The following is a 56709-nucleotide window of genomic DNA, read 5'->3' as shown; positions in this document are numbered from 1 at the left end:
CATCGGCATAGCTGATTTCCCCATCGATATAAAGTTGCAGCAAGGCTTGGTCGAAGGTCTGCATACCCTGCTCATTCGATTTAGCCATGGTTTCTTTTAGCAAATGCAGCTCGTTTTTAGCAATCAAGCTCGCGACACGTGGCGTATTGATCAAGACTTCAATCGCCGCCCGTCGTCCTGTGCCATCGACTTTAGGCACCAGTTGCTGCGCTACAATGCCGCGCAGGTTGAGTGACAAGTCGAATAGCAACTGCTGGTGTTTACTCTCAGGCACTAAGTGCATGATCCGGTCTAACGCTTGGTTAGCGTTGTTTGCGTGCAGGGTAGCCATACAGAGGTGACCCGTTTCGGCGAAGGAGAGCGCAAACTCCATGGTTTCTTGGGTACGGATCTCACCAATCAAAATCACATCGGGCGCCTGACGCAGCGAACTCTTCAGCGCCGCGTCAAAGGATTCTGTATCTATGCCCACTTCGCGTTGAGTGATGATGCTTTTGCGATGGTCATGCACAAATTCCACCGGATCTTCAATGGTGAGGATATGACCACGGGCATGGGCATTACGGTAACCCACTAACGCCGCCAAGGAGGTCGACTTACCGGTTCCCGTTCCCCCAACCATGATGATAAGACCCCGTTTACTCATCACCAGATCTTTTAAAATCGGTGGCAGTTTTAAGTCCTCTACCTCAGGGATTTTGGTCTCAATCCGGCGCATAACGCATCCAGGAGATTCACGCTGCCAGAATGCGCTGACGCGAAAACGCCCTAAATCCTTCACCGCAAAAGCAAAGTTACACTCGCGAGTAGTGTGAAACTCCTTCTTTTGCGCCTCAGTCATTACGGACTCGACAAAATCCAAAGACTGCGCGGGCGTGAAGGCACTCTCGGCTAATGGGCGTAACTCACCATCGATTTTGGCGCTCGGCGGAAAACCTGCGGTAATAAACAAGTCCGAGGCTTTACGCTCCACCATGACTTTTAAAAACGGACGGACATCCATCATAAATCCTTAAAACGTCGCTTGTTTGTTTGAACTCTTCGACATGGCATCCTCACGGGTGATGAGGCCACGGTTGACTAAGTTTTGCAGACACTGTTCGAGCGTTTGCATGCCATGGGCCATCCCCGTTTGAATGGCTGAGTACATCTGCGCCACTTTATCTTCACGGATAAGGTTACGAATAGCGGGCGTACCCATCATGATTTCGTGGGCAGCCACACGGCCACCACCGATTTTCTTAATCAGGGTTTGCGAAATAACCGCCTGTAATGATTCAGATAACATGGTACGCACCATGTCCTTTTCACCAGCAGGGAAAACGTCAACCACACGGTCGATGGTCTTAGCCGCCGAGGTGGTATGCAAGGTACCAAAAACTAAGTGACCCGTTTCAGCCGCCGTCATCGCCAGACGAATGGTTTCAAGGTCACGCATCTCACCGACGAGAATAACGTCAGGGTCTTCACGCAGTGCGCTACGTAGCGCCGCGTTAAAGCTGTGGGTATGGCGATGCACTTCCCGTTGGTTAATCAAACATTGCTTATTCTGGTGAACGAATTCGATAGGATCTTCAATGGTTAAGATATGGTCGTGGCGGTTCTCATTGATGTAATCCACCATGGCCGCAAGTGTGGTACTCTTACCCGAACCAGTAGGCCCAGTAACAAGCACTAAGCCGCGGGGAAAGCTGGAAATTTTTTTAAAAATCTCAGGCGCCCCTAACTGCTCGAGCGACAAAATTTCACTTGGAATGGTACGAAATACCGCCGCCGCGCCGCGGGATTGGTTAAAGGCGTTCACACGGAAACGCGCTAAATTAGGGACTTCGAACGAAAAGTCGATTTCTAAATGCTCTTCAAAGTCCTTACGCTGTTTATCATTCATAATGTCGTACACAAGGCTGTGTACACCCTGATGATCGAGCGCGGGCAGGTTAATTTTTCTCACTTCACCGTCGACACGGATCATGGGAGATATCCCTGCAGAGAGGTGTAGATCCGAGGCTTTGTGTTTTACACTAAAGGCTAATAACTCAGTGATTTCCATAGTTTGGGATATCCTTGCAACCAGATAATTACATCATGACAACAATAGCAGACAGACTCGCAGTCGCCCAGAGCAGGATCGCGCAAGCGGCGCAAAAATGCGCACGCCTACCTCACAGTATTCGCTTACTTGCCGTCAGTAAGACTAAACCCATTGAAGATATTATAGCAGCCTATGATGCGGGCCAGCGTTGCTTTGGCGAGAACTATGTTCAAGAAGGTGTGACAAAAATTGAGGCGCTAAAGGCCACACACCCTGATATTGAATGGCATTTTATTGGGCCACTGCAATCCAATAAAACCGCTTTAGTCGCCCAGCACTTCGATTGGATGCATACCCTCTCGCGGGAGAAAATTGCCCAGCGCCTCAATGAGCAGCGCCTAGCACACCTTGCGCCGCTCAAGGTGTGTATTCAAATCAACATCAGTGATGAAGACACTAAATCTGGTATCGATGCCGAGCAAATGCTGCCGCTGGCCCATAGCATCAGCCAATTACCCCATTTACAACTGCGGGGCTTAATGGCGATTCCCAGTGCCACCAATGACATCGCGCAGCAGACCCGCGAACTCAGCGAGCTTAAGCAGTTATTCGATACGCTAAAGCAGCATTATCCCGCTGTCGATACGCTTTCTATAGGCATGAGCAATGATTTAGATGTCGCTATTGAGTGCGGATCAACCATGGTGCGTATCGGCAGCGCCATCTTTGGTGAACGGGATTATGGCGCAAAAGACACCACCAGCAATTAATCGGTACGGATTAAACCGTCATCATTGACGCTAAGAGAAATGACAGAGATAGCCAAAGGTGCGCCAGCAAAATCGGCTTTAGCCTTGTTTTTAGTGGCTAAAGCCCAAATACTGTTAGAGAACATTAAATAGAAATTTTTATCCGGCCTAATAACGCTAATTCAATGATATTAATGCTGAATGTTATCCACTCAGCCTAGGCCAGACATTATGGGGTACACATGAGTCAACAAAAAATCTGCTTTATCGGTGCGGGCAATATGACCCGTAGTATTATCAGCGGCTTAATTCGTAGCGGCTATCCTGCTGCGCTAGTGCAAGCCACCAATCCTAGCCAAGGTAAACTCGATGCCCTCGCCGCCGACTTTGGTGTGCATGTATCCCAAGACAATCTCAGCGCCGCCCAAGATGCCGATGTCATCGTATTATCCGTTAAACCGCAGTTGATGGAGCAAGTCTGCCAAGCTCTGCAAGGCATTGATATGTCTAACAAGCTAGTCATTACCATTGCCGCGGGGATTAAAGCAGAGCGCTACAGCCAGTATTTAGCCCAATCCATTACGCTGGTTCGCACTATGCCAAACACGCCAATGCAAATCGGTGTCGGCATGACAGGTCTCTACGCGCCGCAGCCGCTCTCTGATGCCCAACAAGCCATTGCCGAACGCTTGATGTCCAGCGGCGGAGAAATTGTGTGGGTGAATGAGGAATCTGAGATTAATCAAGTGATTGCCCTTGCGGGGAGTTCACCTGCCTATTTCTTCCTGCTGATGGAATCTATGATTGATGCCGGCAAACAAATGGGCATGGATGAAGCCAAAGCCAGAAGCTTAGTACAGCAAGCGGCCCTCGGTGCTGCTATGATGGCAAAGCAAAATCCAGAGCTTACGCTGGGTAATTTACGGGAGAATGTCACCTCGAAGGGCGGCACAACGGCGCAAGCCATCGCCACATTCGAAGCGGCGGATCTCCGTGGTGTGGTCAAGAATGCAATGGAAAACTGCATCAAACGTGCAGAAGAAATGGCCAATACTTTTTGATCCAGCAATGGCTGGGTGACTCACTCACTTTTAACGCGGGCGTTTTTAATCGGACTCATATAGGCAGAAATCTCGATGAATGCATTAACCTTTTTGATCAGCACACTCTTCGATTTGTATTTGATGGTGGTGATATTACGGATCTGGCTCCCCTTGGCCCGTGCCGATTTTTATAATCCCTTCAGCCAGTTTGTGGTCAAAGCCACTCACCCGTTGATCGCACCTATGCGTCGATTAATTCCTTCAATGGGAAGATTCGACACCTCTTCATTTGTGCTCGCCCTATTAGTGGTGATGGTCAAAGTGCTGCTGATAAGTCTTATTGCCGGCGGCGGTATTGATATAGTGCTGTTCTTTGTGTTTGCGCTTGTTACTGTCATCAAGCAGGCGGGCATTTTGCTCTTCTGGATGCTGATCATTCGCGCCATCTTAAGCTGGTTCAATCAAGGCTATAACCCCATTGTGATGATCATGGGACAACTAACAGAACCCATTTTAGCCCCAGTGCGCCGCATTATTCCGCCCATTGGTGGCTTAGATCTGTCGGTGATGTTGGTAATTATCGGCATGAACTTTATCAACATGCTGTTGGCGCAATACGTACCATTTTGGGCCGTGATTTAATGAGCGCAGTCATTATGCAGCAAGGCGACTTGCTGCTTAATTTGTATATTCAACCTAAAGCGAGTCGCGATCAGATAGTCGGGCTACACGGTGATGAGTTAAAAGTCGCCATTACCGCCCCGCCTATCGATGGCAAGGCCAACGCCCATTTAAGCAAGTATTTAGCCAAGGCCTTTAAAGTCCCTAAAAGCGATGTTCACATCCTTAAGGGCGAATTAGGACGTCATAAGCAGGTACGCATTAGCGCCCCCAAAAACGTCCCCGCAGAAATCGCGACACTGCTCGAATAAACACAGCGTTGGAAGTCTCCTTCCTGCGACCTATACTCAAGTAATCCCTCATATGAAGGTACAACATCATGTTACGTAATCTCCTTATTATGCTCGCCTTAACCGCAAGCCTGTGCGGCGTCGCTAATGCCGAGCAAAAAGAAACCGTCGGTAATTTCGACATTCATTACATGGCGCTGGGCAGCACCTTTTTAACACCGAGTATTGCGAAATCCTATGGCATCGAACGTAGTAGCTACAGAGGCATCATTAACATTGCCGTATTAGATATGAGTGAAGAAGGCTCACCCGCAGTGCCCGTTGAAATCACTGGCGTGGCCAATAACCTACTCGATGCCCGTATCGATTTGAAATTTAGAGAGATCCGTGAGGGTAAGGCGATTTACTACATCGCCGAAGTCCCTTACCGCGACGATCAAGAAATCAATTTCAACATCGCCATCAAACACGGTAATCAACTCAACACCAATCTGCAGTTTAAGCAAAAGTTCTACGTCGAATAATTCCAACCTCACAGGGCAAGACGATACCAAGTATCGTCCTGCCTTTTTCTGTCCTTTACCGCCAAGCTTGGGTATCATTGCCGCATACAGTCCAATGACATCGCTCAATGTTCACACTCAGTGACATACAGCCAAGAGCGCCCAATCCAATAGGTATTCCATGCAACAAATCGTCCTCGCCAGTGGCAATAAAGGTAAACTTGCCGAATTCGATCAAATGCTCGCCGCCTATGGCGTAAAAGTGCTGCCACAAAGCCAATTTAACGTTAGCGAAGTGGCTGAAACGGGCACCACCTTTGTCGAAAACGCCATTATCAAAGCCAGACATGCGGCGCAAATTACCGGACTTGCCGCCATTGCCGATGACTCGGGATTAGAAGTCGATTTACTCCAAGGTGCACCGGGCATCTACTCTGCGCGCTATGCGGGGGAAAATGCTAAGGATCAAGACAATGTGTTAAAACTCTTAGACACATTAAAGGATAATCCTGCGCCGCGTACGGCCAGATTCCAATGCGTTTTAGTCTATATGCGCCATGCGAAAGACCCTACGCCCATCATTTGCCAAGCCTCTTGGGAAGGCCAAATCGATTTCGTGCAACGGGGTGACAACGGCCATGGTTACGATCCGATTTTTATTCCAGAGCACCACGATTGCAGCGCTGCGCAAATGAGCAGTGACGAGAAAAATGCCTTGAGTCACCGTGGTAAAGCTCTAGTGCAACTGATTGCTGCCATGCAGGAAAAAGGCGTATTTACCGACGGGAAAGCCCAATAATGTCAGTGAATGTGTCACCTCAGTTAACCCTGCCGCCGTTGAGCCTGTACATCCATATCCCTTGGTGTGTACAAAAATGCCCTTACTGCGACTTTAACTCCCATGGGCAAAATGGCGAATTACCCCAAAAGGCCTATGTGGATGCGCTGCTAGCGGACTTACGCCAAGACTTGCACTTAGTACAAGGCCGTAAGCTGCACACTATTTTTATTGGTGGTGGAACACCGTCTCTGTTTGATGCCAATCAAATCAAACGGATATTGGATGGCGCCAATGCGCTCATTCCCTTCAGTGACGATATTGAAATCACCATGGAGGCCAACCCTGGCACCCTAGAGCACGATGACTTTAGTGCCTACCGCGCCGCAGGGGTCACCCGGTTATCCATTGGTGTACAGAGTTTCTCTAAGGATAAGCTCAATCTGCTGGGGCGGATCCACGATCAAAACGAAGCCCAAACCGCCGCCCAAAAAGCCAGCCAAGCGGGTTATTTAAGTTTTAACTTGGATTTGATGCACGGACTTCCGAATCAAAGTTTTGCTGAGGCCATGGCGGATATCGATACCGCTGCTGCGCTCAATCCGCCGCATTTGTCTTGGTATCAACTGACGATTGAGCCCAATACCCTGTTCCACTCAAAACCGCCGCAGCTGCCCGACGATGAAGATCTCTGGCAGATCTACGAACAAGGGCAACAAAAGTTAGCGGCACTCGGTTATGAGCAGTATGAAATCTCGGCCTATGCCAAACCTGGTTATCAATGCAGGCATAACCTTAACTATTGGCAGTTTGGCGATTACTTAGGCATTGGCTGTGGCGCCCATGGCAAAGTGACCTTGCCCGAAGAAAATCGCATTATTCGCACGGTAAAAATCAAACACCCTAAGGGGTATTTAGCTGCCGACAACTATCACTTCGAGCAGACTGAGGTCGCCGAAGAAGATCGCGCCCTCGAATACTTGATGAATCGTCTGCGCTTAATGACACCTATCCCTAAGCAAGAGTTTGAAGACAGAACCGGTTTACACCGAGATTCTTTGAAAGAGGGAATGGAAAAGGCCAAACAACGGGGTTTACTCACCGAATCTGCTGAACATTGGCAATTAACCAGTAAAGGTCACATGTTTGTGAACGATTTACTGACGCAATTTTGTTAATTCACCAATTAAATTTCCCATATAAATAATGTGTTAGCCTAGGTTTCTCGATGAGACATCTTTTATGGCTAACACATTTTCTAACATTTATATTCATACATTTTCCCCCTGCTTCTTTAGAATTACCTGAACATTGTTAAGGAAGCCTGATCATGCCAATAAAAACGAACATCAGCTTAGTCGCATTTACCCTCTCCGCCCTGCTAGCACTGCCTTCCTATGCGGTGCCCACCTTAAGTGACTCACATAATGTGACCAGTGCAAGTGTAGCTGCCCAAAGCGAGTCAGAAAAAGCCAACGCCTTGTTTGAAGCCATCTTCATGGAAAACATCATGGCAAGCCCCATTGCGCAAACCTATATGGGTATAAAGCAGGACTATGATAAGTGGGACGACATTGGCGATGAAGCGGATGCCCGTGAGTTGGCGCGAACCAAGAAACAACTGGCCGAAGTGAATCAACTGGATGCGAGTAAGCTTGACCCACAAACTCGCCTAAGCCTCACGTTATTCACCCAAAACCTGAATAACGATATCAAAGACTACCAGTGGCGTTACCATAACTACCCAGTGAATCAGATGCATGGTGGCCACTCGATGATCGCCTCCTTCCTGATTAATCAACACCAGATCACCGATGTCAGCGATGCTAAGGCCTATATCAGCCGCTTAAATGGCGTGCCCAAACGCCTAAGCCAACTGCAACAGGCGCTAGAAGTGCGCGCTGATAAAGGCATTATTGCCCCTAAATTTGTGTTTGGTTACGTGATTTCTGACAGCCAAAACATCATTAAAGGCGCCCCCTTCGATAAAGGCGAAGACAGTGCCTTGTTGGCGGATTTTCGCAAAAAAGTGAGCGCACTCAGCATCACTGAAGCAGAAAAAGCCCACCTTATTGCCGATGCAGAAAAAGCGCTAGTCTCGCAAGTTGAGCCCGCATACAAGACGCTTATCGCCTATATCAAAACCTTAGAAGCCAAGGCCGATACCCGCGATGGGGTTTGGAAACTCCCCGACGGCGAGGCGTTTTATAACAATGCCCTTGCGCGAACCACGACTACCCAGATGACGGCGGATGAAATCCATCAACTTGGTCTTGCCGAAGTGGAGCGCATCCATAATGAAATGCGCGCCATTATGAAAAAGGTGAATTTTAACGGCACCTTGCAAGAGTTCTTCGCCTTTATGCGCGATGATCCGCAGTTCTATTATCCAAATACCGCCGAAGGCAAGGCGGCATATTTAGCCGATGCAACCAAGCTTATCGATAATATGCGCTCACGCTTGGATGAAGTCTTTAAGGTCAAGCCTAAGGCGGCCATGATAGTCAAACAGGTTGAAGCCTTTAGGGAAAAATCCGCGGGTAAAGCCTTCTATGAGCAACCGGCGCCCGATGGCTCTCGCCCTGGCAGCTACTACGCCAACCTCTACGATATGAAAGCCATGCCCAAATATCAGATGGAAGCACTGGCTTACCACGAAGGGATCCCTGGCCACCATATGCAAATCGCTATCTCGCAGGAGCTAAAGGATATTCCTAAGTTCCGTAAGTTCGGTGGCTATACCGCCTATATCGAAGGTTGGGGGCTCTACAGTGAGTCTTTCCCGAAGGAGATGGGCTTATATGCTGACCCTTACTCCGATTTTGGTCGACTGGCGATGGAGTTATGGCGAGCTTGTCGTTTAGTGGTCGATACCGGGATCCACGCCAAAAAATGGACCCGCGAACAAGGGATAGCTTATTACGTCGATAATACCCCTAACGCAAAATCCGATGCGAAGAAAATGGTAGAACGTCATATCGTTATGCCATCGCAAGCTACTGCCTATAAAGTCGGGATGATTAAGTTACTCGAACTAAGACACAAGGCGGAAAAACAACTGGGTGATAAGTTTGATATCCGGGATTTCCATACTTTAGTCTTGGCAAATGGCGCGCTGCCTTTAGATGTACTGGAAGAGCAAGTCGATCAATGGATTGCTAGTGTTAACAAAGCCTAAGCTTGAAACCGTGGGAGGCTAACGCTAGCCTCCCTTGAACGCCTTGCCAATAAAATCCTTAAATCGCAGCCAATAAAAAAGCCACTATTAAGTGGCTTTTTTATTGGATTTATCACCAGCTTGGTCATAAAACCCTATCTCACTGTGGGTCACTATATTTGATGTATTAAGCAAGTAGCTAACACTCGGTGTGACTTTAGGGTACAGAGAGACAAAACTCGTTTCCCGCACTCAACCATCAGAAAAAAATTACCTCAGCCTAATGAGCTGAGGTAAACCAAAAACTAGGATGATGGTTTAAAAGCCAACATTGTTTTAGTTCGCAAACTTCTGCTGGCTGTGATCCGAAACTGCATTGCTGCCAACCTGTACGCTAATACCAAAAGGGGTCATTTCCAGTAAAAGTGTAGGACTCAGGTCATTCCGAATCATCTGGCAACCATTGTATTCATTTAAGAACAGACTTCAATACGCCTACTAAAAAGCTGTTTTAGAGAACCCTAAAAAACCAAACTAAAATACAAACCAATCTCGATACAAATAATTGATTTTAAATGAATTTCAAAACCATCAAACTCTCTAAAAATGCATTAACCGCATTTTAAGAACAATGTTTCCAAAATTACTGACGTTCACTGAAGAGTTCCGCATAGGGAATGTCCCAATAAGGCGGATTACCTATGTGATCTTTAATAAACTCAATGAAAGCACTCACCTTAGGCGCTAGGTGTTTACGGCGTGGGTAAACGGCCTGTAGTGGTAAATGATGAGTCAGTTGCCAATCCCTCAGCAGCGGCACTAAGGTGCCCTTAGCGATTTCATCCTCCATCAAGTAACTGGCAAGATATACAACCCCTAAGCCACTGATCGCAGCTGATTTTAAAGCGGGAGCGTTATCCACTCTAAAGTTACCAGAGACACCTATTTCGCAGTAATCATCACCTTTTTTAAACTGCCACATGCTGTGCTCATGCCACTCACCTTGATACACCAAGCAGTTATGGTCGACCAATTGTTCAGGGCGCGACGGTTCGCCATGTTTCGCAATGTAATCGGGGGAGGCAACGAGGAGGAACTGACACTTCATCAAAGGGCGCGCCACCATACCGAGAGGAAGCTGCTCAGACATAGTCAACAATAGGTCTAAACCTTCGCTGACCACATCGACCTTATGATCTAATAAGCTGACTTGCAGCTCGAGCTCAGGGTGTTTGGCCATAAATGATGGCAGTGCGGGAATGATATGCATAGCGCCAAAGGACTGGGAAATCCCCACCTTTAATACGCCGCGGGTGGCATCGTTTAAGTTATGCACGCTAGCAATGGCCTGTTCGGCATCGCGGAGTAACTCTTCACCTTGCAGATATAACAAATGTCCAGCTTCAGTCAGACTTAAGCTTCGAGTGGTACGCTGGATCAGTTGAACACCGAGTCTATGCTCGAGATCGGCGACCTGCGTACTGACCTTAGATTTAGAGATCCCAAGCCTTCTTGCGGCGGCACTAAAACTACCAGCTCTGGCCACATGAGTAAAAATCGCAATAGGTTCTAACAGTTCTAACATGGAAAGTCGCCTTAAGCAGTTTCGACAGTGATATTAACTTTCGGAATAGCATAGGAATGCAGCACAAATGCCTCAAAGCACCCCTCAATGCCTTAATATCTCACAGCAATTGGGTTAGTTGTAGAGATTTAGCCCGAAAAAGTCCGCTAAAGTAGAGTGTTCTATCTGACTGAATTGCCAGCTTTTCATTATATTTTAAGAGTATACCAAACATTAGTCTTTAGAATGTAATATTCCATAGTAAATAGCCGCAAGCAATCAGATTAATATCAATCCGTTTGGCTAAAATGAATCAAGAAAAAGCCCCAGACACTAAAAGTGCAGGGGCTTTTTCACTTATATCACGGCATTGATAGTGTCAGTTAGATCGGCTTAACCTGGTTCAAACCCGTTTAGACCTTAACTACCCTTGCGAGCATTATTCACGTAATTCATGGTGAGTGTTTTGCGTCAACACATAGGGGGCTAACTCTGGCACTTCTTTACGCAGTTGATTTTCAAGCACGAGCAGATTTTCAAAACGGTCACATAAACGGTCGGCTTTCGCTTCAATCCCCTTAGACTGGGACTCAATTTGCTGCTCAATATCGTCGCCTAATCTATCCATTTTTTGTGAGAATGCGTCCATCTTAGCTTCGAAGGATTCCCCGTCGCCCGCAAGCATTTGGCCGCCGATATTCATCATCAGAGTGCCAATGGAGTTTTGCACGATTTGCTCCATTTCCCGTTCAAATTCATCGTTAAAGGTGTTTTGCATCGACTCTTCGGTCGCGCCAAGGTAAAAACTATCGCCCTGCTTGTAGGCTACGGTATCGACACGCTTCTGCACGCCCGCCATCATCTCATCAAACTTAGCGCCTGCGGCATCGCCCATCAGTGGCGTCAATGCCATACTCACAGCTTGAGAGGCCAGTGCAACCGCTTCATTGACTAATTCAATGACTTCAGGAACCTGAGTCGATACCTCATCGGCATATTGGCTCACAAGCTTCTTCTGTTTGTCGGTTAAGGTGACCTGCTTGCCTTCAACGTATAACTTGTCGACCTCGATGCGATACTTCTCGGTGCCCTTCTCGCTCATCACTAATTTTTTAGGCTCAACTCTCACATCATAATTAAGGGAAACCTCACAGCGCTCATCGATTTGCGGCTCAGTTTTCGCTTGTGCTGATTGCCAGCCTGAAGCGCCTAAAATAACGCCCGATAATGCCACTCCAGTTAATAGCGTATTTATTTTCATTGTTGTTCATCCTTTAATCTGAGGAATTCGACTAAGCTAACATGCTAAAAGACGAATAGCAGAAGACATGCCAACTTTGTAACAATATGATTAGTATGAAGTTATAGAAATTAGCACCGATAGCAGATTAGTGAATTTCACTAATAGTTAGCCTAACAGTGCTAATAGAAGGATTAAATCAGAAGATTGAACGTCCGAGGCGCTGGCTTAAATGCTCAAGCATTGCCGTCCCCGCGAGGGAGTTACCTTGATTGTCTAATTCGGGAGACCAAACGCAGACCGAGAGTTCCCCGGGGATCACCGCAATAATGCCACCACCGACACCGCTTTTACCCGGCATACCAACACGATAGGCAAACTCACCGGCGCCGTCGTACAAGCCAGAGGTTGCTAACAGGGCATTTAACTGCCGCGTCTGTACCTGCGAAATAAGCTCAGTGCCGTCTAAGGTTTTACCGCGGTTGGCTAAATACAACATCGCCCGTGAGAGGTCGGCGCAATTCATTTTTAAGGCGCAATAATGAAAATAAGTGCGCAGCACTGTATCAACGTCACCTTGAAAATTACCGAAGGATTTCATCAGATAAGCGATGGCCGCATTACGTGCACTGTGCTGATATTCAGAATCCGCTACTTGCTTGTCGAAACAGACTTTATCGTTTTGACTCAGCGCCCTGACCAATTCCAACATCCGATGCTTAGGCGCCCCTAAACGGTTCTGCAATAAGTCGGCGATGACTAATGCGCCAGCATTAATAAAGGGATTGCGAGGTTTGCCCCGCTCGAGTTCAACTTGGACTAATGAATTGAAGGAGTGTCCCGAGGGTTCTTTGCCGACGCGGCTCCAAATTTCGGTTTCTTCATATAAAGTTAGCGCTAAGGTTAAGCTGAAAACTTTAGAAATACTTTGAATTGAAAATGGCTCAAGGTAATCGCCTGCGCCTATGGTTTCACCGTCGATTGTGGTCACGGCGATGCCCAATTTACCAGCATAAACATTGGCGAGCGCAGGGATGTAATTAGCAACCTTTCCTTGGCCGAGCAAGGGTCGAACTTTGTCGACCACTTCCTCTAATAACGCCTGTTCTGGCATTAACTCCACCAGATATCGTACAGATCGCTAACTTCGAGTTGAGTCACTTTTTGACCCGCCCAGAATGCCTTCACTGCAGCAACATCTTCCTCGGTGCACTTACCGATAGTTTGGGTAGCAATAATACCTTCCCACTCGATATGACCACCGCCGTGAAAACCTAACTTACGGGCTTCAATGACTTCATCGATAAACTTATCGACCGTTGCATCAATATCGGCTTCAGAGACAGATGCATCGAAGGTCCAAGTAATGTCAAAACCTAACTCTTGGAATTCATCAACGCGCATTTTCTTACGTAAACGACGGCTACGATTCTTTGCCATAGTGATTTTCCCCGTTGTGTTAAAAAATAAAATCAATAAAAGATGTTAAGCGATACGCTCAAACATCAGATCCCACACGCCATGGCCGAGGCGATGACCACGGGCTTCAAATTTAGTCAGTGGACGATGATCTGGGCGCGGCACCACGGTACCATCGGCGGATTGGTTTTTGTAACCATTGGCCGCATTCATGACTTCCAACATATGTTCGCTGTAGTTTTCCCAGTCGGTTGCCATATGGAACACGCCACCAATCTTCAGCTTGCGACGGATAAGCTCAGCAAATTCCGCCTGTACGATGCGGCGCTTGTGGTGACGCTTTTTATGCCAAGGATCGGGGAAGAACAATTGCACCCGCGCAAGGCTGCCATCGGCGATAGCATGTTCTAACACTTCCATTGCATCATGGTGATACACGCGAAGATTAGTCACCCCAGCGGCGGCGGCGTCACTTAAGCATGAACCAACGCCAGGCTTATGGACTTCAATACCGATAAAGTTCTGCTCAGGAGCTTCTTGTGCCATTTGTACTAAAGAAGCGCCCATACCGAAACCAATTTCCAGTACAGTATCGGCTTCGCGACCAAACACTTCGGTCAGGTTTAATGGTGTTGGGCTGTAATCTAAGCCCATTGTTGGCCACTGAGTCTCAATGGCTTGCGCTTGACCCTTAGTCAAACGACCTTCTCTTAGGACAAAGCTTCTGATCTTACGCAGATACTTGCCTTCTTCATTAAATTCAGCGGTAGTGACTTCGCTCATTTTTGCCTCGTCTCGTGGACAACACCATCTAAAAAGAAGGGCATTATCCAAAGTTCAACTTACAGTGCAAGCACTAATGGAGGCGAAGTATAACAAGATTATCCTAGAGAGCGAATCTAGGCCGATTTTTCGATGGGGTGTTACTTGTTTGCCAACCAATCTCCCGCTACACTGCGCCGATGAAATCTACAGCCTCCTTTGCTACACGTATCGTTAATTGGTACGACAACCACGGTCGTAAAACCCTCCCTTGGCAGCAAGATAAAACCCCATATCGCGTATGGGTTTCAGAGATTATGCTGCAACAAACTCAGGTTGCGACTGTTATCCCCTATTACCAGCGTTTTATGGCACGTTTCCCCGATGTGTTAGCCCTCGCTAACGCGCCGGATGATGAAGTACTGCATCATTGGACTGGCCTTGGTTATTACGCCAGAGCTCGCAATCTGCATAAAGCCGCTAAGATGGTTCGCGATTTGTATCAGGGGCAATATCCAACAGACTTTGAGCAAGTGTTAGCGCTGCCAGGTATTGGCCGTTCAACAGCAGGAGCAGTGTTATCCCTATCACTTGGGCAACATCATCCGATCCTCGATGGCAATGTTAAACGCGTATTAGCAAGACATGGCGCGATTGCGGGCTGGCCCGGTCAAAAACCTGTGGAAGAACAACTCTGGCAATTAACCGAGCAGTTAACGCCAGAGCAAGATATTCAAAAATATAACCAAGCCATGATGGATATTGGTGCCAGCATTTGTACTCGCAGCAAACCCAATTGTGCCGCTTGCCCTGTGGCAGTCGATTGCAAGGCCCAACTTATGGGAAGGCAGACCGATTTTCCGGGTAAAAAACCGAAGAAAACTATCCCAGAGAAAGCCGCTTGGATGTTGGTTTTGCTTAAAGATAACCAAGTCTTCTTGGCTAAGCGCCCTCCTGCAGGCATTTGGGGCGGACTATGGTGCTTCCCCGAATTTAGTACTCAAGCCGCACTCAATGCAGAGCTTGAGGCCAAAGGTTATCACGCCACGCAACTCGAACCATTAATCGGTTTTAGGCATACCTTTAGCCATTTCCATTTAGATATTCAGCCCATGCTACTGAATTTAGATAGCCAAGCGAATGGCTACAACAAGCAAACCTTGGGTATGCAGAGCGTGGGCGCAGTCATGGAACAAAACCAGTCTCTCTGGTATAACATCAATCAACCTTCCAAAGTGGGACTCGCCGCCGCAACCGAGCGCGTGCTAGCCAATTTGGGATCACTCGTAGCTAATGCTAGCAACCTCGACAGTCAGTAAGGAATAATCATGGCGCGTACAGTCAATTGCGTATATTTAAACAAAGAAGCCGACGGCCTAGACTTTCAACTGTATCCAGGTGATTTAGGTAAACGTATTTTCGATAACGTCAGTAAAGAAGCTTGGGGCCTATGGCAGAAAAAACAGACCATGCTGATCAACGAAAAGAAGCTCAACATGATGAATGTTGATGATCGCAAGTTTTTAGAAGAACAAATGACCTCTTTCCTCTTCGAAGGTAAAGACGTGGAAATTGAAGGCTTTGTGCCTGAAAAGGGTCAGGAATAAGCCTAAGCGCCTATCCATAGAAAGCAAAAAAGCGCCCGAGGGCGCTTTTTTATTCGCTGATAAATGCAGCTCAGTAACCTTAAGCTTACTTACGCACGCCTTCTACCACTAAATCTAGCTCAACATTGGCTGACGCTGGGCCTAAGTCCATCTTGATACCGTAATCTTTCATTGCAAACGTGGTAGTACCGGTAAAGCCTGCACGGTATCCACCCCAAGGATCTTGACCTTCACCCACAGCATGCGCTTGGATTGCCAGCGGTTTAGTCACACCGTTTAGCGTGAAGTTACCTGTGATAACCAGATCGCCATTGCCTTTGTCTTCAACCGAGGTCGAAACGAAAGTCGCTTCAGCAAATTTAGCTGTATTTAAAAAGTCGGCACTACGGATGTGTTTATCACGCTCGGCATGGTTAGAGTCCACGCTTAAGGTATTCACTTTAACATTCACTTTAGCTGCCGTTGGATTTTTAGCGTCGTAGCTGAAATCACCGCTGAAATCATTAAAACGACCTACGACATAGCTATAACCTAAGTGGCTTACTTTAAAGGTAATAGAGGCATGAGCGCCTTCACGGTCAATCACATAATCAGCAGCTGATGCGGCCATAGGAGCCAGTAAAGCTCCACCAATCAAAGCAGCTAATAGTTGTTTTTTCATTATATTATCCTCGGTTAAATTTAATCATCTTGAGTAGTGTTGAATCTTTATCGATAAAATGGTGCTTTAACGCGCCTAACGCATGCAGTAAAACCAGAGCAATCAAGCTGTAGGCGGCATATTGGTGAATATCCCCCGCGATATCAGCCTGATTTTCAATCAGCGGCGTTAGGCCGGGTAACTCAAACCAGTCGAACACCATAATTCCACGGCCCTCTGCCGTCGAAATCAAAATACCAGCGGCCATAATCACCATTAATAAGAGGTAAATCGCACCATGGGCAATGTGGGCGCTAACCTTTTCCCATGTCTGGTGATTTTGCTCAGGAGCAGGCTTTGGATTAACCAAACGCCAAACTAAACGAAACAGCGTTACCGCCAGCAGCAAAATCCCAACGCTTTTATGCCAATGTGGTGCCGTTTTGTACCATGCACTGTAGTAGGTCAATTCCACCATCCACACACCGAGGGCAAAGAGTCCAATCACCACAACCGCACTTAGCCAATGGCTGGCAATAGCAATAAGTCCATAATTCAACTTAGTATTTCTAAACATATGGCCACTCCACACCTCTGCACTTAAGTCGCACAATCAAATAATAGTCATTATCATAAAACGAAAATTAAAAACTAAAATCAGTAAAAATCGCTCATATCTTTCTAAAATTCAGAAAGATTAACGCTATTATGGTGTTAACGCTGATTGTGGGGCTTAAACGGGTCACTCACGCGACAGGGAAAACAACTTTACGGCATCAAATAAGCCCTATTCCAACGGGTTTATAGATAAAAAACAGCCAAAGTGCACATTAAACAGTCGAACACATCATTTATCAGGAAAAAGCGCTTGCAGAGGATAAACACCATCGCTAATATAGCCGCACTTCGAACGAGGCAGCATTAAGTTGTCAGTTTAAGGTAGTCAACTAACGCTTAGTTTAGTTGCCCGAATAGCTCAGTCGGTAGAGCAGAGGATTGAAAATCCTCGTGTCCCTGGTTCGATTCCGGGTTCGGGCACCACTATTCGCCGGCATAGCTCAGTTGGTAGAGCAACTGACTTGTAATCAGTAGGTCCCGAGTTCGACTCTTGGTGCCGGCACCATAAAAAACAAAAAAGCCACTCAATGAGTGGCTTTTTTGTATCTGGGATTTGAGTGAATTCAAACTCCTTCAATGTCCAATCTAAATTACTGCTAATCCACTCACGATAGTTCCAGTTGTTCACAAGCCCCCCTTCATGGGCATGTCGCTATTAAACAAGTAATAAACAAAATACTGACTAACAACTTAATACTTAGCGCTGCAAATTTTTAAAATTTTCAGTAATCCACTGCCGTTTTATTCATATATCCCACGACTAAATCGTATTAAGCCATTGATAGTTCGGCCAAGTGAACCATTCGAATCTCTATAAAGCCTTAAATAAGGCGCTTTTTGTTTAATACTTGGTCAGTCGAATTAAAAGGGCTTGCACAGCGAAAGCGAGCACTATATGATACGCGCACTTCGAACGAATGGGGTGTTAAGCACTCGGTTTGAAGTAGTTAACTAACGCTTAGTTTAGTTGCCCGAATAGCTCAGTCGGTAGAGCAGAGGATTGAAAATCCTCGTGTCCCTGGTTCGATTCCGGGTTCGGGCACCACCATTCGCCGGCATAGCTCAGTTGGTAGAGCAACTGACTTGTAATCAGTAGGTCCCGAGTTCGACTCTTGGTGCCGGCACCATAAAAAACAAAAAAGCCACTCACTGAGTGGCTTTTTTGTATCTGTGATTTTAGTAATTTACTTAGTCAGCTCATGCACTATCGGCCTATCCCCCGCCTGCACTTGATGTTGCAAATGCCGCCAACCATGGGTCAACTCATTAAGCGGTTCTTTTCGTTCTGGAAACTGTGCAGATAATTTATCAATAATATCAATTTGTTTTTTGCACAATAACGACCAACGGTCTGCATTCGATAGGTACATGGCGTTTTCCTTAACTGAGGGAGTACATTTCCTGAGCAGTTTAAGACTAGGTCAAATTCATGCCATTGCCAAATAAAAATTGCGTGTTAGCGCACTGTTAAAAGCCATAACTCCAGAGTATCTTTGTCCTATAAACATAAGAGAGGAGGCATTATGACAGCCACGATTTTAAAGCTCGTTTTTATCGCTATTGGTTTGTTTCTGGTTTATAAGCTGATTTTTGCAGGTAAGAAAGGACTGACAATTTTTGAAATGCATTTTAAAGATGGTCGCATGACTCAGCATAAAGGCAAAATCCCAGAACGCTTCGAGCGCGAATGCCGCCAACTGGCCAAAGCGGAAAAGTTGACTTGCACTATCAGAGCAGAAAAAAACTCCGGCGTGCGCCTGCATATTTCTGCCAATGTGAATGACAACCTACAGCAGCGGATCCGTAACCAATTTCCCTTTGAGTATTACGATAAAAAGGCGGTCGACAATAGCCATCAAGCGGGTTAATTTTCAGAATCATCAGCCCTTATGTCAAAGTAAGGGCTGCACCATTCTCCCAAACTCTAGTGAGTCGCTCAAATTCTATTTGATTTATCAATCTTAGAATTTAATCGGATCCTTTGGCTCTAGCTTTCCATCTTCGCGCGCATCACGAACACGGCGCTCATTATCCTGCACCATAGGATCGCTAATGGGTTGATTGGGATCAGCTTGCTTTTCTGAAGTATCATCAAAGCGAAAATCAATATTTGAGCAAGCGGTTAAAGAAAGGTTTGCGACTACCGCCAATAAGATCCAATGCTTTTTCATCGTAAAACTCATATAAGATTGATTTATTCCACCCAGTCTAAAGCATGAAACGCTGGATTATTAGCCAAGCTATACCGTTAACTCGACAACAAAATACTAGCGCTTTTGGATCACTAAGGTCACTTTGGCGACAGTGACACCCCATTTAATAATATCGCTTTGGTTAATAATGGTATTGTCGTTCACTAAGTACATCCAATCATCAAAGTGTACTTGGTATTCATCACCCTCGACGGGTAGTAGCATATCGTAGCGCCAACGCAGCGCACTCCCGCTCGCCTCCCCTTGCGCAGTGCCGATAATATCGTTAGCCGTGCCTGTGTATTGCCCTTCCCCTTGGGATTGAATACGCCAAATACGAGTTTGGGTTTCACCATCATCATAGACAAACCACTCTTTGATAGTGCCTTCTGTCCCCTGCCAACTCGCATCCATGGTGACATTAAACCGACGAATCACTTTGCCACTGAAGTTCTCAACAATGCCCGATGCCTTAAGCGGGCCATTAAAGAAGCTTTCTAACACTAAGGGGGGATTAGTATCTCGATAGTCACTCACATCGACGCTGGAGCAGCTAGTCAAAAGACTGGCCATCAACAACCCTAGGACAATAGGCTTACCCCAGTTAAGCTTTAGCAATCGCATGATTTTTCTCCTAATAATTGCGCCCTTAAGGTTGGCCGGCTGGTATTGGTCGATAACCAAATCGCCAGAAAAGCTTCGGCTAATTTGGGCTCTTCGATAATCCCAAGCGGCTGTCCATTGAAAAAGAACTGACTGCGCTGCGCATCAATGAGTTTGAAACTTAAATGATCGCCAGGCACAACATTAGGCCAAATCCCCTTGAGTAATTGCAGCCAATTGGCAATCTCATCCTTGGTGTAGCCTAAGTGTCGCCACTGTTCTGCCGTCGCCTCTAACAGATCATCCGCCTCAATATCCCGATAATATTCAATGTCTAATAACTGCGGATAAATCCCACTCTGGTACTTACCCGTATTGGTCATCAGTTTGGCTTTATAGACATTAAACCAGAGCCAATCCATCTCACCTCGGCCCACCTCAACTAGCCCAGAGGTCAGGGTATTTTCGATGGCCGCAGGCGTGGCGCTATATCCTGCGACTGGCAGCAATAATCCACACAGGGCGCCAAGATATCGCCTTCTTGAAAACATCGCTGACAATATGGATGAAAGATGAAGCATCTGATTTCTCCAGCAAGACAAGGATTAACGAGCTTATAAACGCGCCTAGATAGTTCACCCCATAGACCTATGGCCGCGCGAGAGTGTGATGAAAAGAGGCAATAACAGCGCCCAAATAATCGCGAGGATCACCGCAGAAACGCCCTCACCATAGGGAAGGCTCACGGCATCAAATGCAGCCCCAGCCAAGTAACTCAGGCTGCCGAAGACGGCGCCTAAAATGGCTTGTAATACCATCGCAAAGTCGCGAATAAGCTTAAGACTATGGTGCAAACTCACCGCAAAATGTAACCAGAGGCAAGCCAGCCAAGCGGGAAAAGCCGAAAATTCAAATACACCCGCCAACGTTAGCAAGCTATCAACTGCCATACCGAGTAACCCAATCTTAAGCATTGTGCTTAAGTCCCGAGGGATAGCTGCGGCGGTTTCCACTCGCGACAGTAATATAAAATGCAGCACTAACAGAGGGATACTCAGTAACAGCGCGCTATTGCCAAACAACACACCAGTCCACCAAACACACTGAAAACTCAAGGCGTTGTAGAATATAAAGCCCTGATGTTTTGAGATATTGAGTATGGTTCCCGCCATAGAGGACATCTCATCACCACCTTAGTTAACGCTCACCACATTTGGTAAACGATAGTCAGGGCGTACCGCCACTAAATGCACTGTGCTCGTGGTGCGCTCTAAAAAGCCTCCTTCGCAATAACTTAAGTAAAACTTCCACATACGGATAAAGTCGTCGCCATAGCCAAGGGCTTGCACTTGCTCGATGGCACGGTCGAAGTTGTTATGCCAGTCCCTCAGCGTCTTGGCATAATCGAGGCCCATATCATCAATCGACCACACCTGCATATCAGTGCGCTTGGCCAAGTGTCCAACCATTTGGTGAACCGAAGGTAAGCAACCGCCTGGGAAAATATATCGCTGAATAAAATCAACACCCTTGCGATAACTGTCGTAACGTTGGTCGGCGATGGTGATAGCCTGCAATAACATGCGGCCATGGGGTTTGAGTAAGGATTCGAGCTTTTTAAAGAACCCCGGCAGGTACTCATGGCCAACGGCTTCTATCATCTCGATAGACACTAGTCTGTCGTAGGTGCCACCAAGATTACGGTAATCCTCCGTCAATAAAGTGATGCTATCGCTTAAGCCTTCCCGTTCGACTCGCGCTTTCGCGTAGGCATATTGCGCATCCGAAATCGTTGTGGTCGTCACGTGCACACCATAATGTTTGGCAGCATAAATGGCTAAGGCGCCCCACCCCGTACCGATTTCGAGTAAGGTCTGCCCAGGTTGTAGGTCGAGCCGCTCACAAATGGTTTTCAATTTATGCAGCTGCGCCTGTTCCAGACTCGCTTCGCTATCGGGATAAAGGGCACTGGAGTACAACATTTCGCGGTCTAAAAACTGCTCATACAAGGCATTACCTAAGTCGTAATGGGCCAAGATATTGCGTTTCGATCCCTGCTGTGAGTTTCGATTCAGCAAATGTTTCATACGGTTAACCGAACCAGTCAGCCAACCGAATTTCGCCTCAATCTTATCGAGCAAGGGGAGATTGCGGGCAAACAGTTGCACGACCTTAGTGAGATCTGGGCTAGTCCAATGGCCTTGGATATAGCTTTCACCGGCGCCGATGGAGCCCGAAAACATCGCTTGGCGATAGAAGCTCGGATGCTTCACCACCAAGGTGGCATGCAAATCACTGTGATGCTCACCAAAACGATAGCTCTTGTCGCCCTCTACTAAGGTTAAACAGCCATAGGGGAGATTTTCTAATGCTTTAAGCAGTAGCTTACGGGCCAGACTGTCAGGCAATTTTGCCGTAATAACAGAAGATTGCGATGCAGTGTTTTCCATCTTATTTCTCCACTTGGGCAGGATGTGGCACAAAAGGTACGCGCTTAAAGAACAGCTTTAACGCCTGCCAATAAATCCCGCCGAAAATTTTCAGCGTCATAAATGGAAAGCGAAACAACAAGGCGCGAAGGGATTGAGTATTGATAGTTTGGCGAGTCATCGACAGGCTGGCATTGAACAAACGCTTACCCGTCTGATTCGGTAGATTCTCGATGCCAATCTTTAAGCGTTCAGTAGGCGGTTCAACATGCCACTGGTAGCGCATATCGAGATTCATAAATGGCGAAACGTGAAACACTTTATCCGTGGTTTTAGGGGCGGATAAATCCACTAAATAACAGTGGCGTTGGTCCCACGGGGTATTGCTCACTTCGGCGAGCATATATAGAGGCTGTAGTGCTTGATAACAAAAGTAAAAATTCACTGGGCTGAAGTACACGCCAAAGTGACGGATTTGCCCAACAAACAACACTCTGTCGCAAGGTTGGTGACCGCCTAACTCTGCAACTTGCTCAAGCACCCGCTGCTTAAGGGCAAAGCTGCTTGGCTCGTTTATCTCAAGCTGCCGACTCTGATTATCCCTTGTCGTAAAACTACGAAGGTAATCCTTGGGATTAAATCTGAGTAGCGCGCGCTGCTGACTGGCGAAACTGCGCCCCATAGCACTGATGCTATCGACCTCGTCTAAATCAATCGCCAACAAAGCCATTTGGTAGCTAAAGTGGTGTTTTACTGGCGTATAGCGACTATGGGTCACCCTGCCGTAGTAAATACCGCTATTGAGCTCACTCATAGCGTCACCCCAAAGTGAGCGCACACGTCTAAGGCGCTGCGGACACCGTCCTCATGGAAACCATTGTGCCAATAGGCGCCCGCAAAATGGGTATGGTTTTGCCCAGAGATTTCTTCCCGACGCGCCTGCGCCTGTAAACTCTGCTCATTAAACACAGGGTGGGCATAGTTAAAACGGCGCAGAATTTTGGCTTCATCAATCAGCTCAGTCTGATTGAGCGTTACGCAAAAGGTTGGTGCGTCGCTAGGTAAGCGCTGCAGAATATTCATATTGTAAGTCACAGAGGCGGGGCGTTTTTGATTGCCATCCAAACGATAATTCCAGCTGGCCCACGCCGCCTTGCGCTTCGGTAAAAGGTTGGTATCTGTATGTAAAATCACCTCATTATTTTGATACTGCAAGTCACTCAGAATCGCTTTTTCAGCCGAGGTGACATCGGTTAGCATTTTGAGCGCTTGGTCGCTATGACACGCAAGGATCACCTCATCGAATATCTGCCACTCACCATTCACATAGAGTTTGACGCCATCAGCATGGCGTTCGATGGCACTCACTGGGCTGTTTAAATGCAGATTGTCTTTAAAGGGGGCAATTAAATCAGGGATATAACTGCGTGAGCCGCCCTTGAGCACATACCATTGCGGTCTGTTGCTGACGTTTAATAAACCATGGTGCTCAAAGAAACGGATAAAGAAGCGCAGCGAAAAGGCGCGCATATCTTCAATGCTCGATGACCAAATTGCCGCGCCCATGGGCAAAATATAATGCTCGGCAAAAAAGTCGGAAAACTGCTCGCGGTCGAGAAACTCCCCTAAGTTACCAGCGGGATAATTATCCTGCTGGTAAATCGCCTTACAGCTTTTATTAAAGCGCACAATTTCATTTAAAAAGGCCCAAAAGCGCGGATTCAGGAGGTTACGCTTTTGGGCAAACAAACTGGCAAAGTTATGGCCATTGTACTCAAGTCCCGTCAGGGCGTTATGCACACTAAAACTCATTTCGGTCGGCAAAATACTGACATTTAAGCGGGCTATCAGCCGCTCAAAACGGGGATAAGTTCGGTCGTTAAACACGATAAACCCTGTGTCTATCGCATAGTGTTTACCAAGATGCTCCACATCCACGGTCGCAGTATGGCCGCCTATATAGTCATTGGCCTCAAATACAGTAACCTTGTGGGATTGGCTGAGTAGATAGCCACAGGTCAGTCCTGAAATTCCCGTCCCTACAATGGCAATATTTTTCATCGTCCTGCGTCCTTAAGCGCCCTTGGCTGGTTATCCCGTTGGATTATTTTTTGCCAAACCAAGGCTGGTAGAAATGACATCAATTTCAATAAATAAGTAAATCGTTTGGGGAAATGGATCTCGGTTCTGCCGCGCGAAAGCCCGCGGCGAATTGCCATTGACGCCGCCTTTACATCGACTTGCATCGGCATGGCAAAATCATTCTTGGCCGTCAAAGGCGTCGCCACAAATCCTGGGCAAATCACACTCACTGATATCCCGTGTTGAGCAAGGTCGAGCCTCAGACTGGCGGCTAAATACTGCACGCCCGCCTTAGAAGCGCCGTAGGCCTCCGCACGGGGAAAGGCTAAATAAGTTGCGCTCGAACTCATCAATGCCAAGCGCGCGCCTCTTGGCATTAAGGGTAAAAAGGCGCAAAGGCAGTAGCCCATGGCAATCAGGTTGGTGTGCACGACACGCTCAAACAATCTGTCGTCGAAGTGTTTAGCGTCATCGATATACTCGCAGCCACCCGCATTGAAGATCACTAAATCTAGCTGACAGGCACATTGAGTCAGTAAATCTTTGATGCGGCGAGCATTCTCTTGGACTTGGCTGCGTTCGCTAATATCAAAGCTGATGCAAGTCGCCCCAATCAGCACTGTTTCGGCAAGGGCATCGAGCTTGGCTTTATCTCTCCCGCAGGCAATCACATGCCAGCCTGCGGCGAGATAATCCTTGGCTAATTGCAGCCCAATGCCCGAGCTTGCTCCTGTGATCAGCACAGTGTTGATTTTGTGGATCTGCACCGAGGTCATCACTTTGCCGCCCTGTCTTTAAGCAGGCGAATGAGACCGCCCATGCAGGGCAAATGCTCATACAGCATTTGCCCTAAGTCGAAATAATCTCGGTGAAAGTAAATCCGCTGATGAAACTTAAGCTGACTCATACCATCGACCCGGATAAGCTCGCCCTTGTTTAACTTGGGATGGCGATATTGCATCTGCCAAAATAGCGAGGCTTGGGAGTCATCTTGCAATACCTCTTTGATTTCGAAGTGAATGTAGCCAACGTTTTTGTAGAGTTTGGCAAAATACTCAGTCAAGGCAGTTAAACCATTCACTTGATGCATAGGATCGATAAAACAAATATTGTCATCGTAGACCTGAGCCAACAGATGCAGATTGTCCTTGTTTAATGCTTGATAGAGCGCGATAAACTCATCAACCACACCGCTCTGTTCAATCTTCGCTTGGTTTATCATCCAGATAGCTCCCTAAGGGATAAGTTGTAAGGTTGAGCCTATGGCTTAGGCCTTTTTCAGCACCCCAAGTACCGCCAGCGCCCTCGCCCTTGCCGCATTGTGCTCCACAATCGCACAGGGATAAGCCGAGTCAGACTCCAGCAGTGGCGCCTCAAATAACGAAGGCGTTTTTTGCATATTGGGTTGATGCAAACGCTTGATTCCCCAAGATGCCAGCTCTGGTAAGTACTTACGGATAAAGCTGCCATCTGGATCAAACTTTTCGCTCTGGCTGATGGGATTAAAAATGCGGAAATAAGGCTGAGCATCACAGCCACAGCCAGCCGACCATTGCCAGCCACCGTTATTGGCCGCCAGATCGCCGTCGATAAGGTGCTGGCGAAAATAGCGTTCACCCCAGCGCCAATCGATAAGCAAGTGTTTGGTTAAAAAGCTCGCCACCACCATGCGCAGCCGATTGTGCATCCAGCCAGTTTGATTGAGCTGGCGCATCGCCGCATCCACAATCGGATAACCAGTTTTGCCCTCGCACCACGCTAAAAACTCAGCTTGGTTGTTACGCCACTGCACATGATCGGCCTGACGATTAAAGTTGTGCCCCTTGGATAAATCTGGAAAAGCCACCAACAAATGGCGATAAAACTCCCGCCAGATAAGCTCATTCAACCAGGTTCGTCCAGGGCTAGTATCATCGACAATCACCTCGGGAAAACACCCAAGCAGCGCCGCGATACATTGCCTTGGGCTGAGCACACCCAGCGCCAAATAAGGGGAGATAACACTGGTACCATCGAGAGCTGGAAAGTCCCTATCCTGCTTATAGTCTTGGGCTTTTTGCTGAATAAATGCGGTAAGGATGCGCTTTGCCTGTCCCTCTCCCGCCGCCCATTGCTCGCTCGAGGTTAGCTTGCTTGTTGATTGAAAACGTTCTTTAAAACTGAATGGCTTTGGTTCAGGTAACATAGGGCCAAGCGGTGCAGGCACCCCAAGCGGCAAAATAGCGCGTTTGGCGGCAACTTCTCGCCACTTGCGGCTAAAGGGCGTAAACACCTTATACATTTCACCGCTTAAGTTAAGCACTGTACCCGGCGGCAATAGGCAGTGTTCGTCGCTGAGCACTAAGGTGATACCCGCATCGAGACAGGCTTGGTCGCGCTTTTGCTCGTTGATTTCGGGTTCTCGCCCCGCAAATACCCGCTCAACCCCAAGCTTTTCACAGTAACTCGCTAAAAAGGCGGGCACCTCTTTAAAGCTATCGAGCTGAATAAGCTCAAATTCAATCCCTAGGCTTGCGAGTCCTTGGGCAAGTAAATTCACATGCCGCTGGATAAAATCAATCTGGATCGGCGCCATATCGTGGCTGAGCCACTGGCTCGGAGTCGCAATATAAATCGCCCTAAGTTTTGCGCCAGGCGCTTGCCGCACCCAATCACAGGCGGCCGTCAGCGCTTGGTTATCCGTTAGACGCAGGTCTTGGCGAAACCACATCAACGCGTGCTTTGCCGCTGGGGTTTGATTATCGCTCATCGGCTTGCTCTCCTTGCTGCACTTCGGCCTCGTTTTTCTGCTTGCGTAGCTGTTTCTTCTGTTGCTCTTTTGCCGCCGAAACTTGGCTAACCCATTCAGCCAAGTCTGGCGCCATAAACGCCGATAAGGCCGTGAGAGTCGGTGCAAAGGGGCCGATGAGATAACTGGATTGAGCCATTTGCTCGAGCACGCTTTGCAGCTCAAAGATTTTCGATGGTGGATGGTTCGCCTCGGGCAGTAGCAAGAGAGCGTCCACCTTGAGCCGATTGTTGATAAGCCCAAGGCTTGTGGTGTCGAGCACGCCAAGGTTAATGACTGACACTCTTAACTCGGCAAGCTCTAAGCGTAAAACCAGACTATACAAGCGATTAGTGATACTCGAATTGCTTATGCTCGAATGAGTCATGTTCGAATGACCGCTAAGCTGCTCGGCCATTTTTTGCCCTTGGACAGATGGCAAACACACTATACCGATTTGCGCCAAACTGGCCTGCCCGGCAAAACTGGCGCGCCCTCCGATGCGACTTGTTAACTCGCTTTCTAACCATACAAGCAACAGCTCGGCATCTAAACGAGGCTCAAGCAAAGCAGGTAAGTGCGCCATCCAAGCCTGCAGCAATTTTTGCTTCACTAATTGGAAGGGATATAAGCCGAGGGCTTCATCAAGGATTTGGTGTAGCTTTTGTTGCTCAAGTTCAAACAGCGCGCTATTTAAAGCTGTGATCTGCTCCTGCCACAAATCCCCCTCTTGCAGTGCAGTGCTGTCGGCCTCGGTCGCAAGTGCCGAACTCATCAGTAAAGGTTTGACCTTACTGATGGCGACCCCCTTGGCTAACCAGGCATTGATCTCATGGATTTGTTGAATATTTTCAGGTGTGTACAACCTATGGCCCTTAGGCGTGCGCGCAGGGATGACCAGCCCAAAGCGGCGCTGCCATGCTCTTAGCGTAACCGCGTTAACCCCGGTCAGTAGCGACACTTCCCCTATCGGGAGCAGCTCGCGACTCTCGAGGTTTTCGGCCTCAACCTTTGAATCATGTTTTTTCATGTCAATCACTTAACTCGTTAATCTTAATGCATTATCTAATCGTTCAAGCGCATATCTCGGCTAGTGCCAGTGATTAATAGGCATAGCGCAGCTTTAATTCCTCTGGGTGAGGATTTAGATACACTTGGTCCTCAATATAGGGGGTGGGGAATTGGCGCAAATAGTGGTTAATCAAGGTGATAGGCACCAGCAAAGGGAGAAGGCCTTGGCGATATTTCATAATCATTTCAGACAGTTCCAACTTCTGTTCTTTATTCAAATGCTTTTTAAAATAGCCCTGAATATGCTGTAAGGTGCTGGTATGGTTTCGACGGGTGGCATTAATTTTTAAGGCTGTCATAAAGCCCGCAAAATAGCGCTCGGCGGTTTGTTCTAAGTCTTCAATATTGGCCACTATAGGCCCAAGCTCGCGGTACCATTTAGGGCTATGGGCCATCAACAGATACTTATAGCGGGAGTGAAACTTGACTAACTTGTGCTTGGTTAGGCCCTCATGACACATCTTATGCCAGTCGTGATAGGCATAGACTCGGGTAAAAAAGTTCTCCCGCAACACCATATCGTGCAGGCGACCTTCTTCCTCGACAGGGAGATAGGGGTAACGCTCCATCAACTTACGGGCAAACACTCCAATGCCTGATTTAGTGCCATTATTGGTGCCAATTTTGTATTCGGTCACCCGCTCCATACCGCAGGTCGGCGATTTGGCGCAGAGTAAGTAACCGCCTAAAAAGCCTAATTCCTCAACCTTTTGCTCGCTAAAGCGATTGAGTTTGTAGGTGACATCCAAGCTGCCATCACCACTCTGCACACGGATCTGCTCACCATCGCGCACTAATCGAATGCTTTTTCGCGGTGCACCTAGGCCAATCGCCATTTCTGGACACAAGGGAACATAATCAAAAAAAGGGGCAATCTCTTGATTACAATAGGAAGAATTTTTATGCCCACCGTCAAAGCGCACCTTCTCCCCTAATAAGCAGGCACTGATCCCGATTTGAATTCGCTGCGGATTAAACTTGTACATAATGCTATTCCTTGTATCACTTTGAATAACATTACGGACCATTCTTGTACAAGGATCAAGTTTTTGTACAAATTTTTATAAAAATTTCCTGACGCTAAAAATCCAACGAAAGTCGCTAGGGCTTGGCCTTGATATTGCTTAGTTTATTCGCCCGATTGGCGCGACAACTGAAAGTGAACATCAACGAGGGAGAATAAGGAAATGACGGTTATCAATCCCAATAGTTATGCGGCCATTGCATTAAGTCAGTTAAAATCGGCTCAGACTCAACAAACGCAAGGCGTACCAAGCGCTGCGGCAAGTCCGAGCGCTCAAGCAACAGTCCCGCAAGATACAGTTACCCTATCGGGCGGCGTGACTCGAAGCGCTGAAACCAGCGATACCTATAGCCAGCTCGCGCCCAATGCCAAGCAAAATTACACCACCAATGTGCAAAATATTGCCGGTACCGAAGAGAGCGCAAAACCCGAAGACAGATTAACGGAAGCCATGCAGGCTATCCTCGATAAACGCACCGGAGTCGACAGGGAAAAACTGAAGCAGCTAGAAGAGGAAATGGCGAAAATTGCCGCCAATGACAGCTTATCCGAGGAAGAAAAAGCCAAGCAGATAGCGCTACTCGAAGCCCAAAAAACTGAGCTAATTAAAGAAGCGACTGAAAAAAATGAAGAGCGGCAACGCAATAATCAAGCTGAAGTCTATTTTAGCTAATGCTTAAAAAGTTTCGTTAATATATTGAAAAACAATACGTTGATAAGCATCCCACTAAACACAGAATGAACAAGATGCGCCCCCAAAAGCCATCAGTAGCGTGAGAACAGTGAAAAATAAGTAAACTGCCGCGAAAGATAACAGAAGAACCGTGAACGGTTGATAAACAAAAGCCGCCCCATTTCTGGGGCGGACAAGCATCCGAGGCAGGACTTTTTATAACGCTTTAAATCTACAAGCTAAACCATACCGATAGGCAAACTAGCGTTTCTTACCGCCTAAGGCGCGCTTTTTAGCTCGCTGTTTTTGAGCCGCTTTACTATTGCGTCTTGGCTCGGGTTCCATTTTATTAAAATCAGGCTCAAAGCCGGGATACCATTGCTGCGGCAGGCGTTTATCGAGCAATGCTTCGACCTCTTCGAGCAGCAGTGCATCCTCTTGGCTAAAGAGAGTAATCGCCAAACCCGTGCTGCCCGCACGCCCAGTGCGACCAATACGGTGGATATAATCTTCGGCAATAAAGGGCAGTTCGAAGTTAATCACATACTGTAAGTCGGCAATATCGAGGCCACGAGCGGCGACATCGGTCGCCACTAATACCTGCACCAGTCCTTGTTTAAAATCCTTTAAAACCTTCTCCCTTGCGCCTTGGGACAAGTCACCGTGAAATGCCTGCGTTGCCACCCCAAGCTGATTGAGCTGAGTGGTGAGCTTATCGACGCCCTGCTTAGTGCGGCTAAAGATCAGCACTTGTTGCCAATGTTTACTGCGAACTAAATGGCTGACAAACTCGGTTTTACGGTCACTGTCGATGGCATAAACCCGCTGCTCCACCTGTGCGGCCGTGGTATTGCGTTTCGCTACTTCGATAAGCTTAGGATCCCGCAAAAGGTTTTTACTGAAACCAAAAATCGAATCGTCTAAGGTGGCCGAGAATAGCAGTGTCTGTCGCTGCGCGGGGACTTGCTTGAGCACGGCTTTGATTTCATCCATAAATCCCATATCGAGCATACGGTCGGCTTCATCAAATACCAGCACACTCAAGCATTTAAGATTAAGCGCACCTTGCCGTAAATGATCGAGCAGGCGCCCAGGCGTCGCGATAAGCACATCGATGCCTGCCTTAAATTCAGCTTGCTGGGCCTCGATACTCACACCGCCGTAAGCAATCCCGACACGAATATCCGTGCCTTTGGCATATTTCACAAAACTCTGCTGCACTTGCACCGCTAACTCACGAGTCGGCACTAGCACTAAGGCTCGAATCTCTTTGGGTGCATAGGAGCTTTCATTATCAAGGAGTAATTGCTGCAAAATCGGGAGAGCAAAGGCCGCGGTTTTCCCCGTTCCAGTTTGCGCGCCCGCCATCACATCCTGTTTTGCCAAAATAGCGGGAATGGCTTCAATCTGGATGGGCGTGGGCTGCTGATAGCCAAGTTCGGCTAAGGTATTCACTAACTGAGAATGTAAGGAAAGCGCACTAAAAGACATGGAAGATCACCAAAAACAATAATGGCGCCATGTTAACAGACCGCCGCTAGAGCGACCAGTTGCATTGCATCTGTCAGTTGCTCACTGGTACCCAATCGCGCTTAGGCTTTCGCTAAAAACGCCTCGACATCCACGGGTAATAGCGGACGGCTAAAGAGATAGCCCTGCGCCTGATCGCACAGGTTTTGGGTTAAAAACTCGGCCTGTGCTTGGGTCTCAACCCCTTCTGCCACTATCTCTAACTTGAGTGCATGTCCCAGGGCAATGACGGCTTTGGCGATAGCGGTATTGTTGGTGTCGAAGGGAATATCCCGCACGAAGGATTGGTCAATTTTAAGCTTATGGATAGGCAGTTTTTTCAGATAGTTAAGGGAGGAATATCCGGTTCCAAAATCATCGACCGAGAGCTCGATGCCAAGCTCCCCTAGTAGCTTTAAGTCACGAATCGCCACATCGGGATTGTGCATCATCACGCTCTCAGTCACTTCAAGCTCAAGGCAAGTGGCAGGTAAGCCCGTTTGAGCCAAGATACGCTTAACATCTTCAACAAAGGAGCTACGTTGTAGCTGTTGTCCGGCAACGTTCACCGCAATTCGGCCAAAGGGTTTGCCCTCGGCGAGCCAACGCACGCCTTGAAGACAAGCGGTTTCGAGCACCCACAAACCAATATCGTAAATCAACCCGATTTTCTCGGCGACGGGAATAAACACCCCGGGGGAAATTTGCCCCAATATGGGATCATTCCAGCGCAGTAGCGCCTCCACGCCAAGGGTTTTACGGGTCACTAAATCCAATTTAGGCTGATACATCAGGTACAAAGCATTCTGCTCAAGCGCGCCATAGAGTGCACTCTGCAGCTTTAAATGCTCAAAGGATTGCTTGGTAAGCGACTCAGTGTAAAAGGCAAAGTTATTGCGGCCCTCACTCTTAGCGCGGTACATAGCAGCATCGGCATTACGCAACAGAGTATCGGCCTTACTGCCATCGCTAGGGTAAATTGAAACCCCCATACTGGCGGTAAGACGTAGATGATCACCCGTACTTACCACAAAAGGTTGTTCAAATACTTGGCGTAATTGATTAATGGCCGCGGCGGCATCCTCGTGATCTTGGATCCCCGAGATCAGCGCCACGAATTCATCACCACCAATACGCGACAGCACATCTTGCTCCCGCAGTTGGCAACGCAAACGTTTTGCCAGCTCCACCAGCATCTCATCACCTATGCTGTGGCCAAAACTGTCGTTGATATGTTTAAACAAATCCACATCAATAAAGACTGTCGCTAACTGGGCATTAAGCCGTTTTGCATGCTTCACTTCCTGTTTAAGCTGCATCATCAGCTTCATGCGGTTTGGCAAATGGGTTAGCGGGTCAAAATAGGCCAAATGGGCAAGCTGGGCTTCATTCTGTTTTTGAGCGGAAATATCGGCAAAGACTGCAACAAAATAGCGCACATCGCCACTGTCATCATAAATAGTGCTGATGGTGATATTTTGCGGGAAGATGGTGCCATCCTTGCGGCGATTCCAAATTTCGCCATTCCATTTCCCCGTCTCGAGTAAGTGAGTCCACATGGTATCGAAAAAGGCTTTCTCATGACGACCCGAGTTAAATAACCGTGGGTTTTGACCAAGCAACTCTTCCCGCGAGTAGCCAGTGATCTCATAGAAGGCGCCATTCACATCGGTAATATTGCCGTGTCTATCCGTCACGACAACGCCTTCGAGGGAATGTTTAAACACATTGGTCGCCAGCGTGAGCTGCTCTTCCACTTCTTTATGCTTGGAGATATTGCGGGTCATGCCTATGACTCCCGCCAACGCGCCCTCCGGCGTTAAGGCGGGAATTTTCAGGGTTTCTAGCCATAAGTGCTTGTTTTTCTTTTCGCCATCCAAACACTCGGCGACAATAATCGGCGCACCGGTTTCAATCGCAAGCCTGTCACCATTAAGAAAAATCTCGGCGATATCTTTACCAAAGAGTTCTTCATCTGTCTTGCCGACGATTTCACTACGATGTAATTCCCATGCCTTTTCAACACTTTGATTGCAAATGGTATAAACACCTGCGGTATTTTTCACCCAGATATGTTCTTCAAAGCTATCGATAAAGGTTTGTAGACCAATCACGTCGACGGCTTTGCTCTCTGTACGCGTTGCCGTCACATCTTGTTGTTGCAACCTGAGTAATTCAGCCAAGTTTAGTTGCAAGCTATTGACGGTAAGGGATGCCAGTTGCAACGCCTTATCGTCTAAGTGCAAAGCCGCACTGTGATAAAGACACAAAGCCCCGAAATGAGCGCCAGATGGCCAAAGTATCGGCAGGTAAATCAAGCTTCCAATCCCAGTCGCACGCCATTGGGGATCGGTGTTAACATCGCGGATCAATAATGCAGACGGCTGATGAGCACCAGCACTGAGATCTTCGGGCAGATTCACCTGATAGTGGCTAAAGGCACTCGACTCATTAAAGGGATTATAGGATGCACAGTGTTGGGAAAAGACCTGAGCTTTAGGGGAAGCATTTTGATACAGGCTAAAATGCGCTTTCAAATTGGCCTGTAAAAGGAGCGCCTCTAAATGGCGTGGCTCACAATCCACCGACTGCAATAATAGACTGCGCTCTCCTGCGGGGGTAACCCTAAAAATCGCTGCATGTGACTGAGTGATATCGGCAATTAATTGTAAGTCGCTTGCCCAGTTCGCTAACTGCTTTGGTGAAATTGCAACATCATTCATAAGCTTGCTAACTCTAGCCTCTACAATTCCATTGTGACTGAGGGCATTTACATTCCCTCACCTTAAAACACAGCCATAACCAACACAGAGTATCAATAGATGGATAACGCGATAATCGCATTCTGTAGGCCATATTACCGCAGACAATCAAGCATCGTCATTCACTAATACATAAATATTTGACTCATTCAGCGATTACTTTGTTTCGAGAGCCAGCATGGGCAAATGACAATATCTATCCTAATGATAATAGAATGTTTTTAAGTTTAGCTTCTGTCAAAAATCGACTCCTCATCAACAACACTGATTTAACCGTAAATTACCGCCTTGTGATTGACAAAAACCTTATCTTATTGTCTACAATGGAAATAATCAGGATGAAAAACAAGGATCTCTATGCCTACCGTGCCCACTGCCACACCCGCCATCCCGTTAACGAGTCAACAGCTTTATCGGAAATCCGACCTTAAACAGCTTAACCCTGAGTGCCAGTCTACCGCTCAGCTCACGCCACTCGATGATATTGTCGGTCAAGAACGTGCCCAACAGGCGGTGGAATTCGCCATGGGGATTAAGGAAAAGGGCTATAACATTTATGCCATTGGCCAAAACGGCTTAGGTAAACGCACTATGATGCTGCGTTACCTGAATCGCCATGAACCTATCGAGCCATCACTGTTTGACTGGTGCTATGTGGTCAACTTTGACGATACCCGCAGTCCCAAAGTGCTTAAACTCACCGCAGGAACGGGGCAAGAGTTTAAAAAGTCCATCGAAAAACTCATGCTAAAACTCGTCAAAGCGCTGCCCTTAGCCTTTGATAACGAAATGTATTATGCCCGTGCCGAAAAACTCAAAAGCCAGCTAGCACAAAAACAAGAAGCCGCACTGACAGAGCTAAGTGAAGAAGCCAAACAGAAAAATATTAGTCTCAGTTTAACCTTGCAGGGTGACTATCAAATGGTTGCCCTCAATGGCGAAGAGCCCCATGACGAAGTCTCCTTTGGCGCCTTGACCGAAGCCGAACGCACTCAGTTTGAAAGCAATATTAATGGACTCGAAGTTAAACTTCGCGGCATCATTCGCCAAAATACCGAATGGGAAGAAGAATTTAGCGATACCCAGCAGGAACACGACGAACAAGTCGCTAAAGATGTATTAGTGCACTTTTTTAAGCCCTTGAAGGACAAGTACAAACATCAGCCCGAGGTCAGAGCCTTTTTGACGGGCATGCAGGCGGATATTTTAAGTAATTTAGATATTTTCCTTGAGGAGAGTGAGGAACAACTCGCCCTCGCCTACGCCTCCCTTGAGAAAAAGATGCCGCGCCGCTATCAAGTCAACGTCATCGTATGCCAAGGGGAGCAAACATTCCCCATTGTGGTGGAAGAAAGCCCAAGCTATCACAGCCTGTTTGGCTATGTCGAAAATGCCACCTTTAGGGGCACAGTGTTTACCGACTTTTCACTGATCCGTGCAGGCAGCTTACACAAGGCCAACGGTGGCGTGCTGTTGATGGATGCCATTAAAGTATTGGAGCGCCCCTATGTGTGGGACGGTTTGAAACGCGCGCTGCGTTCGCGCAAGTTAGATTTAAGCTCCTTAGAGCGGGAGGTATCGCTCTCTGGCACTATCTCATTGGCACCGGAACCTATTCCCTTAGATGTGAAGATCATTCTGTTTGGGGATCACGAAACCTATCAACTTTTACAGCATTATGATCCTGATTTCAGTGAGTTATTTAGAGTCACCGCCGACTTTGAAGATGTGATGGACAGAACCGATGTATCGGAGGCGCAATATGCACGATTTATTTCCAGCATAGTCCACGATAACAACATGTTGCACTGTGATCGCAGCGCCATCGCACGGATCATCGAATACAGTTCCCGTGAGGCGCAGGACCAACAAAAGCTCTCACTCCATTCGGCAAACATCGCCAATCTGCTGCGGGAGTCCAACTTCTGCGCCAAGGCGGCCGCAAGTCAATGCATTGAAAAGCAACATGTTGAGCAAGCACTGAAAAACCAAGAACAACGGGTCTCACGCCTGCACGACAATATTATGGAGAGCTTTATCAATGGCACCACATTAATTAATACCCACGATAAAGTTGTCGGCCAAATCAATGCGTTATCAGTTATATCCACCTCAGACCATCAATTTGGTCTCCCGAATCGCATTACCGCCACCACCGCCTTTGGTAAGGGTGAAGTGCTGGATATTGAGCGTAGGGTCAAACTGGGTGGTCGCATCCACTCCAAAGGGGTGTTAATCCTGACGGCTTATTTAGCTTCGGTATTAGGTAAAACCGCGCAAATCCCTCTCACCACTTATCTCACCTTCGAGCAATCCTACAGCGGCGTCGATGGTGATAGCGCCTCAATGGCTGAATGCTGCGCCATTATCTCCGCCATCAGTGAGTTGCCCTTAAGGCAGGATATTGCCATTACCGGGTCAATGAATCAGTTTGGCGAGGCGCAGCCCATCGGCGGCGTAAATGAAAAGATCGAAGGCTTTTTCGATGTATGTAAGATTAAGGGCCGCTCATCGAGCCAAGGGGTAATTATTCCCGAGTCGAATATCGCTAACCTCATGTTACGCCAAGACATTGTGGAAGCGGTTGAGCGTGGAGAGTTCCATATTTGGGCGATTAGTCATGTCACTCAAGCGATGGCACTACTCTTAGGTAAAACGGCGGCGACCTTAAGAGCCGATGATGCGAAACACCCAGATCATTATGCCCCAGAGTGCGTATTCGGGATTGCCCAGCAAAAACTCAATGCTCTGAGGGCGCTCCCTAAAGCCAATTGATAGTAGGACCAAAAGCAAAAAGGGTTAGCTAAGCTAACCCTTTTTTATCAGTAATGACTGCGCTTAGTTACACTAGGCTGGCAAGCATCTCATCACTATAAGTCACCAATTCATGACCTTGGCGCACTCTTGCCACATAATCTGGGTTGGCAATAAAGGGGCGACCAATCGCAATTAAATCAAACTTATCGGTAGCAATCGCTTCACTGGCCGATTGCGCGCTGTAGCCACCGACACCTACTAAGGTTTTGCCATAGTTAGCTCGAACATAGCTAGAAACACGGCCATCTAAGTAATCGAACTCCATACTGTCGTCAAAGATACCGATATGCACAAAGGCCAGTTCACGTTTTTCGAGCTCAGGTAACAGATAATCAAACACGGCGCGGTCACGGTTATCGACGGCCATATTGAAATAGGCGCCGGGAGAAATACGCAGACCGGTTCTGTCTTGACCAATACGTGCCGCAATCGCATCCACCACTTCTAAGGCAAAGCGTGACATATTAGCAGGTGTGCCGCCGTATTCATCAGTACGACGGTTGCTATCGTGGTGTAAGAATGCATCGATTAAATAGCCATTTGCACCGTGGATCTCAACCCCGTCGAATCCAGCTTCAATCGCGTTTTCGGCCGCTTTCGCATAATCGCGGACTAAGCCCTGAATATCTTCAAGAGTTGCCGCTTTTGGAGTAACGTAGGTCAGCTCACGCATTCTGGGCACACTGCCCTCTACTTTTTCGGCCGAAGGCGCCAGTACATCACCGCCACCGAAGAAATGTGGGTGCGCAACACGGCCGGTATGCCATAGCTGTACAAAAATTTTACCGCCATTAGCATGCACAGCATCAGTCACTTTACGCCAGCCAGCGATCTGCGCTTGATTAAAAATGCCAGGGGTATTTGGGTAACCTTGACCATCTGGGCGGATGATCGTCGCTTCGGAGATAATCAATCCCGCTTCGGCGCGGCGAGCATAGTAAGCCACCATATCATCGGTCGGCACTAAATCCGCATCGGCCATACAGCGCGTTAATGGCGCCATTAAAATACGGTTTTTTAAAGTAATAGTGTCATTAAGTTTGTAGGTATCGAATAAATTACCCACGGAATTCACTGCATGTTCAATCGTCATTGGTGTCGCCCCATTCTTGAATGTGCATTCAAGATATTCTTATTTGAACGATCATTCAAGAACATTTTTGAATGTTTGTTCAAAATTAGGTAGAATCTGCCGCAAGTATCGGTGAGAGGTGAGATTGCAATGCGAAACGCAGAGTTTGATAGGGCGCAGGTGCTCAGGGGGGCAATGGCCGCCTTTATGCACAAGGGATACACCAAAACCAGCATGCAGGATCTGACCCAAGCAACGGGGTTACATCCCGGCTCCATTTATTGTGCCTTTAGCAATAAGCGTGGATTGCTTATCGCCGCCATCGAGCAATATCAGCAGGATAGAAACGAGCAGTTCAAGCTTATCTTCTCCGATAGCCGCCCGGTGCTGGGTAATCTGAAGACTTACTTAGATAATATCGTGGTCGAATGTTTAAGCTGCGATAGTCAGCAAGCCTGTTTACTCACTAAGGCATTAAACGAGATTGCAGAGCAAGATGATGAAATTCAAGATATTATCAGCCAGAATCTAAAACTGTGGCAGAATGCGCTGACGGCACAATTTGAATTAGCGACCTCCCAAGGATTATTGCAAGGCGAGCTCAACAGTGAGCAGCGGGCACAATACTTGATGATGGGCATTTATGGCCTAAGGACCTTTGCCCATACCCATCCGCAGGCGGAAATCCTGCAACAATTGGCCGATAAATTGTTTGCCGATGTTTGCAGATAATGTTTGCAAATAACAGCCGAGCGTAAACAAGGCTTATGTCGCTTTAGCCCCAAAAGCAAAAGGACGATAAATCAACTTTATCGTCCTTTTCGTTTTATGTTTTGCCAGTGCTATTTTTCGTTTTTGTTAACCTATATTAGCCTGTGCAAACACCCGCTCACCGAGTGAGTTCAATATCTTACACTCACCTTCTAGCACGGCGATAATCGATTTTCCTTTGCGAAAACTCGCAGGGATCATCACACGACCAGAGTCGCTAACAGGTAAACCTTCTAACACCGCATTATGCATAATTAACCCGACAGGGGCGTCATAATATAAAACGGTAACAGTCGCTTGTGTTGCTTGCATAACTTTTAACTCACATTAAGCAGAATCTACTGCTATCGATCAAAGTGGCAAGAGTCTCCCTTCATCTCTTATAACAACAAAACTCCAAGATGCTTTTTACCTTTAAAAATCAACAAACTAAAAAAATACCAAGCGACAAGCCTAATTACAACAGATAGGAACATCTTAGCGCCATGAATATCCAGTTATTTAAGCACTTCAGCAAATGGATGCCAATCTATTTCTAGTTTGTTAATCAAATACGCGTAAAAGATCACATCTACCCAACATTTTATACTGGGTCGTTATGCAATAAATTTAGAATAAATACACTAGTTAGGACTTCGCTTTAAAGCCAACCCTAAAGCCGCCCCAGTGTTTACCATTAACATAGATAGGGACGGATAAATCGTGCATCACCTCCCCGGTATCCCGCTTATAGGTTTGCAGTAAAACCGGCTCAGTATGGGCGCCGCAGCGTATCCCGGTAGGGTCGTTAAACAAACGCTTAGTGCGATTATGCACCATATCGATGTCCACCTTACCAGTTAAGGCTTGGCTAAAGCGTTTATTGTGGGTTGGGAAGTAGCCTTTTCTATCCACGGCGCCGGCATAAATAATCTCAGCGTGCTTGGCGAGAATAGGCTCTTGAATGGCAGGAAAATGTTGATCGGTATAGCGGTCAAACGCCGTGCTGTACTTTTGCGGCTGAGTATTAGCAATGGGCTGATATTGTGGGTTAAACAACTCTGCTTCAGTAAAACTACGATTAGCTAATCCCTGTGAGAGTTTTTCGCCACAAGCTTTAGCCGCTTCATTGGCAAGTAACAACACTTGTTGGTCAAAGGTATGAGTATCCCAATTTGCCAGCGCTTTAAAGATTCCTTCGGTAGTCAAAGACAGGGTAAACGCTTGCTCCGACACGCTGTGGCTTTGTTTGCCTGTGACGGTAAGGGAGTCGCGAATTTGGCTCACCGAGCTGCTGATCTCATTGGTGGTGTGGTTATATTGTTTGAGTGAATCTTCCATATCCCCCAGAGCCTGCGCCGAATGAGTCACAGACGTTGAAATGTCGGTAAAATGGCCATCGAGCGTTCCCATCGCCATCACCACATCGGCGGTTTGCGAAACGACCCGCTCCATCAGCCCCGAGGTTTTATCGGTTTCGGCGCGGATCTCGAGCAGCATATTGCCAATATCTTTAGTTGCGCCCGCCGTTTTACCCGCAAGGCTGCGGACCTCATCGGCGACCACGGCAAAACCTCGGCCCTGCTCACCCGCCCGCGCAGCTTCAATCGCGGCATTGAGGGCCAGTAAGTTCGTTTGCTCGGCAACCGAGTTAATCACTTCGGTAATCTTTTGAATTTGCTCTGCTTTTGATTTTAGCGCTTGCACTTGCTGCGCGGCGGTATTGATGTCACCACTTAATGATTCAATCGCCGATACGCCCTTTTGCGCTTGGTCTCGCCCCTGCACACTTAAACGCTCAGCCTCTTGGGTTTGCCCTAAAATATGCGTGGCATTATCGCCTAACAGCGCCGTGGTATGGCTTAATTGTGACGCAGCCACCGCAATAACGCTGGCATGTTCACCATTGGACTCGATAGATTTATTCAATAGATCAATAAAATGCGATACCTCAGCCGAGCCAATCGCAATCTTACTGGTTTGCACACTTATCTCATGCTCCGGCGAGTTAACAGAGTTGAATGCCTTCGTTACTTGCTCAGGCTTTGGCGTGTAATGGCTCACCAAGCGCTGCACTATCCACAGCACCCAAGCACAGACAATTGCCCCTAAGATCAACGCCTGCATGAAACCGGACAATGCTATCGCGTTGAGAAGAAGGCTACTGAGTACGACCAAAACAAAGCTGAGCGCAATGGCGACTTTATGTTGTAATTCCATAATGTTTCTCACTGAATACACGCACAAGGGAAGTGAGAGAAGCGGACATTCACATGCTATCCTTTGCTATTCGCTTCGCCGCAGCCAAGTTAAATAGGCAAGATTAAGATCGGTATAGTGAGTCTATCCCTCTGACTAAATTGAACTATTCGCCCTTAGGAAATATAAGCTATATCGCTATCATCAGCACTCTATCGTGCTTATGGCATTAGACCTTAGTATAGATATTGCAGAATTGCCCAATCCCTCAAGTCAAAACTGCCAACAATTAATGCCACCATAAAATGTGGTATCCATCGCTTTATCCGCAATAAATCCAGTTCGAGTGACTGCACAACCAGACTTAAAACTGCTAATATCGGCGCAATTTTTTTGAGCTAACGAGATCAAGATGGGCAGAGCATATCAAAACCGTAAAGAATCCATGGCGAAAACAGCTGGCCAGAAAACCCGCCTTTACTCGCGCTACGGTAAAGAAATTTACGTAGTCGCCAAGCAAGGTGGTGTTGAGCCAGATGGCAACTTATCACTTCGCCGTTTAATCGAACGTGCTAAGAAAGACCAAGTGCCAGCACACGTTATTGAACGTGCAATCGATAAAGCCAAAGGCGGCGGCGGTGAAGATTATGATACAGCCCGTTATGAAGGTTTCGGCCCAGGTAACTGCATGGTTATCGTGGACTGCTTAACCGATAACGTAAAACGTACCTTCACCGAAGTGCGTCAAGCCTTCGTGAAGAACGATGCCAAACTCGGTACGCCGGGCACGGTTGGCCATATGTTTGATCAATCTGCGGTATTCGTATTCCCAGGTGAAGACGAAGACGCCATCCTCGAAATTCTGATGATGGCCGATGCCGATGTAAATGAAGTGGAAGTCGAAGACGGCATGATTAGTGTTATCGCGCCGCACACTGAATTCTTCAAAGTCAAAACAGCACTGACAGATGCGATGCCAGACATCAACTTCGAAGTGGAAAACATCACCTTCGTACCACAGAACATGACGCCAGTGTCTGGTGAAGATGTGGCCACATTCGATAAGTTTATTGCTGCATTAGAAGATTGTGACGACGTACAAAACGTGTATCACAACGCAGATATTCAAGAATAAGTTGATTACGATATCAGAATCTTTGATATCAAAAAACGCAGCCTAAGGGCTGCGTTTTTGTTTGCGAGTATTAATGAAATTCAATATCCGCGCTCTTGGCTAAACGCACAAAGGCGCCCTGGAGCGTGGCATTGTGGTGGGCAATAATCGCCTCAGCCGAGAGCTGCGCCGTATCCATACAAGTGTGCGCATCGGCGGCTAACACCACCTGCCAGCCAAGCTCTGCCGCAATCCGACAAGTGGTATCGATACAATACTGGGTTTTCATCCCCACTATCACCAGCTCACCTATCCCCTCATGGGTTAATGCCTCTGCCAATCCAGTTTGATAAAAACAACTTGGCTTGGTTTTATCAAAGATATTATCCAGCTGCGGATTAATCGCTAAGGATTCTATTAATTGCCAATTTGCCGTTCCGGCAGCTATCGGGGAACCTTCAGGCCCCGTATGGCGAACCGCCCAAATCGGTGCTCCAACCTCACGGGCGTTGGCAATTAAGAGATTGATATTATTTAGCACCAGTTCCCGATTAAAGGGCGGCGCATCGGCGTAAAATAGTCCCTGCTGCATATCAATAATTAACAGCGCAGTTTTAGGCAAGCTCATGTTATCCATCACATTCTCCAGCGTTATTGCCCAAAAGACGGAAAAAACAACCCCGCCACTTTGGGCGGGGTTGAGTAATCGATTTTACGCACAAATCGCTACGCACGCACCGCCGAAGCAGTTGTGGTCGTAGTGTGGGTGAAGTAAACGATAAATTTGTGCATAAGGCCAAACTATGCCAGCCGCTTAAGAAGATCAAGCCAAGATTGATGACATTTTAATGAAATAAATCAAATTACTGATGAGCCGACTGACGCTGAAACTCTGTCACATTTGCCATGTGACTTAGTGGCTTATTGGCTTAGTGATTTTGTGACTTATTACATTCTTGCCTTAGAATGGATGGCAGCATGAATAACAGGAAACCAATCAGTGCAGGGAAATCGATTCATCAGAGCAGAAACTATGCTGATTGGCGCAGGCAGCCTCACCTGGGCGCTTATCGCTTGGCTAGGGCTCAATCAGGATATGCAAGCAAAGCTCCCCACACTCGCGACCTTTAGCCATCTCGCCCTGTATACCTTATTTATTCTGCTCTTCTTGTTATTAACAACGCAGGATTTCCCCCGAAAAAACCTCAATCTGAGCAAGCTGTTAAGCGGTGCACTCGTCGGCAGCGTCTTCGGATTGATGCTGTTGAGTCAACATCCATTGCTGCCCATTCTACTGGTGATCTGGGCTTCGCTCTTGCCAGAGTTTTTTAGTCGGCGCATCGCGATAGCACAGATCCTGCTCGCCAATCTTGGTTATTACCTGCTCCTCCACGCCCAAACCTCAAGCAGTGTGATTGTGAATGTGCTTATTTACATGGGGTTTCAGCTGTTTGCCTACAGCAGTAGCCAAGCGAGATTATCCGAGCGCGAGTCTCGCCGAATACAGGAACAGCTTAATCAACAACTTATCGCCACCAGAGCCTTGCTGAGCCAAACTAGCGAGCAGCAAGAGAGGTTGAGGATCTCACGAGATTTGCACGATATTCTCGGCCACCAGCTCACGGCGTTATCACTGCAACTTGAGCTCTTAAGTCATCAGGCGCCGGCGGAACTCAAAACCACAGTCAATCAGAGTAAATCGCTTGCCAAGGAATTATTAGAGAGTATTCGCGCCGTGGTTCGGGCGCAGCGGGTGAATATTGGCCTCGATTTAACGCCGCCGCTCGATGCCATTGCAAGCCGTTTGCCCAATGTTAGCCTGCGGTATGAATCTTTAATGCCGCTCCAGTCGACTGAACTGGCTCAGGCCTTATTGCTGGTGTTGCAGGAAGGGATCAGTAATGCCGTGCGCCATGGCAAGGCCAATCAGCTCACGCTGTCGATGCAAGAGGAGCAAGCAGAGCTTATCATTCGCCTTAAAGATAATGGCCAAGGGATAAGCCAAAGCGCCTCTCAGGGCGTTGGCCTAAGTAGCATGCTGGAAAGGTTATCGCCTTTTCACGGCAGCGCACGTTTGCAACCCAATGACATAAGCGAAGATGGTTCGCACGCCCAAGGCTGCTCGCTAATGATTCGTCTGCCGCGCGGCAACGCAGCGTAAAATGGCATTAATAACGAAACAGTTAACCAAGGAATAAGTCACATTCATGGAAAGTCATCAAATAATGACCGAAGATTATCCGCCAGCGCCTCGCCCGATTAGAGTGGGATTAGTGGAAGATCAGCAATTGGTGCGTCAAGGCATCGCCAGCCTGATTGCCATCTCACAACATATCAAAGTGATTTGGCAGGCAGAGAATGGTCAACAGGCGCTGAAACTGCTGCAAACTGAAGCGATAGATGTGTTGCTAAGCGATATACGCATGCCAGTGCTTGATGGTATCAGTCTGTTAAAACAGCTTCGCGCCGCACAAAATCCCCTACCTGTGATTATGTTAACCACCTTTGATGACAGCGAATTGTTTTTAAATAGCCTGCAAGCAGGTGCAAATGGTTTCTTATTGAAGGATGTGTCACTGGATAAGTTACTGCATGCCATTGAAACCGTCGCTCAGGGCGGACACTTGATAGAGCCTTCAGTACTTGAACAGATGCAGCAATCCTCGCCAACGGCGCAAAGCGGGCCGACTCACGGCTTATTATCCGATCGCGAGCGGGAGATCTTAGGCTTTATGGCGGGGGGATTTTCCAATAAAGAAATCGCCAATGCGGTATTTCTGGCTGAAGGCACGGTCAAAAACCATGTCTCCACCATACTGGCTAAACTCGATTGCCGTGACCGCACCCAAGCCGTGCTGAAGGGATTGCAGCTTTCTTTGATTTAATTGGTATGGCGAGTTTAAGGCAACAGGCTTTAAATACCTTGGCTCTAAGTATTTTGACTTTAACGACTTGGTTTAAGCCAAAGCGCAGCCAATAAAAAAGGGCCTACAGGCCCTTTTTTATTGCATCTTAAAGCTTAATCCCTAGCGCAAATCCATCTCTTGGATAATTTCATGGGCGATTGGCGGTGTAGTGCAGGTCGGCTTTTCATGTAAGTCCGCCTTTAATTGGCCTTTACGGTGTTTAAGTGCAGCATCGAGTTTTTTCGCTGCGGCGGCAATCGCGGGATACATGATTTCATCCGTACCCGAGGCTGAGATGCGACTGCCTTCATAATTCGTTCTAATTTCAACCTGAAACTCGCCATGCTCCTTAGCAATAATGATATCGAGGCCGATCAATGTGGGGAAATGAGTGGCGATTTTAGAAAACTTTTCGTTAACGTGTTCTTTTACAGAATCAGTAACATCGACATGGTGACCAGAAAGATTAATTTTCATAGGTTGTCCCTTTTAGTGTCTTTACTTTTTTTCGCTTCACTATTAGAGCTTGGGGCATGGCAAATAAAACACAAGCCCCCTAGACAAATATTTCGACTGAAACGGGTATTAGTCGTCGCTAAATGTGAGACCAATCAAAGAAATAGCAATTGAAGGGAACTTTAAAAATGAGTAACTGGTTGATTTATAATCGACTATAAATATAAACCAACCAGTCACATGACTAGATTTAATACTTACGCTGTACGCTCTGCTGCCAAAATTGTTGCGATAGGTGGTGGGTTTTAGTTGATAAGCGCGATACCTGATCGCCCCTCGCCGCCGCATCCTGTGTCTGTTGTAAGCTCTGTTGGGCCAAATCGCTGATCACATGGATAGCACGGCTAATTTCCGCCGCTACCGACGTCTGTTGCGTCATTGCCGCCGCATTGTCATCGCTTAAGGAATTGATCCTCGCAATAGAAGATAACAGCTCGCCAAAGGCAACACTGGCATCCTGCGCTAAGGAGACTGAGCGCTTAACCTGCTCCTGCCCGGCCGTCATGGTCGATGTGGCCCTTTGGGTGCTGTCTTTAAAGCGACTGACAATCTGCTCAATTTGCGAGGTCGACTGGCTGGTTCGGCTAGATAACTGCCGCACTTCGTCGGCAACAACGGCAAAGCCGCGGCCACTTTCCCCCGCCCTCGCCGCTTCAATCGCCGCATTGAGTGCTAACAGATTGGTTTGATCGGCGATGGAGCGGATCACTTCTAACACTTGATGAATTGCTTGACTATCCTGCTCAATCGTTTGCACCACATCGGAAAAATGGCTCACTTGCACACTTAACTGATGTATCGCCTCGATAACGGTTTCAAGCCGTGAATGACCGCGCTGCGCCGCCTGATGACTAGAAACCATCTCGGATGCGGTGCGGTGTATATTGTCCGTCACTTCCGCAAAGCTGGCGCTCATTTGCTCCATCGCTGTTGCTGCCTGCGTGGTCTGCGCGCTCTGACTATCGGCGTGCTCCCAGGTATTGGTGATAGTTTGTTTAAGATTGACACTCTGCTCTTGGATCTCACTGGCAGAATCCGCCATTCGGCCGACTACGCCGCCGATTTCGGTAATTAAAAATCGCAGGGCAAGATCAATTTTACCGATTTCATCCTGTCTGCCGGTGTAAACGCCCATAGCAACAGGGTCATCGATAATATTACTGGCCACCCGCACTAATTCCTGAAAAGGCCGCATAAGCATGTACCACAGTCCCCAAGCAATCAGCCCACCCGCTAGCACAGCCAAGATGGGCGAATAAGTCGCTAAGGATGCGGTTAACGCGATAGTAAACAACATCGCCGTAAGGACTTTCCCGCCAAATCCTAACCGGTCTTTTTTTAATGCTTTAGACTCTTTACCTTGATTTATCCCTTGATAGATCTCTTCGGCCGCCTTGATTTGCTCTGGAGTCGCTTGGCGACGAACCGATTGATATTCATGGATTTTGCCGTTCTCATATACTGGTGCGACATAGGCATTGACCCAATAATAGCCCCCTGTTTTGGTTCTATTTTTAACAATGCCCATCCAAGGTTTACCGCTTCTTATCCGCTCCCAAAGCATTTTAAAAGCGGCGGCAGGCATATCACCATGGCGGACTATGTTATGCGGGCTTCCCTGCAACTCGGCAACGCTATATTCACTGATCTGCGAAAAGGTCTGGTTAACATACTTAATGTTGCCCTTCAGATCGGTCGTCGAGAGGAGAATAGCGTTTTCGGAGAGGTGTTTTTCACCATTTTTTGAATGTGTTTGCATAGGGCGCACTAACGGATTCCATGTGAAAGTTGCGCCGCATTTTGCCAAAATGACAGAATGCCTGCTTTGATTAAGCTCACAATGGCAGCATAAAAATTAACCAAATCCTAAACAAGTAAGATCAATCACATCAACAAAACCAAACATTTGTGACAGATTGCACATTGCTGAATTATTCCTGCGCAAACGAGTCCGGCGTGATTTCGCTCCGTCACAAATACGTTAAGGATCTCACAGATAAACGCAAATGATATTGTTTATCATTTAAATAAACTGAGTTATACTCCAAACCGAGTAGCAACTCTCCTTTGCTCATGCACCCAAGTGGACAGGGTTAGGCATAAGTACAATCAATGGAGTGGTATGCGTGACATGGCAGGTCGCCATAACGGTTTTAATATTGACTGAAATAAGCAGCACTTATGTCTCATATCCCTGTATCAGATACACCTTCAGCAACTTCGGCAGCTTCAACTGCCGCAGTGACGGGTTATTTTCAAGCAGCCTTACGCTGGTTTAAGCAAGATCAAACCCAGTTTGGTTTTCAAGTGTTTGTTCGCGCCAGTGCCGCCTTATTAGCGGGCTATATTGCGGCGGCAACACTAGCCTGTTTACTGACGCAAGTACTGCCTATGTCTCGATTTGAGAGCACATTAACGGCCAATATGTTGGCATTTTTGTTTTATGCCATCGCGATAATTTATGCCTTCTGCGTGCGTAAAACCTGGCATGCGTGGCGGGATCTCACGCTATTTAGTCTCCTGTGTTTTGCTCTGCTTAAGGTGTGTGGACAGTAAGATGAAAGAAACCTTTTTTAGAACCCTATCTTGGCTACATACTTGGGCAGGTTTACTCGTTTGCTGGGTATTATTGCTGATCTTTTTTGCTGGTAGCCTGAGTTATTTCCGCCATGAAATGAGCCTGTGGGCCGAGCCAGAGCTTCACCGCGGGGCTTTTCAGGACTATCAAGTTGACCAAATCGCCAACCAACTTGAGAAGGGACAAAGCTATATTGAAACGCATTCCGCCCCAACCACACAGCGCTGGTTAATTAATTTCCCGACAGAACGCAGCCCAATGCTGAGTTTTGCTTGGCAACTGCCGCCTGAAAAGGGGCAACGCCGTGGCAAAATCGAGCAACATACCGCACTGGCCGATGGCAGTGGCGTCATCACTGATGTCCGCGATAGCCGCGGTGGTGACTTCTTCTATCGTTTACATTTCGACCTGCACTATATGTCCGCCATCACGGCGCGTTACATTGTGGGTGTCTGCACCATGTTTATGCTGATAGCCCTTATCAGCGGCATCGTTATCCATAAGCGTATCTTTAAAGACCTATTTAGCTTTCGCCAGAACAAGGGCGCGCGCTCTTGGTTAGATGCCCATAATGTCAGCTCAGTGATTGCCCTACCCTACCATTTGATGATCACTTATACCGGCCTCATTACCTTAATGTTGATGTATATTCCATGGACGGTGAGCACAGCTTATCCTGAGGATAATCAAGCCTTTTTAAAAGAACTCAATCCGGCGAGACAAACCGAAAAAGCTTCGGGCATTCAGGCTGAGCAAGTGCGCTTAAGTCAACTGCTGCCGCAAGTTAAGGCTGAATGGGGCGATGCGCCTATTAAGCAGGTGATTATTTCTTATCCTAAAGATCAAAATAGCCAAGTCACCTTCTACCAAAATACTGGCAAAGAGGTCACCGATGAGTCGTCAATCTTAGTCTTTAACGGCGTGACCGGTGAACTCAAATACGCCAGCCCCCATGAAGTCTCGGGAACCGTCGCCACGTACGACACTATGATGTCGCTGCACACCGCGCGGTTTGCTGCGCCACTGCTGCGTATTTTGTTCTTCTTCTGCGGCTTACTCGGTTGTGCCATGGTGGCATCAGGCACCTTAATGTGGGCGATTCGTCTACGCCAGAAACAGCAAAAAGCAATCGATAAAGGTGAGAAAGCGAGTCGTGGTTTGCGTTTAGTCGAAGGCTTAAACTTCATGTTTATCTTAGGCTTGCCCTTGGGCGCGGCAGCGTTTTTCTATGCTAACCGCCTGTTACCCGTCGATTTGGCGACTCGCTCTGCTTGGGAAGTTCACAGCTTCTTTATCGCCCTAGCGGCAATGGGCGTTTGGGCATTTTTCGGTAGAAGCAGACGCCATTGGCAATTGGCCTTAATGCTCATCGGAGTACTTTATTGCGCACTGCCGGTACTGAACGCATTTACCTCGCCAAGCCACTTTATTGATAATATCCGCAGCCAACAATGGGCACTGGTGGGGTTTGATATAGTCGCCCTACTACTGGGCAGTGCGATGTTATTTGCCAGTACACGACTCTCAGCTGTGGTCAAAACACTGCAAAAACCGAGTCAAAAAAATACGGCTACTGCTGAAAAAGTCAGAAGAAAACAGCCAGATCCGAGTTATGCTAACGAACTTGCCTCGTCGTCTCCCTTGGAGGAAGCAAAATCATGATGCCAGAATTTATCCCTATGCTCGGCATTCTCGGGCTTAGTTATCTCTCTCTTGCGCTGTTTGCGTTAGCCAAGTTTGGCCATTTTAAGGATGTGTTTAAACGCCCACCGTTACAATGGCAGAGCCGCCTGTTAACCCTGTTTGCTTGGCTGTTATTAATCATCAGCTTAAGTACCTGCGCCCACGGGCAAGGCTGGGCCTATGGCAGCATTCTGTTTATGGGGATCATCTCCCTAGCCGCCATGTTAGTGATTTTGACCCTAAGCTACAGCCCACGACACCTTCCCATTGGGATAGTCACCGGCAGTGTATTGACGGGCAGCTTGCTGTTAAGTGGTGGGATCTAAACCGTTTCACAGGTGGCGCACTAAACTGTGCGCCCAATGCTGGAGAAGTCTTTTTAGCTAAGCTATAGTGCCCTGATGTCCTGCTATGAGGAGAAAAACATGGGCTTTAACTTAACGGTGAATTGGCAAACCTCTCCAGCCGAAGAAGGCGAATTCTGCCGTGACCACAGCATTACGTTTGGCAGCGGTCAAACGATTCAGGCATCTTCAGCCCCCGAATATAAGGGGAATGAACATTTGGTGAATCCAGAGGAAAGCCTGCTCGCGGCGCTATCTTCATGCCATATGCTGACCTTCCTCGCCATCGCGCACCTCAAACGCCTCCCAGTATTATCCTATATCGATGAGGCATCCGCTGAGCTGGGTAAAAATGACGAAGGTAGGCTTGCCGTCACCAAAATGATTTTAAATCCTAAGGTGGTATTTGCCGAAGGTGTTGAGGTTTCAGCTGAAACTCTTGAGAAAATTCACGAGAAAGCACACGCAAACTGCTTTATCGCCAATACGTTAGCGACAGACATTCAAATTAAGTTTTAACGATTTTGGGCAAGTTTATCACGATGAACTTGCCCTCTCCCGATAATCCATTCCCCCACCTTGTTCAGCTTAGCTCAAGCTCAGTTACCGTATGATAGTGCCATATCGCACGCTCACACTCGAGGTTAGCCATGCAGATCCAAGCCTATCGTAATACCGCAGCACCCTATCAGCAGCCAGCGACAACAGCCGCGACGAGTACGACATCAGCTACACCCGTCAGCGCCAGCACTGTGACCCTGTCAAATGCAGCGAAACAACTGCCACAGGTGAACCCGATCCCACAACCTCAGGCGCCAGACTTAAGAAAAGTGAAGGCGGGTGTTGAGCAATACGCCCATATTCAAGCGACCAGAATGAAGTATCAGGTCGCATCGGACATGGTCAATATCGCAATGGGAACGAACAATGGGATTTCGGCTCCCACGGCTTACTATTTGAGTCACAACGATTCGGCTAGGGCTGCAACTGTGGGGCAAATGGCGAATCAACAACAGGTCAACACCCTGCAAGCCTATGTTGATGCTAGCGAAAGCATTAATGAGTGGGCATAAAAAAAGGTGTTGTCTCGGGAACCACAAGACAACACCCTAACATTGAACCCAGCCAGCTTAACTTGGCTAACTTAAACCTTAGTTAAATTTTTATTTTTTAAGCCAATTACTTAGCTTTTATGTCTTCCGCCATGCCTTTTGCCGGCATAGGCTGCGCCTTCAATGCGGGGATAGGCTGCTTAATCAACTCATCCTTAAGATAGCTGATGGCGGTTTCGAGCTGCGCATCGTGGCCGTTAAAGGTCGCAAAGGGTAAGTTATCCACCTCGATATCCGGTGTCACCCCATGCCCTTCGAGTACCCAGCGGCCATCCATCGCATATTGCGGATATTCGGCGACCCGCGCCATGCCTTTATCTGTGAGTGAGTTACGACCCGATAACCACACGCCCGCCCCCGCGGTTTGTTTACCAATCAGCGGAGCAATGCCCAGCGCCTTAATCCCCGCCGAGAAGGTTTCACCATCTGAGTACGTTAGCTCGTCGGTTAACACCACTAAATGGCCACGGAAGGTTTGCTGCATATTGGTGTTAGGCGTGCCATGGGTTGGCTGCCAGAAGGCCCAAGCCCGGCGTAACAGTTTTTCGATGATCCAACTATCAATATTGCCGCCGCGGTTACGACGCACGTCGATAATCAAACCGTCCTTATCGTAATTGGTGTAAAACTCACGGGCAAAACTCTCAATATCGCCGCCGCCCATGGCGTATAAGTGCAGGTAACCAATCTTGCCCTTACTTGCCTCGGTCACGACGCCCGCATTGTGATTGACCCAATCTAAATAACGTAATTGGCTATCGACCTGAGTGCTAACTGGCATCACCACGGTTTTATGGTTTTGGCCGCCGCGTTTAAGCTCAAGCAGAACCTGTTTATCCTGCTGATTACGCAATAAACGAGTCACATCGGCCACATTAGTCACAGGGGTGCCGTTGATGGCGAGTAACATATCGCCTTCTTTCGCATCAACTTCGATACGGCTTAAGGGCGATGCCTGGCTTGGCAACTCGGGATCATTACGATAGATATGAGCAATTTTTACCCCATCGTTAGTTTGTTGTAGCCGCGCGCCTAAACTCGCGCCTTTGGCCGCGTCAGGGTCTTTTGGCAGATCGCCACCCCGCACCTGCGAGTGCAACGAGTCCAGCTCGCCCATCATCTGCATAAAGATATCGTTTAACTCGTTACGGTCGGTCAAACGGTCAAGTAGCGGTTGGTACTTGGCCTTGGTCGCCTGCCAATCGAGGCCGCGCATCTTCTTATCGAAGAAGGAGTCCCTGTGCATTAACCAGGCATCTTCAAACATCTGTTGCCATTCTAGGGTGGGTGAAATCGCTAATTGCCACTGATCCGTTTGCACCTTGGCATTTTCGGTATCGCCCAACTTGTCGCCCGCATCGACGATCAGCAGAGACTTTTCATTGCTCTTTTTGCGCAGCAACAACTTGCTACCATCGGCGGACACACTGTAGTTCGCTACATCTTCGGCAAATACTTCGGCTTTAGGGCGCTGCTCGTTAAACTTAATCGTCATCAAGCTAGGCTCAGTGTCATCGCCAATGGCTTGGTCGAGCACATAGAGACGACCGTCAATAGCAGTTAGCTGGCTGTAATTGCCTGAGTCAACAGGTACTTGCCATAAACGCTCACCAATTCCCGCCCAATCAATTTTGACTGGCGTCGGTTTATCTTTAGAGTCTGCCTTTTCAGCCGCTTTAGCTGTCAGCTCTGTGGGTTTGCTAAAGGGGAACTTGGCGTTCTTTACTAAGGCAATCGCAAAAATCTCGCTACGTTTATCAAACACAGGCCCCATATTGCGGTCGCCCCAAGGTGAGCTTGGCGTTGCAGTAAACTGGCGATTGGAGAGGAAATATAACCACTGACCATCGCTGCTAAAAGTCGGCGAATAGGACTCATACTTGTCGCTGGTGAGCGCTTGGGCCTTATTTTCGTCCACAGAATACAGCACGATTTGTGGTCTTTGCTTGCCGATTTCGGATTTAGTTAACGCGATAAAACGGCTGTCAGCCGACCAGCGAATATCGGCATAGGGGCCAAGACCCTCACCGTTGCTGATGATTTTTTGATTAGAGTTTTTCTTCAGATCCAGCAACCACACATTGCCATCGTTATCGTCATGGGCAAGGTAGCGGCCATCGTTTGACAGACTCAGCGTCATTCTTAAGGTATGACCATCTTTGGTAAGTTGCTTCGCGCCGCTGCTACCATCGGCAGGGAATTGCCAAATTTCCTGTTGGCCACTCATGTCGCTGATGGCATAAACCGATTTACCGTCTTGGCTCATAATCGCATTGCGCACACGATAGGTGCCAGGCAGCGCTACTTGCACTAAACGTGAACCGTCAATTCCCGCAATCGCCACATGGCTGCGGGCAGTGATCACCACCTTATCGCCCGCGAGAGCAAGGTTCGCTGAGGTTGCATAATCCATAGGATCTTTTACCCAATGCTCGCGGCGTTGGGCGAAATCTGAAATTAATTCAATATCTAATAATGAGTCTTTGGCGGAGGCGATATCAAAAACATGAATATCTGCGCCCTGCTGGAACACGACTTTGCCTTGGTCCATTCGAGCACCGCGCACCTGCCAATCTTTATATTGGGTCAACTGTTTAGCATCACTGCCATCCAGAGCCATGGACCAGAGGTTGTCGTTACCATCGCTGTCACTGATAAAATAGAGTCTGTCTTGCCATAGCATAGGCTGACGCACCGAACCTTGATGCTGACCACTGAGTAACTGCGCCTCGTCTTTGCCACCGAGCTTAAAGCGCCATAATTCGCCCTTAGCGCCGCCGCGATAAACCTTAGCGTTATCGCCAGTCACCTGCAGGCCAAAACGGGTAAAGTACACATATTGATTATTGGCATCGACCACGCCTTCCACCGCATCGGCTAGGGGTAAGTCGGTCGTCGCCAAGGTCACTGGGTTCACCAGTCGCAGCATCCAATTGTTTGCAGGGCCAAAGCCACTGTCGGTGGAATAAAGCACTTCGCCCTTTGCGGTCCAGCCTTGCACGCGCACTCGACTGTTTTCGAAACTCACGCGTTTGGCCACACCACCCGCAACAGGAATAACATAAACCTCACTAGCGCCCTCATAATTGGCGACATAGGCCACCCATTTACCATCGGCAGAGATGGCGGCGCCTAGCTCTTCGGCGGGTAACGTGGTCAGGCGTGTCGCAGCCTTTTGCCCAAGCGTTTGAGTCCAAAGATCGCCTTCGGCCGTAAAGACTAAGGTCTGGTCATGCAATGCAGGCGCACGGTAATAACCTTGATTGCTGGCGGGTTGAGCGATGGCGTGGGCTGCGGACAAAGTGCCAAGGGCGAGCATGCAGCAGGCAACAGAATGACGAAGTTTCATGTGTAATCTCTATCCTATTGTTATTGTTAGCAATGGACTTTCTAGTGGGCGTGATTGACGAATGATGACCCAAAGTCTGGCAAAGTAATCCCACAAGCTAGCAGAAATTGAGAGAGAGAGCAGTAACTCAAGGCAACAGAAGTTTTAGCAAATGTGTCATAGGCTTACCATTTACTATACCGATAATCTTAAAGGTATTTGTCCGCTTCAATTGAAGGTGAGTAAGTCGGCATATTGCGCAGAGAGCGAGTTAAACTGATGGCTGGTTTTCGTTTGCTGCGCCAACGAAATTTGCTGCCATTTATATACAATTCGAGCAATTTCACCGTTGGCACGTAACGCCTTGATAGCAGCATTAAATTGCTTTAATTGTGATAATGAAAGGGTTTGCTTGCTGAGCATTAAATGAATTTGGTTGCGATCCAACACGGGCTTTAGCGGTGATAACCTCACCCCTTGATGCTGACTGGCGATATAAGGCATGGCCATGGCATCACCGATAATCACATCCGCACGGCCATAGGTGAGCATTTGCACCGATTTATCGGCATCGGGACTGAGTATCAACAGGTGCTCTTGCTCCAAACGCTGCCGGGTCTGTTCATAATCCACCCCATACCAACCACTGATGGGCACTAACAAGCGCAGTTTCTGGCTAAAAATGTCCTGCCATTGGGTTAACCGAATCTTGTCTTTGTTCTCATCCAGCACAAATAAACGCACGGTTTCATCACGGTAGGCGGCTGAAAATAAGGCATATTCTTCACGCTCAGCGGTTTTAGTGGCGCCCATCATCATGTCTAAGGAGCCACTTTTCAGCATTTGATGTGAGCGCTTCGCCGGTACATTGATAAAAGTGACCTCGCAACCTAAGTGTTCGGCAAAGGCACGAAGCAGCTCCACATCTAACCCCTGCGCTTCACCCTGCGGATCTTGCCAAGCATAGGGCGGCCAATCGTTATAACCAACTCTGAGGGGATTTACACAAACGGGCGCTACGGCCTCAGATGGAGCACCTAAAGCGGGGAAAATAAAAATACATAACAGCAGGATATGACTAAGCTGAAAAACGAACCTAGGCACAATAGTCGCCCCATAATCGGTTGCTCTCGTCCTTATGTAGAATGTCTAACGCAGGAGTTTACCGTTAGAACCCGTGGCGTTCCCATCGCCTTCCTAAGCTTAGTCTGCATCAACCGAGGATGCCACGGGCTTGAACTCCCACTAGATAGTCAACGCTCAAGGCATCCGGTTTAAAGCAGGCATTTATAGACTATCGCCACCACTTTGGTTGGTTCTCCCATATCGGTTTGCAACCACACTATATGAGTACCTCCTAACTCTTCTCCTTGCAACGCAGCGGATTGCTTTGCCTCGGCAAGGTTATTGGCATGACGGCTCACACCTGTGACTAAAGCAAAACTGTCACAGTGAGTCACTTCAAAATCATAGGCTTCGTTAATGCGCCGTGGTAATTGAGGGGGTTCTAAGGCGCAACTTGAGAGAAAAAAGATAAGGCAAATCCCTGATAAGGCACATTTAAACAAAACAGTTTATCCAATTGTTACATCCTAAATAGGCGGGCGAACATAACGAATTCGATTCAACTTAATTGTGAAGCAACTCACATCCCTTTAACGACATCCAATACACAAAGTTACAAATATTAATTTGATTTCATATGGTTATATAAAGGTTTGATAATCACTGTGGATGATAAGCTTTGATTAATTCTCTCGAGCCTCATTTACACTTGTAAAAAAGGGAGTCAATCGACTCCCTTTTACCTGTGGTTTAGTGGCGATTAACCCGCTCAGCTTAATACCGCAAATAAATGTGACTTTAACTGAGCAAAATCGGCGGCTAATTCAGCCGAGAGTATGGGTTTATGCTCCACCGCTTTAAGTTCTGCTGGCAAAGGTAAATCGAGGTTAAGCTCTCTATCTACGACGTCCTTAAACTTGGCAGGATGCGCCGTGCCTAAAAATATCCCCACTTCATCAGGCACTAAGTTAAGTGTTAACGCTCTGGCTGCAATCGCCGCATGGGGTTCGGACACATAACCTTTGGCATGCAACTCCGCCAGCGCCTCCGAAGTTTGCGCCTCTGATAAACGAATCCCCACTAGGTCCGC

56 protein-coding genes and 4 tRNA genes (2 of these 60 running past the window's edge) are annotated in these 56709 nt (G+C 47.7%); 26 read left to right on the top strand and 34 right to left on the bottom strand.

What is annotated here, in order from left to right; all coding sequences use genetic code 11:
• On the bottom strand, window positions 1-1003 hold the 5' portion of the coding sequence (locus tag K0H60_RS06405; RefSeq protein ID WP_011621983.1) for a PilT/PilU family type 4a pilus ATPase. It extends 110 nt beyond the left edge of the window; 1003 of the gene's 1113 nt are visible here — the first part of the coding sequence; its start codon is at window positions 1001-1003; its stop codon lies beyond the left edge, outside the window.
• A gap of 9 nt (window positions 1004-1012) precedes the next feature.
• Window positions 1013-2050: a type IV pilus twitching motility protein PilT gene (locus K0H60_RS06400; protein ID WP_011716282.1), complete on the bottom strand. Its 1038-nt coding sequence runs from the start codon at window positions 2048-2050 to the stop codon at window positions 1013-1015.
• Window positions 2051-2085: 35 nt separating this feature from the next.
• Here K0H60_RS06400 and K0H60_RS06395 point away from each other — a divergent pair, with 35 nt between their 5' ends.
• The 8 genes from K0H60_RS06395 to K0H60_RS06360 all read left to right on the top strand — a co-directional run bounded on the left by K0H60_RS06395 (window position 2086) and on the right by K0H60_RS06360 (window position 9194).
• Window positions 2086-2802: a YggS family pyridoxal phosphate-dependent enzyme gene (locus tag K0H60_RS06395; protein WP_220057619.1), complete on the top strand. Its 717-nt coding sequence runs from the start codon at window positions 2086-2088 to the stop codon at window positions 2800-2802.
• A gap of 221 nt (window positions 2803-3023) precedes the next feature.
• Entirely contained in the window at window positions 3024-3842 is an 819-nt protein-coding gene (gene proC, locus K0H60_RS06390; RefSeq protein WP_220057618.1) for a pyrroline-5-carboxylate reductase, read from the top strand.
• Between the two features lie 75 nt (window positions 3843-3917).
• On the top strand, window positions 3918-4466 hold the full coding sequence (locus tag K0H60_RS06385) for a YggT family protein (protein ID WP_011716279.1): 549 nt from the start codon (window positions 3918-3920) through the stop codon (window positions 4464-4466).
• Window positions 4466-4756 (top strand): DUF167 family protein YggU, encoded by a 291-nt coding sequence (gene yggU / locus K0H60_RS06380; RefSeq protein WP_011621978.1) that lies wholly within the window; start codon window positions 4466-4468, stop codon window positions 4754-4756. The genes K0H60_RS06385 and yggU overlap by 1 nt, the downstream gene beginning before the upstream one ends.
• Before the next feature lie 68 nt (window positions 4757-4824).
• Complete coding sequence (locus K0H60_RS06375) at window positions 4825-5259, top strand: DUF4426 domain-containing protein (protein ID WP_011621977.1); 435 nt, start codon at window positions 4825-4827, stop codon at window positions 5257-5259.
• A gap of 160 nt (window positions 5260-5419) precedes the next feature.
• Window positions 5420-6037, top strand: a complete 618-nt coding sequence (gene rdgB, locus K0H60_RS06370) for an RdgB/HAM1 family non-canonical purine NTP pyrophosphatase (protein ID WP_220057617.1) — start codon at window positions 5420-5422, stop codon at window positions 6035-6037.
• Window positions 6037-7194: a radical SAM family heme chaperone HemW gene (gene hemW, locus K0H60_RS06365; protein ID WP_220057616.1), complete on the top strand. Its 1158-nt coding sequence runs from the start codon at window positions 6037-6039 to the stop codon at window positions 7192-7194. The genes rdgB and hemW overlap by 1 nt, the downstream gene beginning before the upstream one ends.
• Before the next feature lie 152 nt (window positions 7195-7346).
• On the top strand, window positions 7347-9194 hold the full coding sequence (locus tag K0H60_RS06360) for a DUF885 domain-containing protein (RefSeq protein ID WP_220057615.1): 1848 nt from the start codon (window positions 7347-7349) through the stop codon (window positions 9192-9194).
• Window positions 9195-9816: 622 nt separating this feature from the next.
• On the opposite strand, the gene K0H60_RS06355 is transcribed toward K0H60_RS06360, so the two are convergent.
• The 5 genes from K0H60_RS06355 to trmB all read right to left on the bottom strand — a co-directional run bounded on the left by K0H60_RS06355 (window position 9817) and on the right by trmB (window position 14179).
• The gene (locus tag K0H60_RS06355; protein WP_011625622.1) at window positions 9817-10758 is read right to left on the bottom strand and encodes a LysR family transcriptional regulator; all 942 of its coding nucleotides are present in this window, start codon (window positions 10756-10758) and stop codon (window positions 9817-9819) included.
• Window positions 10759-11176: 418 nt separating this feature from the next.
• A complete protein-coding gene (locus K0H60_RS06350; RefSeq protein ID WP_220057614.1) occupies window positions 11177-11998 on the bottom strand; it encodes a YggN family protein in 822 nt (273 codons plus the stop codon).
• 178 nt (window positions 11999-12176) lie between these two features.
• Window positions 12177-13091, bottom strand: coding sequence for a glutaminase B (gene glsB / locus K0H60_RS06345; RefSeq protein ID WP_220057613.1), 915 nt, complete (start codon window positions 13089-13091; stop codon window positions 12177-12179).
• Window positions 13091-13417 (bottom strand): YggL family protein, encoded by a 327-nt coding sequence (locus K0H60_RS06340; RefSeq protein ID WP_011621970.1) that lies wholly within the window; start codon window positions 13415-13417, stop codon window positions 13091-13093. The genes glsB and K0H60_RS06340 overlap by 1 nt, the downstream gene beginning before the upstream one ends.
• Before the next feature lie 45 nt (window positions 13418-13462).
• Entirely contained in the window at window positions 13463-14179 is a 717-nt protein-coding gene (trmB, locus tag K0H60_RS06335) for a tRNA (guanosine(46)-N7)-methyltransferase TrmB (RefSeq protein ID WP_011621969.1), read from the bottom strand.
• Between the two features lie 179 nt (window positions 14180-14358).
• On the opposite strand from trmB, the gene mutY reads away from it, so the two are divergent.
• The gene (mutY, locus tag K0H60_RS06330) at window positions 14359-15477 is read left to right on the top strand and encodes an A/G-specific adenine glycosylase (RefSeq protein WP_220057612.1); all 1119 of its coding nucleotides are present in this window, start codon (window positions 14359-14361) and stop codon (window positions 15475-15477) included.
• Window positions 15478-15486: 9 nt separating this feature from the next.
• A complete protein-coding gene (locus K0H60_RS06325) occupies window positions 15487-15765 on the top strand; it encodes an oxidative damage protection protein (protein ID WP_011621967.1) in 279 nt (92 codons plus the stop codon).
• Window positions 15766-15850: 85 nt separating this feature from the next.
• On the opposite strand, the gene K0H60_RS06320 is transcribed toward K0H60_RS06325, so the two are convergent.
• Both K0H60_RS06320 and K0H60_RS06315 read right to left on the bottom strand, forming a co-directional pair.
• Entirely contained in the window at window positions 15851-16426 is a 576-nt protein-coding gene (locus K0H60_RS06320; RefSeq protein WP_220057611.1) for a YceI family protein, read from the bottom strand.
• Between the two features lie 4 nt (window positions 16427-16430).
• Window positions 16431-16982, bottom strand: coding sequence for a cytochrome b (locus K0H60_RS06315; RefSeq protein ID WP_220057610.1), 552 nt, complete (start codon window positions 16980-16982; stop codon window positions 16431-16433).
• Window positions 16983-17370: 388 nt separating this feature from the next.
• Between K0H60_RS06315 and K0H60_RS06310 the strand changes: the two genes are divergently transcribed.
• From K0H60_RS06310 to K0H60_RS06295, 4 genes are all read left to right on the top strand, one after another.
• Window positions 17371-17446, top strand: a tRNA-Phe gene (locus K0H60_RS06310).
• Between the two features lie 6 nt (window positions 17447-17452).
• Window positions 17453-17528: transfer RNA gene (locus tag K0H60_RS06305), tRNA-Thr, on the top strand.
• Between the two features lie 464 nt (window positions 17529-17992).
• A tRNA-Phe gene (locus K0H60_RS06300) sits at window positions 17993-18068 on the top strand.
• Window positions 18069-18074: 6 nt separating this feature from the next.
• Window positions 18075-18150, top strand: a tRNA-Thr gene (locus K0H60_RS06295).
• Window positions 18151-18207: 57 nt separating this feature from the next.
• Here the strand turns inward: K0H60_RS06295 and K0H60_RS06290 are convergent.
• The gene (locus K0H60_RS06290; RefSeq protein WP_011716270.1) at window positions 18208-18393 is read right to left on the bottom strand and encodes a hypothetical protein; all 186 of its coding nucleotides are present in this window, start codon (window positions 18391-18393) and stop codon (window positions 18208-18210) included.
• Window positions 18394-18546: 153 nt separating this feature from the next.
• On the opposite strand from K0H60_RS06290, the gene K0H60_RS06285 reads away from it, so the two are divergent.
• The gene (locus K0H60_RS06285) at window positions 18547-18891 is read left to right on the top strand and encodes a DUF3634 family protein (protein WP_220057609.1); all 345 of its coding nucleotides are present in this window, start codon (window positions 18547-18549) and stop codon (window positions 18889-18891) included.
• Window positions 18892-18984: 93 nt separating this feature from the next.
• On the opposite strand, the gene K0H60_RS06280 is transcribed toward K0H60_RS06285, so the two are convergent.
• The 12 genes from K0H60_RS06280 to K0H60_RS06225 all read right to left on the bottom strand — a co-directional run bounded on the left by K0H60_RS06280 (window position 18985) and on the right by K0H60_RS06225 (window position 29153).
• Entirely contained in the window at window positions 18985-19194 is a 210-nt protein-coding gene (locus tag K0H60_RS06280; protein WP_258405795.1) for a YajG family lipoprotein, read from the bottom strand.
• A gap of 96 nt (window positions 19195-19290) precedes the next feature.
• Window positions 19291-19839 carry a DUF3833 domain-containing protein gene (locus K0H60_RS06275; protein WP_220057607.1) on the bottom strand — a complete coding sequence of 183 codons (549 nt, stop codon included), beginning with the start codon at window positions 19837-19839 and terminating at the stop codon, window positions 19291-19293.
• On the bottom strand, window positions 19827-20399 hold the full coding sequence (locus K0H60_RS06270; RefSeq protein ID WP_220057606.1) for a chalcone isomerase family protein: 573 nt from the start codon (window positions 20397-20399) through the stop codon (window positions 19827-19829). Before K0H60_RS06270 ends, K0H60_RS06275 begins: the two co-directional genes overlap by 13 nt.
• Window positions 20400-20453: 54 nt before the next feature.
• Window positions 20454-20999 (bottom strand): DUF2878 domain-containing protein, encoded by a 546-nt coding sequence (locus K0H60_RS06265; protein WP_220057605.1) that lies wholly within the window; start codon window positions 20997-20999, stop codon window positions 20454-20456.
• A gap of 12 nt (window positions 21000-21011) precedes the next feature.
• Window positions 21012-22268, bottom strand: a complete 1257-nt coding sequence (locus K0H60_RS06260; RefSeq protein WP_220057604.1) for an SAM-dependent methyltransferase — start codon at window positions 22266-22268, stop codon at window positions 21012-21014.
• 1 nt (window position 22269) lies between these two features.
• The gene (locus K0H60_RS06255) at window positions 22270-23061 is read right to left on the bottom strand and encodes a DUF1365 domain-containing protein (RefSeq protein ID WP_220057603.1); all 792 of its coding nucleotides are present in this window, start codon (window positions 23059-23061) and stop codon (window positions 22270-22272) included.
• Entirely contained in the window at window positions 23058-24308 is a 1251-nt protein-coding gene (locus K0H60_RS06250) for an NAD(P)/FAD-dependent oxidoreductase (RefSeq protein WP_220057602.1), read from the bottom strand. Before K0H60_RS06250 ends, K0H60_RS06255 begins: the two co-directional genes overlap by 4 nt.
• Window positions 24305-25105, bottom strand: coding sequence for an SDR family NAD(P)-dependent oxidoreductase (locus tag K0H60_RS06245; protein WP_220058121.1), 801 nt, complete (start codon window positions 25103-25105; stop codon window positions 24305-24307). The genes K0H60_RS06250 and K0H60_RS06245 overlap by 4 nt, the downstream gene beginning before the upstream one ends.
• Window positions 25105-25551, bottom strand: a complete 447-nt coding sequence (locus K0H60_RS06240) for a nuclear transport factor 2 family protein (RefSeq protein WP_011625607.1) — start codon at window positions 25549-25551, stop codon at window positions 25105-25107. The genes K0H60_RS06245 and K0H60_RS06240 overlap by 1 nt, the downstream gene beginning before the upstream one ends.
• A 45-nt stretch (window positions 25552-25596) precedes the next feature.
• Entirely contained in the window at window positions 25597-27078 is a 1482-nt protein-coding gene (gene phrB / locus K0H60_RS06235) for a deoxyribodipyrimidine photo-lyase (RefSeq protein ID WP_220057601.1), read from the bottom strand.
• On the bottom strand, window positions 27068-28126 hold the full coding sequence (locus K0H60_RS06230; protein WP_220057600.1) for a MerR family transcriptional regulator: 1059 nt from the start codon (window positions 28124-28126) through the stop codon (window positions 27068-27070). The genes phrB and K0H60_RS06230 overlap by 11 nt, the downstream gene beginning before the upstream one ends.
• Window positions 28127-28199: 73 nt before the next feature.
• Window positions 28200-29153, bottom strand: a complete 954-nt coding sequence (locus tag K0H60_RS06225) for a YbgA family protein (RefSeq protein WP_220057599.1) — start codon at window positions 29151-29153, stop codon at window positions 28200-28202.
• A 201-nt stretch (window positions 29154-29354) separates the two neighbouring features.
• On the opposite strand from K0H60_RS06225, the gene K0H60_RS06220 reads away from it, so the two are divergent.
• On the top strand, window positions 29355-29864 hold the full coding sequence (locus K0H60_RS06220; RefSeq protein WP_220057598.1) for a hypothetical protein: 510 nt from the start codon (window positions 29355-29357) through the stop codon (window positions 29862-29864).
• A gap of 261 nt (window positions 29865-30125) precedes the next feature.
• Here the strand turns inward: K0H60_RS06220 and K0H60_RS06215 are convergent, their stop codons facing one another.
• A complete protein-coding gene (locus tag K0H60_RS06215; protein WP_220057597.1) occupies window positions 30126-31355 on the bottom strand; it encodes a DEAD/DEAH box helicase in 1230 nt (409 codons plus the stop codon).
• Between the two features lie 101 nt (window positions 31356-31456).
• The gene (locus K0H60_RS06210) at window positions 31457-34096 is read right to left on the bottom strand and encodes a GGDEF and EAL domain-containing protein (protein ID WP_220057596.1); all 2640 of its coding nucleotides are present in this window, start codon (window positions 34094-34096) and stop codon (window positions 31457-31459) included.
• Between the two features lie 396 nt (window positions 34097-34492).
• Between K0H60_RS06210 and K0H60_RS06205 the strand changes: the two genes are divergently transcribed.
• Window positions 34493-36910, top strand: a complete 2418-nt coding sequence (locus K0H60_RS06205; protein ID WP_220057595.1) for a Lon protease family protein — start codon at window positions 34493-34495, stop codon at window positions 36908-36910.
• Between the two features lie 67 nt (window positions 36911-36977).
• Here K0H60_RS06205 and K0H60_RS06200 read toward each other — a convergent pair whose 3' ends face one another.
• Window positions 36978-38045, bottom strand: coding sequence for an alkene reductase (locus K0H60_RS06200; RefSeq protein WP_220057594.1), 1068 nt, complete (start codon window positions 38043-38045; stop codon window positions 36978-36980).
• A gap of 129 nt (window positions 38046-38174) precedes the next feature.
• On the opposite strand from K0H60_RS06200, the gene K0H60_RS06195 reads away from it, so the two are divergent.
• A complete protein-coding gene (locus tag K0H60_RS06195; protein WP_220057593.1) occupies window positions 38175-38756 on the top strand; it encodes a TetR/AcrR family transcriptional regulator in 582 nt (193 codons plus the stop codon).
• Window positions 38757-38882: 126 nt separating this feature from the next.
• On the opposite strand, the gene K0H60_RS06190 is transcribed toward K0H60_RS06195, so the two are convergent.
• Window positions 38883-39107, bottom strand: a complete 225-nt coding sequence (locus K0H60_RS06190; RefSeq protein WP_011621944.1) for a TIGR02922 family protein — start codon at window positions 39105-39107, stop codon at window positions 38883-38885.
• Window positions 39108-39422: 315 nt separating this feature from the next.
• Window positions 39423-40994, bottom strand: a complete 1572-nt coding sequence (locus K0H60_RS06185; protein ID WP_220057592.1) for a methyl-accepting chemotaxis protein — start codon at window positions 40992-40994, stop codon at window positions 39423-39425.
• Window positions 40995-41385: 391 nt separating this feature from the next.
• Between K0H60_RS06185 and K0H60_RS06180 the strand changes: the two genes are divergently transcribed.
• Window positions 41386-42108, top strand: coding sequence for a YebC/PmpR family DNA-binding transcriptional regulator (locus K0H60_RS06180; RefSeq protein WP_220051626.1), 723 nt, complete (start codon window positions 41386-41388; stop codon window positions 42106-42108).
• Between the two features lie 70 nt (window positions 42109-42178).
• On the opposite strand, the gene K0H60_RS06175 is transcribed toward K0H60_RS06180, so the two are convergent.
• On the bottom strand, window positions 42179-42724 hold the full coding sequence (locus tag K0H60_RS06175; RefSeq protein ID WP_220057591.1) for a cysteine hydrolase family protein: 546 nt from the start codon (window positions 42722-42724) through the stop codon (window positions 42179-42181).
• Between the two features lie 396 nt (window positions 42725-43120).
• On the opposite strand from K0H60_RS06175, the gene K0H60_RS06170 reads away from it, so the two are divergent.
• Both K0H60_RS06170 and K0H60_RS06165 read left to right on the top strand, forming a co-directional pair.
• Window positions 43121-44248: a sensor histidine kinase gene (locus K0H60_RS06170; protein ID WP_434086666.1), complete on the top strand. Its 1128-nt coding sequence runs from the start codon at window positions 43121-43123 to the stop codon at window positions 44246-44248.
• Window positions 44249-44294: 46 nt separating this feature from the next.
• The gene (locus K0H60_RS06165) at window positions 44295-44972 is read left to right on the top strand and encodes a response regulator transcription factor (RefSeq protein WP_258405794.1); all 678 of its coding nucleotides are present in this window, start codon (window positions 44295-44297) and stop codon (window positions 44970-44972) included.
• 141 nt (window positions 44973-45113) lie between these two features.
• Here the strand turns inward: K0H60_RS06165 and hpf are convergent, their stop codons facing one another.
• Window positions 45114-45470 carry a ribosome hibernation-promoting factor, HPF/YfiA family gene (hpf, locus tag K0H60_RS06160; protein WP_023266557.1) on the bottom strand — a complete coding sequence of 119 codons (357 nt, stop codon included), beginning with the start codon at window positions 45468-45470 and terminating at the stop codon, window positions 45114-45116.
• Between the two features lie 229 nt (window positions 45471-45699).
• Entirely contained in the window at window positions 45700-47268 is a 1569-nt protein-coding gene (locus tag K0H60_RS06155) for a methyl-accepting chemotaxis protein (RefSeq protein ID WP_220057589.1), read from the bottom strand.
• Between the two features lie 422 nt (window positions 47269-47690).
• On the opposite strand from K0H60_RS06155, the gene K0H60_RS06150 reads away from it, so the two are divergent.
• From K0H60_RS06150 to K0H60_RS06130, 5 genes are all read left to right on the top strand, one after another.
• On the top strand, window positions 47691-48065 hold the full coding sequence (locus K0H60_RS06150; protein WP_088210788.1) for a DUF3649 domain-containing protein: 375 nt from the start codon (window positions 47691-47693) through the stop codon (window positions 48063-48065).
• A gap of 1 nt (window position 48066) precedes the next feature.
• Window positions 48067-49749 carry a PepSY-associated TM helix domain-containing protein gene (locus tag K0H60_RS06145; protein WP_220057588.1) on the top strand — a complete coding sequence of 561 codons (1683 nt, stop codon included), beginning with the start codon at window positions 48067-48069 and terminating at the stop codon, window positions 49747-49749.
• Window positions 49746-50096: a DUF3325 domain-containing protein gene (locus K0H60_RS06140; protein WP_220057587.1), complete on the top strand. Its 351-nt coding sequence runs from the start codon at window positions 49746-49748 to the stop codon at window positions 50094-50096. The genes K0H60_RS06145 and K0H60_RS06140 overlap by 4 nt, the downstream gene beginning before the upstream one ends.
• Window positions 50097-50195: 99 nt before the next feature.
• Window positions 50196-50633: an OsmC family protein gene (locus K0H60_RS06135; protein WP_220054974.1), complete on the top strand. Its 438-nt coding sequence runs from the start codon at window positions 50196-50198 to the stop codon at window positions 50631-50633.
• Between the two features lie 131 nt (window positions 50634-50764).
• Window positions 50765-51187 carry a hypothetical protein gene (locus K0H60_RS06130; RefSeq protein WP_220057586.1) on the top strand — a complete coding sequence of 141 codons (423 nt, stop codon included), beginning with the start codon at window positions 50765-50767 and terminating at the stop codon, window positions 51185-51187.
• A 106-nt stretch (window positions 51188-51293) separates the two neighbouring features.
• On the opposite strand, the gene K0H60_RS06125 is transcribed toward K0H60_RS06130, so the two are convergent.
• From K0H60_RS06125 to thrC, 4 genes are all read right to left on the bottom strand, one after another.
• Window positions 51294-54575 carry a S41 family peptidase gene (locus tag K0H60_RS06125; protein ID WP_220057585.1) on the bottom strand — a complete coding sequence of 1094 codons (3282 nt, stop codon included), beginning with the start codon at window positions 54573-54575 and terminating at the stop codon, window positions 51294-51296.
• 207 nt (window positions 54576-54782) lie between these two features.
• Complete coding sequence (locus K0H60_RS06120; RefSeq protein ID WP_220058119.1) at window positions 54783-55661, bottom strand: substrate-binding periplasmic protein; 879 nt, start codon at window positions 55659-55661, stop codon at window positions 54783-54785.
• 167 nt (window positions 55662-55828) lie between these two features.
• A complete protein-coding gene (locus K0H60_RS06115; RefSeq protein ID WP_041412956.1) occupies window positions 55829-56098 on the bottom strand; it encodes a hypothetical protein in 270 nt (89 codons plus the stop codon).
• Window positions 56099-56388: 290 nt separating this feature from the next.
• Window positions 56389-56709 carry the 3' portion of a threonine synthase gene (thrC, locus tag K0H60_RS06110; RefSeq protein WP_220054971.1) on the bottom strand. It continues 963 nt past the right edge of the window, so the window shows 321 of its 1284 coding nt (coding positions 964-1284); its start codon lies off the right edge, out of view; its stop codon occupies window positions 56389-56391.

Origin of the sequence: Shewanella mangrovisoli (assembly GCF_019457635.1) — a bacterium.
Classification (GTDB): Bacteria; Pseudomonadota; Gammaproteobacteria; order Enterobacterales; family Shewanellaceae; genus Shewanella; species Shewanella mangrovisoli.
This window is presented reverse-complemented; position numbering and strand designations above follow the sequence as displayed.

What these genes read in the sequence shown, in the direction of transcription:
- K0H60_RS06400 (WP_011716282.1), bottom strand. Translation starts at nt 2,050, where the DNA reads ATGGAAATCACTGAGTTATTAGCCTTTAGTGTAAAACACAAAGCCTCG.
- K0H60_RS06395 (WP_220057619.1), top strand. Translation starts at nt 2,086, where the DNA reads ATGACAACAATAGCAGACAGACTCGCAGTCGCCCAGAGCAGGATCGCG.
- proC (WP_220057618.1), top strand. Translation starts at nt 3,024, where the DNA reads ATGAGTCAACAAAAAATCTGCTTTATCGGTGCGGGCAATATGACCCGT.
- K0H60_RS06385 (WP_011716279.1), top strand. Translation starts at nt 3,918, where the DNA reads ATGAATGCATTAACCTTTTTGATCAGCACACTCTTCGATTTGTATTTG.
- yggU (WP_011621978.1), top strand. Translation starts at nt 4,466, where the DNA reads ATGAGCGCAGTCATTATGCAGCAAGGCGACTTGCTGCTTAATTTGTAT.
- K0H60_RS06375 (WP_011621977.1), top strand. Translation starts at nt 4,825, where the DNA reads ATGTTACGTAATCTCCTTATTATGCTCGCCTTAACCGCAAGCCTGTGC.
- rdgB (WP_220057617.1), top strand. Translation starts at nt 5,420, where the DNA reads ATGCAACAAATCGTCCTCGCCAGTGGCAATAAAGGTAAACTTGCCGAA.
- hemW (WP_220057616.1), top strand. Translation starts at nt 6,037, where the DNA reads ATGTCAGTGAATGTGTCACCTCAGTTAACCCTGCCGCCGTTGAGCCTG.
- K0H60_RS06360 (WP_220057615.1), top strand. Translation starts at nt 7,347, where the DNA reads ATGCCAATAAAAACGAACATCAGCTTAGTCGCATTTACCCTCTCCGCC.
- K0H60_RS06355 (WP_011625622.1), bottom strand. Translation starts at nt 10,758, where the DNA reads ATGTTAGAACTGTTAGAACCTATTGCGATTTTTACTCATGTGGCCAGA.
- K0H60_RS06350 (WP_220057614.1), bottom strand. Translation starts at nt 11,998, where the DNA reads ATGAAAATAAATACGCTATTAACTGGAGTGGCATTATCGGGCGTTATT.
- glsB (WP_220057613.1), bottom strand. Translation starts at nt 13,091, where the DNA reads ATGCCAGAACAGGCGTTATTAGAGGAAGTGGTCGACAAAGTTCGACCC.
- K0H60_RS06340 (WP_011621970.1), bottom strand. Translation starts at nt 13,417, where the DNA reads ATGGCAAAGAATCGTAGCCGTCGTTTACGTAAGAAAATGCGCGTTGAT.
- trmB (WP_011621969.1), bottom strand. Translation starts at nt 14,179, where the DNA reads ATGAGCGAAGTCACTACCGCTGAATTTAATGAAGAAGGCAAGTATCTG.
- mutY (WP_220057612.1), top strand. Translation starts at nt 14,359, where the DNA reads ATGAAATCTACAGCCTCCTTTGCTACACGTATCGTTAATTGGTACGAC.
- K0H60_RS06325 (WP_011621967.1), top strand. Translation starts at nt 15,487, where the DNA reads ATGGCGCGTACAGTCAATTGCGTATATTTAAACAAAGAAGCCGACGGC.
- K0H60_RS06320 (WP_220057611.1), bottom strand. Translation starts at nt 16,426, where the DNA reads ATGAAAAAACAACTATTAGCTGCTTTGATTGGTGGAGCTTTACTGGCT.
- K0H60_RS06315 (WP_220057610.1), bottom strand. Translation starts at nt 16,982, where the DNA reads ATGTTTAGAAATACTAAGTTGAATTATGGACTTATTGCTATTGCCAGC.
- K0H60_RS06290 (WP_011716270.1), bottom strand. Translation starts at nt 18,393, where the DNA reads ATGTACCTATCGAATGCAGACCGTTGGTCGTTATTGTGCAAAAAACAA.
- K0H60_RS06285 (WP_220057609.1), top strand. Translation starts at nt 18,547, where the DNA reads ATGACAGCCACGATTTTAAAGCTCGTTTTTATCGCTATTGGTTTGTTT.
- K0H60_RS06280 (WP_258405795.1), bottom strand. Translation starts at nt 19,194, where the DNA reads ATGAAAAAGCATTGGATCTTATTGGCGGTAGTCGCAAACCTTTCTTTA.
- K0H60_RS06275 (WP_220057607.1), bottom strand. Translation starts at nt 19,839, where the DNA reads ATGCGATTGCTAAAGCTTAACTGGGGTAAGCCTATTGTCCTAGGGTTG.
- K0H60_RS06270 (WP_220057606.1), bottom strand. Translation starts at nt 20,399, where the DNA reads ATGCTTCATCTTTCATCCATATTGTCAGCGATGTTTTCAAGAAGGCGA.
- K0H60_RS06265 (WP_220057605.1), bottom strand. Translation starts at nt 20,999, where the DNA reads ATGTCCTCTATGGCGGGAACCATACTCAATATCTCAAAACATCAGGGC.
- K0H60_RS06260 (WP_220057604.1), bottom strand. Translation starts at nt 22,268, where the DNA reads ATGGAAAACACTGCATCGCAATCTTCTGTTATTACGGCAAAATTGCCT.
- K0H60_RS06255 (WP_220057603.1), bottom strand. Translation starts at nt 23,061, where the DNA reads ATGAGTGAGCTCAATAGCGGTATTTACTACGGCAGGGTGACCCATAGT.
- K0H60_RS06250 (WP_220057602.1), bottom strand. Translation starts at nt 24,308, where the DNA reads ATGAAAAATATTGCCATTGTAGGGACGGGAATTTCAGGACTGACCTGT.
- K0H60_RS06245 (WP_220058121.1), bottom strand. Translation starts at nt 25,105, where the DNA reads ATGACCTCGGTGCAGATCCACAAAATCAACACTGTGCTGATCACAGGA.
- K0H60_RS06240 (WP_011625607.1), bottom strand. Translation starts at nt 25,551, where the DNA reads ATGATAAACCAAGCGAAGATTGAACAGAGCGGTGTGGTTGATGAGTTT.
- phrB (WP_220057601.1), bottom strand. Translation starts at nt 27,078, where the DNA reads ATGAGCGATAATCAAACCCCAGCGGCAAAGCACGCGTTGATGTGGTTT.
- K0H60_RS06230 (WP_220057600.1), bottom strand. Translation starts at nt 28,126, where the DNA reads ATGAAAAAACATGATTCAAAGGTTGAGGCCGAAAACCTCGAGAGTCGC.
- K0H60_RS06225 (WP_220057599.1), bottom strand. Translation starts at nt 29,153, where the DNA reads ATGTACAAGTTTAATCCGCAGCGAATTCAAATCGGGATCAGTGCCTGC.
- K0H60_RS06220 (WP_220057598.1), top strand. Translation starts at nt 29,355, where the DNA reads ATGACGGTTATCAATCCCAATAGTTATGCGGCCATTGCATTAAGTCAG.
- K0H60_RS06215 (WP_220057597.1), bottom strand. Translation starts at nt 31,355, where the DNA reads ATGTCTTTTAGTGCGCTTTCCTTACATTCTCAGTTAGTGAATACCTTA.
- K0H60_RS06210 (WP_220057596.1), bottom strand. Translation starts at nt 34,096, where the DNA reads ATGAATGATGTTGCAATTTCACCAAAGCAGTTAGCGAACTGGGCAAGC.
- K0H60_RS06205 (WP_220057595.1), top strand. Translation starts at nt 34,493, where the DNA reads ATGCCTACCGTGCCCACTGCCACACCCGCCATCCCGTTAACGAGTCAA.
- K0H60_RS06200 (WP_220057594.1), bottom strand. Translation starts at nt 38,045, where the DNA reads ATGACGATTGAACATGCAGTGAATTCCGTGGGTAATTTATTCGATACC.
- K0H60_RS06195 (WP_220057593.1), top strand. Translation starts at nt 38,175, where the DNA reads ATGCGAAACGCAGAGTTTGATAGGGCGCAGGTGCTCAGGGGGGCAATG.
- K0H60_RS06190 (WP_011621944.1), bottom strand. Translation starts at nt 39,107, where the DNA reads ATGCAAGCAACACAAGCGACTGTTACCGTTTTATATTATGACGCCCCT.
- K0H60_RS06185 (WP_220057592.1), bottom strand. Translation starts at nt 40,994, where the DNA reads ATGGAATTACAACATAAAGTCGCCATTGCGCTCAGCTTTGTTTTGGTC.
- K0H60_RS06180 (WP_220051626.1), top strand. Translation starts at nt 41,386, where the DNA reads ATGGGCAGAGCATATCAAAACCGTAAAGAATCCATGGCGAAAACAGCT.
- K0H60_RS06175 (WP_220057591.1), bottom strand. Translation starts at nt 42,724, where the DNA reads ATGGATAACATGAGCTTGCCTAAAACTGCGCTGTTAATTATTGATATG.
- K0H60_RS06170 (WP_434086666.1), top strand. Translation starts at nt 43,121, where the DNA reads ATGCTGATTGGCGCAGGCAGCCTCACCTGGGCGCTTATCGCTTGGCTA.
- K0H60_RS06165 (WP_258405794.1), top strand. Translation starts at nt 44,295, where the DNA reads ATGGAAAGTCATCAAATAATGACCGAAGATTATCCGCCAGCGCCTCGC.
- hpf (WP_023266557.1), bottom strand. Translation starts at nt 45,470, where the DNA reads ATGAAAATTAATCTTTCTGGTCACCATGTCGATGTTACTGATTCTGTA.
- K0H60_RS06155 (WP_220057589.1), bottom strand. Translation starts at nt 47,268, where the DNA reads ATGCAAACACATTCAAAAAATGGTGAAAAACACCTCTCCGAAAACGCT.
- K0H60_RS06150 (WP_088210788.1), top strand. Translation starts at nt 47,691, where the DNA reads ATGTCTCATATCCCTGTATCAGATACACCTTCAGCAACTTCGGCAGCT.
- K0H60_RS06145 (WP_220057588.1), top strand. Translation starts at nt 48,067, where the DNA reads ATGAAAGAAACCTTTTTTAGAACCCTATCTTGGCTACATACTTGGGCA.
- K0H60_RS06140 (WP_220057587.1), top strand. Translation starts at nt 49,746, where the DNA reads ATGATGCCAGAATTTATCCCTATGCTCGGCATTCTCGGGCTTAGTTAT.
- K0H60_RS06135 (WP_220054974.1), top strand. Translation starts at nt 50,196, where the DNA reads ATGGGCTTTAACTTAACGGTGAATTGGCAAACCTCTCCAGCCGAAGAA.
- K0H60_RS06130 (WP_220057586.1), top strand. Translation starts at nt 50,765, where the DNA reads ATGCAGATCCAAGCCTATCGTAATACCGCAGCACCCTATCAGCAGCCA.
- K0H60_RS06125 (WP_220057585.1), bottom strand. Translation starts at nt 54,575, where the DNA reads ATGAAACTTCGTCATTCTGTTGCCTGCTGCATGCTCGCCCTTGGCACT.